53 protein-coding genes, 1 other RNA gene and 1 pseudogene (2 of these 55 cut by a window edge) are annotated in these 57671 nt (G+C 39.5%); 16 read left to right on the top strand and 39 right to left on the bottom strand.

The window, feature by feature from the left end; all coding sequences use genetic code 11:
* The 11 genes from ACPUYX_RS11620 to ACPUYX_RS11670 form a co-directional block, all read right to left on the bottom strand.
* Nucleotides 1-200 carry the start of a hypothetical protein gene (locus ACPUYX_RS11620; RefSeq protein ID WP_426379824.1) on the bottom strand. Its footprint begins 514 nt before the window's first position, so the window shows 200 of its 714 coding nt (coding positions 1-200); the start codon lies at nt 198-200; its stop codon lies beyond the left edge, outside the window.
* Nucleotides 197-1486 (bottom strand): sulfite exporter TauE/SafE family protein, encoded by a 1290-nt coding sequence (locus ACPUYX_RS11625; RefSeq protein WP_426379891.1) that lies wholly within the window; start codon nt 1484-1486, stop codon nt 197-199. Before ACPUYX_RS11625 ends, ACPUYX_RS11620 begins: the two co-directional genes overlap by 4 nt.
* Before the next feature lie 904 nt (nt 1487-2390).
* On the bottom strand, nt 2391-3071 hold the full coding sequence (locus ACPUYX_RS11630; protein ID WP_426379825.1) for a hypothetical protein: 681 nt from the start codon (nt 3069-3071) through the stop codon (nt 2391-2393).
* Nucleotides 3072-3271: 200 nt separating this feature from the next.
* Nucleotides 3272-3844 carry a hypothetical protein gene (locus tag ACPUYX_RS11635; protein ID WP_426379892.1) on the bottom strand — a complete coding sequence of 191 codons (573 nt, stop codon included), beginning with the start codon at nt 3842-3844 and terminating at the stop codon, nt 3272-3274.
* 770 nt (nt 3845-4614) lie between these two features.
* Nucleotides 4615-4845 (bottom strand): DUF1858 domain-containing protein, encoded by a 231-nt coding sequence (locus ACPUYX_RS11640; RefSeq protein WP_426379826.1) that lies wholly within the window; start codon nt 4843-4845, stop codon nt 4615-4617.
* A 155-nt stretch (nt 4846-5000) separates the two neighbouring features.
* Nucleotides 5001-5291, bottom strand: a complete 291-nt coding sequence (gene hgcB / locus ACPUYX_RS11645) for a mercury methylation ferredoxin HgcB (protein ID WP_426379827.1) — start codon at nt 5289-5291, stop codon at nt 5001-5003.
* An 18-nt stretch (nt 5292-5309) separates the two neighbouring features.
* A complete protein-coding gene (gene hgcA / locus ACPUYX_RS11650) occupies nt 5310-6311 on the bottom strand; it encodes a mercury methylation corrinoid protein HgcA (RefSeq protein WP_426379828.1) in 1002 nt (333 codons plus the stop codon).
* A gap of 147 nt (nt 6312-6458) precedes the next feature.
* A complete protein-coding gene (locus ACPUYX_RS11655) occupies nt 6459-6803 on the bottom strand; it encodes an ArsR/SmtB family transcription factor (RefSeq protein WP_426379829.1) in 345 nt (114 codons plus the stop codon).
* A 246-nt stretch (nt 6804-7049) separates the two neighbouring features.
* On the bottom strand, nt 7050-8021 hold the full coding sequence (locus tag ACPUYX_RS11660; protein WP_426379830.1) for an NlpC/P60 family protein: 972 nt from the start codon (nt 8019-8021) through the stop codon (nt 7050-7052).
* Nucleotides 8022-8333: 312 nt separating this feature from the next.
* A complete protein-coding gene (locus ACPUYX_RS11665) occupies nt 8334-8807 on the bottom strand; it encodes a hypothetical protein (RefSeq protein ID WP_426379831.1) in 474 nt (157 codons plus the stop codon).
* 318 nt (nt 8808-9125) lie between these two features.
* Entirely contained in the window at nt 9126-10241 is a 1116-nt protein-coding gene (locus ACPUYX_RS11670; RefSeq protein WP_426379832.1) for an aldo/keto reductase, read from the bottom strand.
* Nucleotides 10242-10793: 552 nt separating this feature from the next.
* On the opposite strand from ACPUYX_RS11670, the gene ACPUYX_RS11675 reads away from it, so the two are divergent.
* Entirely contained in the window at nt 10794-12233 is a 1440-nt protein-coding gene (locus ACPUYX_RS11675) for an APC family permease (protein WP_426379833.1), read from the top strand.
* A gap of 199 nt (nt 12234-12432) precedes the next feature.
* Here the strand turns inward: ACPUYX_RS11675 and ACPUYX_RS11680 are convergent, their stop codons facing one another.
* The 8 genes from ACPUYX_RS11680 to ACPUYX_RS11715 all read right to left on the bottom strand — a co-directional run bounded on the left by ACPUYX_RS11680 (nt 12433) and on the right by ACPUYX_RS11715 (nt 22264).
* Nucleotides 12433-13737, bottom strand: coding sequence for a (Fe-S)-binding protein (locus ACPUYX_RS11680; protein ID WP_426379834.1), 1305 nt, complete (start codon nt 13735-13737; stop codon nt 12433-12435).
* Between the two features lie 2 nt (nt 13738-13739).
* Complete coding sequence (locus ACPUYX_RS11685; RefSeq protein ID WP_426379835.1) at nt 13740-15128, bottom strand: FAD-binding oxidoreductase; 1389 nt, start codon at nt 15126-15128, stop codon at nt 13740-13742.
* 247 nt (nt 15129-15375) lie between these two features.
* Nucleotides 15376-16494 (bottom strand): 2-hydroxyacyl-CoA dehydratase subunit D, encoded by a 1119-nt coding sequence (locus ACPUYX_RS11690; RefSeq protein WP_426379836.1) that lies wholly within the window; start codon nt 16492-16494, stop codon nt 15376-15378.
* Complete coding sequence (locus ACPUYX_RS11695) at nt 16487-17755, bottom strand: 2-hydroxyacyl-CoA dehydratase subunit D (RefSeq protein ID WP_426379837.1); 1269 nt, start codon at nt 17753-17755, stop codon at nt 16487-16489. The genes ACPUYX_RS11690 and ACPUYX_RS11695 overlap by 8 nt, the downstream gene beginning before the upstream one ends.
* Nucleotides 17756-17774: 19 nt before the next feature.
* On the bottom strand, nt 17775-18560 hold the full coding sequence (locus ACPUYX_RS11700; RefSeq protein ID WP_426379838.1) for an acyl-CoA dehydratase activase: 786 nt from the start codon (nt 18558-18560) through the stop codon (nt 17775-17777).
* Nucleotides 18561-18604: 44 nt separating this feature from the next.
* Nucleotides 18605-20161: an acyl CoA:acetate/3-ketoacid CoA transferase gene (locus tag ACPUYX_RS11705; RefSeq protein WP_426379839.1), complete on the bottom strand. Its 1557-nt coding sequence runs from the start codon at nt 20159-20161 to the stop codon at nt 18605-18607.
* 703 nt (nt 20162-20864) lie between these two features.
* Complete coding sequence (locus ACPUYX_RS11710) at nt 20865-21050, bottom strand: hypothetical protein (RefSeq protein ID WP_088227295.1); 186 nt, start codon at nt 21048-21050, stop codon at nt 20865-20867.
* Nucleotides 21051-21115: 65 nt separating this feature from the next.
* Nucleotides 21116-22264 carry an acyl-CoA dehydrogenase family protein gene (locus tag ACPUYX_RS11715; RefSeq protein ID WP_088227296.1) on the bottom strand — a complete coding sequence of 383 codons (1149 nt, stop codon included), beginning with the start codon at nt 22262-22264 and terminating at the stop codon, nt 21116-21118.
* Nucleotides 22265-23606: 1342 nt separating this feature from the next.
* Between ACPUYX_RS11715 and ACPUYX_RS11720 the strand changes: the two genes are divergently transcribed.
* Nucleotides 23607-23918 (top strand): hypothetical protein, encoded by a 312-nt coding sequence (locus tag ACPUYX_RS11720; protein WP_426379840.1) that lies wholly within the window; start codon nt 23607-23609, stop codon nt 23916-23918.
* 215 nt (nt 23919-24133) lie between these two features.
* Here ACPUYX_RS11720 and ACPUYX_RS11725 read toward each other — a convergent pair whose 3' ends face one another.
* Nucleotides 24134-24688: a L,D-transpeptidase family protein gene (locus tag ACPUYX_RS11725; RefSeq protein ID WP_426379841.1), complete on the bottom strand. Its 555-nt coding sequence runs from the start codon at nt 24686-24688 to the stop codon at nt 24134-24136.
* 185 nt (nt 24689-24873) lie between these two features.
* Between ACPUYX_RS11725 and msrA the strand changes: the two genes are divergently transcribed.
* Nucleotides 24874-25857 carry a peptide-methionine (S)-S-oxide reductase MsrA gene (gene msrA, locus ACPUYX_RS11730; protein WP_426379842.1) on the top strand — a complete coding sequence of 328 codons (984 nt, stop codon included), beginning with the start codon at nt 24874-24876 and terminating at the stop codon, nt 25855-25857.
* 81 nt (nt 25858-25938) lie between these two features.
* Here the strand turns inward: msrA and ACPUYX_RS11735 are convergent, their stop codons facing one another.
* The 4 genes and pseudogenes from ACPUYX_RS11735 to ACPUYX_RS11750 all read right to left on the bottom strand — a co-directional run bounded on the left by ACPUYX_RS11735 (nt 25939) and on the right by ACPUYX_RS11750 (nt 29531).
* Nucleotides 25939-26325 (bottom strand): hypothetical protein, encoded by a 387-nt coding sequence (locus ACPUYX_RS11735; RefSeq protein WP_426379843.1) that lies wholly within the window; start codon nt 26323-26325, stop codon nt 25939-25941.
* A gap of 475 nt (nt 26326-26800) precedes the next feature.
* Nucleotides 26801-27568, bottom strand: a pseudogene (locus tag ACPUYX_RS11740) (protein adenylyltransferase SelO family protein); the annotation flags it as partial.
* Between the two features lie 236 nt (nt 27569-27804).
* On the bottom strand, nt 27805-29016 hold the full coding sequence (locus ACPUYX_RS11745; protein ID WP_426379844.1) for an RNA-guided endonuclease InsQ/TnpB family protein: 1212 nt from the start codon (nt 29014-29016) through the stop codon (nt 27805-27807).
* Between the two features lie 191 nt (nt 29017-29207).
* A complete protein-coding gene (locus tag ACPUYX_RS11750) occupies nt 29208-29531 on the bottom strand; it encodes a hemerythrin domain-containing protein (RefSeq protein WP_426379845.1) in 324 nt (107 codons plus the stop codon).
* A gap of 349 nt (nt 29532-29880) precedes the next feature.
* Here ACPUYX_RS11750 and ACPUYX_RS11755 point away from each other — a divergent pair, with 349 nt between their 5' ends.
* Nucleotides 29881-30603, top strand: coding sequence for a glycerophosphodiester phosphodiesterase (locus tag ACPUYX_RS11755; RefSeq protein ID WP_426379846.1), 723 nt, complete (start codon nt 29881-29883; stop codon nt 30601-30603).
* Between the two features lie 202 nt (nt 30604-30805).
* On the top strand, nt 30806-32455 hold the full coding sequence (locus tag ACPUYX_RS11760) for a nitrite/sulfite reductase (protein ID WP_426379847.1): 1650 nt from the start codon (nt 30806-30808) through the stop codon (nt 32453-32455).
* A gap of 275 nt (nt 32456-32730) precedes the next feature.
* Here ACPUYX_RS11760 and ACPUYX_RS11765 read toward each other — a convergent pair whose 3' ends face one another.
* Nucleotides 32731-33912 (bottom strand): MFS transporter, encoded by a 1182-nt coding sequence (locus ACPUYX_RS11765; RefSeq protein WP_426379848.1) that lies wholly within the window; start codon nt 33910-33912, stop codon nt 32731-32733.
* A 155-nt stretch (nt 33913-34067) separates the two neighbouring features.
* Complete coding sequence (locus tag ACPUYX_RS11770) at nt 34068-34517, bottom strand: MarR family winged helix-turn-helix transcriptional regulator (protein ID WP_426379849.1); 450 nt, start codon at nt 34515-34517, stop codon at nt 34068-34070.
* A gap of 193 nt (nt 34518-34710) precedes the next feature.
* On the opposite strand from ACPUYX_RS11770, the gene ACPUYX_RS11775 reads away from it, so the two are divergent.
* On the top strand, nt 34711-35022 hold the full coding sequence (locus ACPUYX_RS11775) for a YmaF family protein (protein WP_426379850.1): 312 nt from the start codon (nt 34711-34713) through the stop codon (nt 35020-35022).
* A 629-nt stretch (nt 35023-35651) separates the two neighbouring features.
* Here the strand turns inward: ACPUYX_RS11775 and ACPUYX_RS11780 are convergent.
* Entirely contained in the window at nt 35652-36233 is a 582-nt protein-coding gene (locus tag ACPUYX_RS11780; RefSeq protein WP_426379893.1) for a flavodoxin family protein, read from the bottom strand.
* Between the two features lie 291 nt (nt 36234-36524).
* On the opposite strand from ACPUYX_RS11780, the gene ACPUYX_RS11785 reads away from it, so the two are divergent.
* From ACPUYX_RS11785 to ACPUYX_RS11800, 4 genes are read left to right on the top strand one after another with little or no spacing between them, the layout of a single operon-like run.
* Nucleotides 36525-37106: a class I SAM-dependent methyltransferase gene (locus ACPUYX_RS11785; RefSeq protein ID WP_426379851.1), complete on the top strand. Its 582-nt coding sequence runs from the start codon at nt 36525-36527 to the stop codon at nt 37104-37106.
* A 14-nt stretch (nt 37107-37120) separates the two neighbouring features.
* On the top strand, nt 37121-37726 hold the full coding sequence (locus ACPUYX_RS11790; protein WP_426379852.1) for a DedA family protein: 606 nt from the start codon (nt 37121-37123) through the stop codon (nt 37724-37726).
* Nucleotides 37698-38402 carry a response regulator transcription factor gene (locus ACPUYX_RS11795; RefSeq protein ID WP_426379853.1) on the top strand — a complete coding sequence of 235 codons (705 nt, stop codon included), beginning with the start codon at nt 37698-37700 and terminating at the stop codon, nt 38400-38402. The genes ACPUYX_RS11790 and ACPUYX_RS11795 overlap by 29 nt, the downstream gene beginning before the upstream one ends.
* On the top strand, nt 38389-39465 hold the full coding sequence (locus ACPUYX_RS11800; RefSeq protein WP_426379854.1) for a sensor histidine kinase: 1077 nt from the start codon (nt 38389-38391) through the stop codon (nt 39463-39465). Before ACPUYX_RS11795 ends, ACPUYX_RS11800 begins: the two co-directional genes overlap by 14 nt.
* A gap of 32 nt (nt 39466-39497) precedes the next feature.
* On the opposite strand, the gene ACPUYX_RS11805 is transcribed toward ACPUYX_RS11800, so the two are convergent.
* The gene (locus ACPUYX_RS11805; protein ID WP_426379855.1) at nt 39498-40640 is read right to left on the bottom strand and encodes a hypothetical protein; all 1143 of its coding nucleotides are present in this window, start codon (nt 40638-40640) and stop codon (nt 39498-39500) included.
* A 425-nt stretch (nt 40641-41065) separates the two neighbouring features.
* Here ACPUYX_RS11805 and ACPUYX_RS11810 point away from each other — a divergent pair, with 425 nt between their 5' ends.
* Both ACPUYX_RS11810 and ACPUYX_RS11815 read left to right on the top strand, forming a co-directional pair.
* On the top strand, nt 41066-41704 hold the full coding sequence (locus tag ACPUYX_RS11810) for a lactate utilization protein (protein ID WP_426379856.1): 639 nt from the start codon (nt 41066-41068) through the stop codon (nt 41702-41704).
* A gap of 123 nt (nt 41705-41827) precedes the next feature.
* The gene (locus tag ACPUYX_RS11815) at nt 41828-42505 is read left to right on the top strand and encodes a methyltransferase family protein (protein ID WP_426379857.1); all 678 of its coding nucleotides are present in this window, start codon (nt 41828-41830) and stop codon (nt 42503-42505) included.
* A gap of 36 nt (nt 42506-42541) precedes the next feature.
* Here the strand turns inward: ACPUYX_RS11815 and ACPUYX_RS11820 are convergent, their stop codons facing one another.
* The 3 genes from ACPUYX_RS11820 to ACPUYX_RS11830 form a co-directional block, all read right to left on the bottom strand.
* Entirely contained in the window at nt 42542-43051 is a 510-nt protein-coding gene (locus ACPUYX_RS11820) for a CinA family protein (RefSeq protein WP_426379859.1), read from the bottom strand.
* A 93-nt stretch (nt 43052-43144) separates the two neighbouring features.
* Entirely contained in the window at nt 43145-44122 is a 978-nt protein-coding gene (locus ACPUYX_RS11825; RefSeq protein ID WP_426379860.1) for a uroporphyrinogen decarboxylase family protein, read from the bottom strand.
* Between the two features lie 404 nt (nt 44123-44526).
* A complete protein-coding gene (locus tag ACPUYX_RS11830) occupies nt 44527-45687 on the bottom strand; it encodes an RNA-guided endonuclease InsQ/TnpB family protein (RefSeq protein ID WP_426379861.1) in 1161 nt (386 codons plus the stop codon).
* Between the two features lie 152 nt (nt 45688-45839).
* Here ACPUYX_RS11830 and ACPUYX_RS11835 point away from each other — a divergent pair, with 152 nt between their 5' ends.
* Nucleotides 45840-46355 (top strand): hypothetical protein, encoded by a 516-nt coding sequence (locus ACPUYX_RS11835; protein ID WP_426379862.1) that lies wholly within the window; start codon nt 45840-45842, stop codon nt 46353-46355.
* A gap of 78 nt (nt 46356-46433) precedes the next feature.
* On the opposite strand, the gene ssrS is transcribed toward ACPUYX_RS11835, so the two are convergent.
* The 7 genes from ssrS to ACPUYX_RS11870 form a co-directional block, all read right to left on the bottom strand.
* Nucleotides 46434-46618, bottom strand: a non-coding RNA gene (ssrS, locus tag ACPUYX_RS11840) — 6S RNA.
* Between the two features lie 202 nt (nt 46619-46820).
* The gene (locus ACPUYX_RS11845) at nt 46821-47084 is read right to left on the bottom strand and encodes a hypothetical protein (RefSeq protein WP_426379863.1); all 264 of its coding nucleotides are present in this window, start codon (nt 47082-47084) and stop codon (nt 46821-46823) included.
* A 112-nt stretch (nt 47085-47196) separates the two neighbouring features.
* Entirely contained in the window at nt 47197-49104 is a 1908-nt protein-coding gene (locus ACPUYX_RS11850; RefSeq protein WP_426379864.1) for a molybdopterin biosynthesis protein, read from the bottom strand.
* A gap of 35 nt (nt 49105-49139) precedes the next feature.
* Nucleotides 49140-50381 (bottom strand): gephyrin-like molybdotransferase Glp, encoded by a 1242-nt coding sequence (gene glp, locus ACPUYX_RS11855; RefSeq protein ID WP_426379865.1) that lies wholly within the window; start codon nt 50379-50381, stop codon nt 49140-49142.
* A 27-nt stretch (nt 50382-50408) separates the two neighbouring features.
* Nucleotides 50409-51095 carry a HesA/MoeB/ThiF family protein gene (locus ACPUYX_RS11860; protein WP_426379866.1) on the bottom strand — a complete coding sequence of 229 codons (687 nt, stop codon included), beginning with the start codon at nt 51093-51095 and terminating at the stop codon, nt 50409-50411.
* On the bottom strand, nt 51096-51320 hold the full coding sequence (locus ACPUYX_RS11865; RefSeq protein WP_088227319.1) for a MoaD/ThiS family protein: 225 nt from the start codon (nt 51318-51320) through the stop codon (nt 51096-51098). It lies immediately after the preceding gene.
* Between the two features lie 148 nt (nt 51321-51468).
* A complete protein-coding gene (locus ACPUYX_RS11870; RefSeq protein WP_426379867.1) occupies nt 51469-53265 on the bottom strand; it encodes an aldehyde ferredoxin oxidoreductase family protein in 1797 nt (598 codons plus the stop codon).
* A 530-nt stretch (nt 53266-53795) separates the two neighbouring features.
* On the opposite strand from ACPUYX_RS11870, the gene ACPUYX_RS11875 reads away from it, so the two are divergent.
* The 3 genes from ACPUYX_RS11875 to ACPUYX_RS11885 all read left to right on the top strand — a co-directional run bounded on the left by ACPUYX_RS11875 (nt 53796) and on the right by ACPUYX_RS11885 (nt 57067).
* Nucleotides 53796-54800, top strand: a complete 1005-nt coding sequence (locus ACPUYX_RS11875) for an extracellular solute-binding protein (RefSeq protein ID WP_426379868.1) — start codon at nt 53796-53798, stop codon at nt 54798-54800.
* 150 nt (nt 54801-54950) lie between these two features.
* Nucleotides 54951-55745 carry an ABC transporter permease gene (locus ACPUYX_RS11880; RefSeq protein WP_426379869.1) on the top strand — a complete coding sequence of 265 codons (795 nt, stop codon included), beginning with the start codon at nt 54951-54953 and terminating at the stop codon, nt 55743-55745.
* Nucleotides 55746-55888: 143 nt separating this feature from the next.
* Nucleotides 55889-57067, top strand: coding sequence for an ABC transporter ATP-binding protein (locus tag ACPUYX_RS11885; protein ID WP_426379870.1), 1179 nt, complete (start codon nt 55889-55891; stop codon nt 57065-57067).
* Between the two features lie 78 nt (nt 57068-57145).
* Here ACPUYX_RS11885 and ACPUYX_RS11890 read toward each other — a convergent pair whose 3' ends face one another.
* Nucleotides 57146-57671, bottom strand: the 3' portion of a protein-coding gene (locus ACPUYX_RS11890) for a substrate-binding domain-containing protein (RefSeq protein WP_426379871.1). It continues 389 nt past the right edge of the window; only the last 526 of its 915 coding nucleotides appear in the window; its start codon lies beyond the right edge, outside the window; its stop codon occupies nt 57146-57148.

A 57671-nucleotide genomic window follows, 5' to 3' on the forward strand; every position in this document is an offset into this window, starting at 1 on the left:
CCATTTTGTGATTGAGCAACTTTTGTGCTCTCCTTAATAAAGTTAGAGGAACCTTTGGAGAAAGAGTTAAACATATCATCCGCGTAATTCAACCCATTCCTGCCGTTACCGAAGTTCGGTGACATCATGCCAACATAGCACAGGATAAAACTAAACAATAATACTAGGCCGATGACTAAAGCCTTTTTGTTTTTAATCATCTGGTAACACCTCCTTCAGTTACCTTGCCATCATGTTGATCAACATACTCGGCTCGTAGCTTTGGTACGTTTAGTATAAATGTACCGATGATCCAGAAAGCAAAGATAGCTACCAAACCAAAGAATATCCATACTCCTATATTTGTGATCAGTGCACCTGTTGAAGCAGTTAAGGTAATAAAGCCCATTTGACTTAACTTTTCTGGTATGGCAAAGATTCTGTTGATAAAACCAGCTAATATCGCGATCGCATAGAATGCCTTAATTTTTGATCCAGAAACAACCTTCGTGGTAATCGCACCTATTTGAACGCCGAATAGTGATCCTAATAAACAGCCCATAGCTAGTGTATAGAATACATATCCGTAGAATGCGTATTGTGCAATGGAACCATAACCAGCTGTAAAAATAATCTGGAATATATCCGTGCCCACGGTTGTATAGGCTGAAATCCCCAGTCCATATACAAACATCGGGAAAGTAATGAAACCGCCACCAACGCCCAAAATGGCTGCTAATAGTCCAGCAATGGCCCCACAAATCGCTACAAACACTCCGGATATTTTCCTCCCGCCTGGGATTATATTTTCATCAAATTTAATCATGGGAGCAAGGTTAATAGTTTGCATTTTTTCGGCCATTATTGTCAATGTCTCATGACCGCCATCCTTTGATTCGGATTCACTTTTTCTAGATTTAAAATAATCGTAAAGAGCGAAGACACCTAAGAATCCTAATAGAACTGCATAAACCGTACTTATTGCAAAATCACTCATTATGGGGTTAAAATTATACAAAGCTCTATTTATAATTCCACCTCCTGTAACCCCAATTCCAGAACCTATCAGGAAGGCTAAGGCCAAACCCGCATGAACATTACCCATTTTCTTGTGAAGGGTGGTGCCCATAATTGCTTTGGCGAAGATGTGGAACATATCTGTACCAACGGATAGTATACCCTTAACTCCTAAGCTCATCAGTGCTGGGGTAATGACAAAACCTCCGCCTGCCCCAATGCAGCCTGTGACTAAACCAGCTATGACACCGATTGCTATTGAACCATAAAACATATGGGCTGAGAAAAAGGAAGGTCCATATGCTGATTTTCCACCGATAACACTTGGAAGGGATGCAGCCTGGGCCACTGCCGGTATGATCAGAGGCAGGGTCATAATGAATAGTGCCAATAACATTTTTCGATTTTTTACAATGTTTGAAGTAGTTTCAATCTCCCACTGAGCATGCGCCCTTGAAGCTTGCATAATGGAGTGGTAAATTCTTTTCATCATAATCTTTTTTCCCTCCTTCATTGAGCTTAAACAATTAAAGGGATACTTGAAATGGCCTCACTTCTGACTCCTATACATTATGAAATATTGCACAAACGTTTTTTTTCACTTCCCTCCATTATTATTAAGGTGTCCTGCTGTTACTAAAGTATGATTATTATTGCTTGAATTTAAGGTTATCATCTGGACAAGCTCACTGTCTATAGTCATTAGTTATGGCCACAATTATCAAACGTAATCATCGCATTTTAAGTACTTAACGTGTTATCCGATAAATCGTACTATTTATATAACGCCGTATCGTGTAATTGCCTTTACTTAATTCCAAATCATTCTAATCGACAAATTCAGATAACATATTGTTATCTATCTAGTTACTTATGCAGCAAATTGCCTTATCATATAATGTTTAATACTGGTAGATACAATTTTGATAGCCTATGAGGTATTATAAAGATTATATATTCCTAATATTCAATAAATTTATCTTTGGGCATTACTGCCAGTAACTAACGATTGACTTCATGTTAAATTTTTATTAGTCTGAATATAATAAATAATCAGTGAGTATATCTTATTTAGAGGATATACTTATTTAATCCACCAAAGTTTGAATAATTCATTAGCCAATATACAAAATTTGATCCTCTAGTTAAAGTTCAAATCATTTAAAAGTGAACTCGTTCAGCTAAAGCTGAACATCGGGGCTCGGTGACGAAAGCGCCAAGCCCATAACAAATGCTATCGCGCAGAAGGATAGACTCTCCCCCCACCGAAGCAAGGTATGGGAGTCACTCCCATTTGTAGAAGAGGAACTCTTACGATTGGATTATTTAGATTTGGGTTTAATGGACACAGTTAAAGCCATCGATAAAATACCAATGGCTTTAACTTCAAATAGCTATACGACTATATCCATAACCATGTCCAAATCCAGATCCATAATCCAGATCCAGAACCATATCCAGATCCATATATTTAAATAGTTCTTGTTTTCAATAATCTTTGCAGCTATTTTCGTACTGACATAATGGATGTATTTTTCAAAGTAATTTTGATTTTGTTCTTCTTTATATTTCCTCGTTGAGGACATGCGGCGAAGCAATGGAATCGTATTCGTTTTGTTAATGTCGAAGCTCTTAATTGATTTCTCGAATTCGACTTCCAAATTAGAATTCGTCCATGATTTGGGGCCCTTTTCTGGTTCAATTCCGTAGACACGTCTTAAAAATTCGTATGGAAAGGCACCAAAAGAAATAATAATTTTAGGATTATACTCAAGCGCGATATCTCTGAAGTTATTAATTTCGACATTCACCTTATCATCCCACCATTTTGCAGTCATAGGAATAATATCTATATCAGTAACAATGTTCCTTTTGTAAATATCGACGGTATTAATTCTTGTATGTAATTCCCTAAAAATTTTGTCTTGTATCTCAGTTAATACAGGTACCCAAATGTAATTACTAACAACAGGATGTTTCGGATTAAATATTAGCCAGATAGGATACGTTTTTTCTCCTGACTCACGCTTAATCTTATCAACTAAAGATTTCTTATTAAGTTCTGGGTACCACATATAAATTACCACCTTTCGTTAATCACGATCTCTAAATTCAAACGACGGTAAATTGAATAACAATCAACTTCGATACAAACATTAACTAATTTCGACAAGAACTCATCATATCTATATTCATTAATAAAGCAGAATTTTTCAAATAAGTACAATTGATTTAGCTATTAAATCTAATTAGTTTACTTGTTATGTTATTGATTTTAATCAATCCAGATATCTTTCAAACTTCCCTTATTTTCAATAACTATTTGGGCGATCCTAGTTCCTACATAATGAAAATAATCTTCGGAGCAGCGATCACTAATGAATTTCTCACTCTCGACCATGCGTCGAAGTAACGGAATCCTATTGGTTTTGGCTATATCAAAATCTTTGATCGATTTTCTAAATTCGTCTCCTAATTTAGAAGCACACCAATACTTAGGCCCCTTTTCAGGTTTAATTTCGAAGGCACGCCTCACAAATTCAAATGGAAATGACCCAAAGGAAATCAAAATTTTAGGTGGATGTTTCATAACAAGTTCTCTAAACAGAACTATTTCAGCAGATATTTCTTCATTCCACAAATTAACAGTCTCCGGTACATTTTTGCTATTATTAACAGCATTCCTAATATAAATCTTCGAAGTGTCAATTCTAGTTTGTATCTCTCTATATAACTTTTCTTGAATTTCAGCTAAAACAAGTTTCCAAATATAATGGCGAACAACGGGGTGTTTTGGATTAAATAATAGCCAGATGGAAGATGTTATTTCTCCCGACTCACCGTTCATTTTCACATGTGTAAAACTAGACAAAATGAACCTCCACCTTTCCTCAAGCACAAGATCGTTAAACAACAAATATAGAGGCGATATGAACTGCTGCTAATTTTGACTTATCTTCTTAAAGTTGAGACGATTAAGTAGTTTTTGGCAACTGCCCGCAAATAATTAAAGCGTTGGATAAACATTACCAAAGCTTCGTGTCTATGGTTTATAGATATGGTGACAATAACAAAATTATAATAATAGAATGAATAGATTATAATTAAATCGTTACTATTTTACAGATATTTTGCAATAATTTTTATAATATTCCCAATTTTTTTACATTAAAGCCTTTTACTTCAAATTAATAATAATTAGTAGAAACTGAAATATTTTAGTTGAGTAGTCAGATTTGTAATTCTAATAAATGCAAACTTTACACAAAGAGCAAGACCCGCAGAGTTTACTCAGCAGGTCTTGTATTTATAGGGATAATCAAAAACAAGTTCGGCATAGTTTCTGTCTTCCCGAGTCATTTTCTTATAGCGCTTTTTATCTCATAGGGAAAGTCCAGCCAATAACTTATACATTCGATTTCTCCATCTAGAAGCGATTTTGTCATTAGATACTCATAATACCCCTACACATTGAGAGTACAATATGATTGGTTCTTATTCCATATATTGTAATATTGTATTTTGAAAATACGAGGTCGCTCTAATCAGCATACCGAAGGTATTCCCGCGCCGTTGAACAGATCCACCAAGCGTTGATTCACTGTGAAGGGTATAACATTAATAAGAAACGTTAAAACCTTTTTCAGTCAATGTTTTTACTGCGTCCTCCAAGGCTACACCGTGTTGCTTTAAGCCTTCTATGACTGGCATTATTTTACCACCCGTTCTGCGCATTTCTGGATGAATAACACCCTCCAGACCAATTTCTAAAAAAATTTGAATAAGCTCAGGATATTGCTCAGTAAGGTCGAAAAGTGTCCTGTTTAGATCGATAGTTACTGCTCCCATATAAATCCTCCTAAACATATCAAATACAGTTATTGTATCCTTTATTCATCAATATAATTCTGCACGTCTATGCTTATAACAACTGACTTTTAACTGAAGCATCAACAACAAAGCGTTTAAGCCATCTAGTAATTACGTTATAGTATAATCAAAAATCAGCAACAGCTGCCATCTGAGCAATCGCAGCTTGGTTCAGTTCCGGTTAACCATCCCTTAATGATGGCAGCGGCACAACCTACTCCAGGCTTAACTTCCAATACTTTAAGCGGGCAGTTCTTAACACACGCACCGCATTCAATACAACGATCCTTATCCTCGATTATCGATTTGCCTTTACTCATAACAAAAACATGATGCGGGCAAACTTCCAGACACATTCCACAGCCCGTACATTTATTAGAGTCCATTCTCAATGTAGAAACATTTTTTAAATATCTGTGTTTCATCGCCGACACCTCTTTAAGCTAAATAAAACTGTTAACCAAAATCAGAATTGCTCCTAGAGCGATCGAAATGATCATCGCAGGAATGGCTATCTTCATCTCCTTCAAGACTCCGGAAAATGAAGTATACGTTGATGAGCCAGTAAAATTCATTGCTAAGTAGGCGGATACTGGAGGTAATATCAGTAGATAACCCAGAGCCTTTAAGACGCTATATTCAGACGAAGATGACCATCCCATCAGAAAATTGACAATAACCCAGATAAATCCCAGAAACCAGCCTTTCCATGCGAAAGCTCGTCCGGGTATCCAGGGTAACAATACCGGAGTAAGCACACTTCCGATAATTACGGCACCAACGTAAGCGTAAAAATCTACGGCGCCAAAAGGACCAACGCCTATAAGATTCAATAGAAAGAGAACTCCAAAAATCATGAGTGAAATTCTAAAAGTACTTACTAGTTCAATAGGAGTTAATACAAGCCGATCATAAGCACTAAACGTAACAGTCCGCATTTCATCTGTGGCTTTCATCCCTGATTGAATAAACTCTTTGATATCCTTTGCTCTCACTGGTCCATAGACAACTTTAAAACCAGAAAACTTTTGGATGTCATGTGCACAGACACCCGATGCTCCTAATTGAGGCAGGATTAAGGTTTTATGAGATACAACATTATCTAATTGAACCACCGCAAGGCGATTTAGAAGTTCAGTTGTTCCAAATGTACCCTTGCCTGCGGCACACCAAACATTAACCCCCTTCGTATCCAGCACTAGAATCCAGGCATTAAAATTAGTCAATTCTTTTCTCAGAGCATCAAAGGTCATCTTATAATTAGCTGTTACCAGTACTGGAGCATTTGAGTCAGGATTACCCAACCGATAAAGTCCCGGCTCAACTTTATAATTCATTCGATTGATTCCCCACCTGGCCTTCCAAGCTCCTAAAATGTCCTGGGTTGTTAATTGACTTGAGGTTGGGTTAATCTTAATTTCCCTACTCAAAACGATATCCAACATACACGTACTCCTTTTCTAATTTAGACCTATTATTTATTCTTAGATATCCATTGCATGAAGTCTTAGTTCTTGCCTTCCATTTTTCTAGCATTCTCACAAGAGCTCATCGTCACCCTTACTCCCGGGTCTCCAAGGTCCCACTCTTCCCTATGTTCTCAAGGAATGTAAGGACAATTCACATTTGTTTTCTACCCTATTGCCATTGTCTTTTATCCTCGTTAGATCATCAAGGAGATTTTTAGCCGCTTCGCATCCTTCTTGACTCAATGAATAATACATCCACTTTCCCTCCGGGCGGCCTGCCACAATCCCAGATTCAATAAGTATTTTCATATGGTGCGATAATGTGGATTGTCCTATATGGAGCCCTTCTAAAATTTCGCAAGCGCATCGTTCACCACTTTGAAGCATTTCAATAATCATTAGACGGTTCGAATCGCCAAGTGCTTTAAATACTTTTGCGTTCCTTTCGTATTGATTTCGTGTGCTCATTTCAATACCTCAAATCTAATATTTTCGATATGTTAAGTATATGCTTCACATCGAAAAACATCAATATATCATTTTGCTAGATTTCAATAATTTTCGTTACGTAAATTCAATACACAAAAGAACCCCCGCCATCATCAGGCAGGGGCCAAAAACCACTCAATCCCTATTTTAAATTATGTCTAAAACATGAAATTCGTTTTTGCTGTTTATTTCCCCAGCTATAATAAAGTACTTTAGAAATGAACTTTAGTTTAACCTTATTCGACGAGCACCAAGGTAACAACTAGTATAGTAAGCATCATCAAGTTTTGAAATACAAATGCCTTTATTTGAATCAGCTGCAATAAAACTTCCGCCACCGATATAAATACCTACATGGGATGCTCCCGGAGCATATGTTGAAAAGAATACCAAATCACCTGCTTGTAGTTGCTCCCGGTTCACTGAGACTCCCAATTTAAATTGTTCTGCAGCGGTTCTTGGTAAAGAAATACCTACACCCTTAAATACGTATTGGGTATAACCTGAGCAATCAAACCCACTACGACTGTTTCCTCCAAAAACGTAGGGAACTCCTATTAAGCTTAGGGCATCGTCCACAAGTTTTGAACTATCTGAGCGTGAAACTTCTGTCACGGAGGTTGTATCCGTGACAGTCTTCACTGTTAGGTATAATCCGGATACCCATCCATTTTGACCATTGTATTTCACGTTATACCAATTATTAGCGTTTTTAGAAATAACATCAATTTGAGTGTTTTTAGGAATAGTAGTAAGTACTGCTGAGGTGGTTACATCTGTTTTACGTAAATTAAGTGCTGATGCTGTTACTATCCCAACTGTCTTAGTAACACCTGATATAGTTTCACTGTTCCCGGAACTCGTATCTGGTGTGATTTCTGATGAAGTATCAGTAACCGTTTTAACTATTAGATAGGCTCCCGAAACCCAACCAGTTTGACCATTGTACTTTACGTTGTACCAATTATTGGCGTTTTTAGAAATTACATCAACTTGAGTGTTTTTAGGAATGGTTGTAAGTACTGTCGAGGTAGACACATCTGTCTTACGTAAATTAAGCGCAGACGCTGTTACTACTCCAACTGTCTTAGTAACACCTGATATAGTTTCACTATTCTCGGACGTTGTAGCTAGCAAAATTCGAGGTGATGCCAGTATACACATGACGATAACTACTAATGTAAATATTTTTTTCAACCATTTCACCCATCTCTATTTCTTGATTCTTTTATATATTCTTCATTTCTACAATATTTCCTTTAGCAATTTAATATTTGATTTCCGAGAAATTTGGTTAATAGGTAAATATTCTCCTCCATGATACCGATAACCCTTATAAGCAAAAATTCATACGCTACCTAGAGAAAATATTACCAAATTAGGGCTTGAGTTCCGATCATAGTGTTATTTGCTCTTTAGTCCACTTTTGAATTTAATGAGCAAGGGCTCGTGGGAACATATTCCTGGTAAAAAAATACCCTACAACCAGTGGTCATAGGACATAATGTCTTAGCTATTGTTATTTTCTTTCATTTCAATGAAATTACTTAACCTATAATAACCCCATGTAGCTACTGAAAACCAAAATATAAACGCAATCAAGGGAACGAAGAATCTGTCATAACAATAAAAGACTCCCAAACTTATAACAAGGTTTGTGTATAGAATGCTAAAAATTACGGCAGCTACCATATAAATGTAGTTCAAAGGTTTGTATTTTGGTATGAAGTAAAAATATAAAATATAAAAAATCCCCCAGGACACAGGCGAAAAAATTTGAATACCCATATATCCGAGTGGGCCATGGGCATACCATCCATATAACCCAGTTAATTTTCCAAACATATGAAGTATAACTTCAAAAACGCCACCAAAGATAATTCCGTGAATCGACAAGCGCTGAATATCCTTTCTTGGAACACAAACGCATAAAATCACTGCAAATACTGCTAGATATAAAGGATAAATTAAATACTTTGGCATTTAATAACCACCATTACCGTTTTTTTGAAAATAGTATTAGAATGATGGCAATTTTTTATACATTAACTCGACTTAAATTATCATTTTTGGTCCATCATCATCCCACTAACAGTAATTTTTGGTGAATACATTTTGTTATTTGTTCTTATTACTACCATCCAATCCTAGATGAATTTGTATCTTACACAAAACTAGATAGAAAAAGGCTTCCTCCAAACTACGGAGAGAGCCTTTTGTCAGTAAACAATATAAGCCAACTCTTAGAAAATATCAACATCGCAGACTTTGATATGTAACCAATACTCTGGGAATTGTGAATCAAGGTTGAGCCGTAAATTCCTCGTGAACTTTTTTAAGTAAGAAGGGTATATTTAGACCCTGTGGGCATTGCTTCATACAAAGTTCGCAAGATATACACTGATCTGCACCAGAACCTGAAGGCAATAAACTAATACGATAGACCCCTTTGTCAACCCAATGGGATTTCATAAGCTGGTTACTATTATAGAGACGGAATATTTCAGGAATGCTGACACCTTGGGGACAGGGCATACAATATCTGCAACCTGTACAACCAATGCTATTCTTCGACTCAAAAATCCCTCTTATCTTTTTAATGAGATTTTGATCCTGTTCTGACATAACATTCGATGCGGAATCATTAAAGATTCTCAAATTATCTTTTAACTGTTCCAAATTACTTGTTCCACTTAAAATAACGGATACTTCAGGCATATTATAGAGCCATCGGAAACACCACTCTACAAGAGAGCGTTTTTCTGGATATTGGTTAATTAAATCGTATACCTCTTCGGGTACATTATTGAGCATGAAGCCGCCTCTTAAAGGTTCCATGATGACCATGGCCAATCCTTTATCTGCCGCATAGTTTAAACCTTCAACCCCCGCCTGCAGGGTTTCATCTAAAATATTTAACTGGATTTGCGCCATTTCCCAGTCGAACGTGTCTACAATTTCTTTATATGCAGTTAATGTTCCATGAAAAGAAAAAGCTTTATGTCGAATTTTACCTTTCTGAACCATTTTGTCCAGGAAAGTGAAGCCGTCAAATTTTTTGACTTTTTCCCAATTGTCATGACTTAAATTATGGAGAAGATAAACGTCAATATAATCTGTTCCAAGACGCATTAGCTCTTCATCCAAGTATTTTTCAAAGTCCTCATATTTATTAATGTGCCAGATAGGGTTTTTCGTAGCTATGTATGTCTTATTTCTATAACCATCTTGAAGAGCTTTGCCGGTAATTAATTCGCTTTCCTTATACATGTAAGCGGTATCAATGTAGTTTACGCCATGATCGAGTGCATACCTAACCATTTCGATGGCATCTTTCTCACTCGAGGGGAATCGCATACAACCAAGCCCAAACCTGGAAACCTTAAGTCCCGTTTTTCCAAATTGCGTATACTGCATTTGACGCACTCCTTTTCTAATCTTTACTTCTTGTAGGTAAGGGGCACACAATAACACTCTAAAACTAATAACTATTATTTAAGTACTATTAACAATATTACTATTATACATAGGACTTTTATAAAGGTTATTTTATTTCATAGTATTTATTTTGTCAAAGATATTCGCTTGAGCTTTGGCAAGGATCAAGGCGCAGATCACGATAGAAGCTGGACTGCTCGATATAATAGTGTGTTTGATCTGGAAGATTAAGCCAAGTGTTTTTACATTCTGGAAGAGAGGTGAAAATCTTAAATAGCTATATCCCATATAGCTATTTTGTATAACACAGTTTTAGACAGAGGCATTATAATTGAAAAATGACTATTGAGAATATTGTCGAACAGTACAACATTATTGCGGTTATTCGGGAATAATGTCATTGTCGTAATTTGATTACAATTTGAGAGGAGCGGTAAATGGATAAAATTTCAAAAGTACAATCACGACTTCCAGTGATCTCTTTACATTATCTAATTCTCCATTGTTTATTGAGTAGGAAGGATGTTCAACATGAGTAAAAAAGAGCAAACACCGATTTCTTCCGAGCGCACTATCGATTGGAAGCAGGGCTTGGCCATCGCAATGGGTGTGCCCCTGCTGATTCTGCCATCCATCGGTTACTTTACAAAATATGTTCTGGGTTTTTCAATCATTGTCTGGGTCCTTTCCATAGTTCAGGGTTTCATGCAAAATACGGCATATGGCGAAATGGCTTCGGTTTTCCCCCAGGCATCCGGTTTGCCCGGCTTCTCTCAGGAAGCCTTCAAGGGAACAACAATTGGCAAATATGACGTAGGCAAACTTGTGGGTGGATTTAGCGCTTGGGGCTACTGGTTCTCCTGGAACTCCGTTTTGGCCGTATACGCCATGTTGATCGGCCAGTATCTGCACAACCTGCTGCCGGTATTTGCAAATGTCGATACCACAATTTTATCGATCCTTTCCGGTATCGTTGTGTTTTCTCTTTTAATTATGGTCTGTTATCGCGGTCTGGCCAGTGGAGCCGTCCTCGGCTATATTCTAAGTGTCATTTCCATCGTTCCCTTGGTGGTGCTCTCCGTCGCCCCAATGCTGAACGGAAAATTCCATCTCAGCAATATCACGCAAAATATGCTTCCCACTGCCTGGAGCTGGAGCAGCGGCCGGGATCTTTTGATATTCGTAGGAATTATGGCCATGGCTGAATGGAGCGCCTGCGGCTGGGAAACCGCGGCTATCTACGGACCGGAGTATAAAAATCCCAAGAAAGATATCCCCAAATCCCTGTTCACCTGCGGCATTATCTGCGCTTTTATTTATGTTTTCGTACAAGCAGCCTGCATCGGAGCGCTTGGGACAGATGCCGTAATCAATGAACCTAACTCGCCCATGCTGTTGCTCGCCCAGCAGTCTTTCGGAAGCGTCGGTGCGATGATTGCCGTGTTTATGCTGATCGCCTCTATGATTCTGATCATCCAGACCGCGTTTTTCGGCTCCGCCAGAGCGATGGAGTCCATGGCGAAGGAGGAGAATCTTCCGGCAGTTTTCGGAAAAACGAATATGTATGGAACTCCAGTGATTGCAATGGTGGTCACTGCGCTTTTCAATATAGCGCTAATCACGCTAAAATCCCCTGCGGCGGTTCTTGCCGCTTCGGCAATTGGCTACATTTGTGCCAACGGCATCAGCCTCTTCGCCTATGTAAAAGTATACTCCGACAAAAAGTTTCGTTCGCTGCCCAGAGAATTCAAGGCTCCTTCCGGATGGAAGATCATCGCGCTGATTTGCGCTCTGGTCAATATTCCTCTGTACCTGGTTGGAATTACGTATCTGAACGCCCTGGACTCCGGCTGGTCGTCCACACTTGTGGGAGTGGGTGTGCTGCTTTTATATATCCCGTTGTGGTTTTATACCCAGCACCTTGTCTCGGAAAATCAACAAACCCCTGTTAGCAAATCAAAAGCAGCCTAAGCGTTTTGTACCCAGCTCTTTATTCGAAAAATGCGCCCCTTCCTCTTAAGCCGCTTACATACGAGGAGAGTGAGCGGACCTTATTCACTAAAAGCACGTGTCAGGAGAACTCCGGACACGTGCTTTTTATGCTTTTGAAAGGACGATTATTCTCCATTTATAAATTATAATAGCGGACTCTTTTGCTCCATCATACCAACTATTTTGAACGTTTTAGTTCTTCCTTACCGGCTCGATAAGACTCAGCTAAAATTTGAACAGTATGCAATACTTCTCGGTCAAATCCAGCATTTTCGACCCCACTTTGTAGCTGCAGCCGACATGCCGGGCAACCCGTTGCTACTGTATCCGTATTGGTCGTCTGGATATCTGCCGTTTTGCGATCAGAAATTTGTACGGAGAGATTCGGGTGTACAAGGCTGAATGATCCAGCCATACCACAGCAACGGCCCGGTTCTTTCATTTCAATCAATTCCACCCCAGGAATACTTTTTAGAATTTCGCGCGGTTCTTTACTAATCCCCTGTCCACGGTTTAAGTGACAAGGTTCATGATACGTCACTTTACGCGCTACTCGACCCAAACCTTCTTTCTTAAAGGGAACTTGATGAATCAGGAACTCAGAAATATCATAGGATTTTTTAGCCCATTTATCCGCCAAGGCTTTAAGTTCGTGATCGTTTTCAAGCAACTCTGCATAAACATGCTTCCAAGCGGTACCACCTGAAGAACAGGCGACAACTAAGGCATCCGTCCCCATTCTCTCAAACGCCCGCAAATTGCGTTTGGCCAAAGAACGTGCTGAAGCCACATCCCCATTGACCGAGGCTGGGATACCACAACAGGCCTGGAACTTAGGAATGACAACTTCGATGTCATTTTCTGTAAGCACCTCGATCACCGCTCTGCCGATGTCCGTGTAAAAATAGTTGATCATACAGCCCGTGAAGAACCCAACTCTCATCTTTGGGTTTTTAATTGTAACCACTTCGGGGAACTCGGAACGCAAGGTCTTCTTGGACAACATTGGGAACAATTTCTCCTTACCTATCCCAACATCCACGCGCATACGTGCTAATTTGCTGTGTCTACTCGGAACGTTTTTTAAGGCAACGCCTTGGAAAATACTTCCTGCCTTCATCCCAAAATTAAACACTCGCTGCATCTTCAATGCGGTAAAGGCAATTCTTTTCACGGGATGGAGCCCTTTTTTACGGACGGCTTCTGCTCTTGCTGCCAGAATAATTTTATCAAACCGAACCCCACAGGGACAGTTGGTATTACAAGCCATACAGGTCGTACAAAGGGAAAAACGATCTGCCATTCCCTTAGTCATCTCTACTTCTCCTGAGAGAATGTATTCCGCTAAACTAATCTTTCCCCTTGCAACTCCAACCTCTTTGCGTGTTTCCTTGTAAATGGGACATACCGCCATGCAATTTCCGCATTTCATACATTTATGGAGTTCTTCGGTAATCGAATCCAGTGAATTATATACGGACACGATCAGTCCCTCCTTACCATCTTCAAGGGGTTCAACAAATAGTTGGGATCCATGGCTTCTTTAATGCGCCGCAAAGCCGCCACACCAGCTTCTCCGAATTCCAAGTCAAGATATTTCATTTTGGCAATACCAATTCCATGTTCACCGGAAAGGGTTCCTCCAAGCGCTATCGCCGTTTCGAAAATCTCGTCCACTGCCAGATGCACTCTTTTCATTTCTTCTAATTCACGTTCATCTGTTAAAATTGTGGGATGTAGATTTCCGTCTCCTGCATGACCGAATGTAGCAATTTGCAGATTGTGTTTGGTTGCAATTCTACGGATTGCTTTAAGCATATCCGGAATTTTGCTCCGGGGAACAGTCGCATCTTCAAGTACAGTCGTCGGTCGTTTTTGGGCGAGAGCAGGAAGAGCGCTGCGACGAGCCAACCACAAAAGATCGCGCTCTTTATCATCTTTAGCTATTTTTACCTGAACGGCTCCTTCCTCTTGCAAAATTCGTTCCACCAAAACAGCTTCTCGTTGGACAACTTCCTTGTAACCGTCCACTTCACATAAGAGGACCGCTTCCGCGTCCATCGGAAGTCCCGCATGCACAAAGTTTTCCACGGTCTGAATCGTCGCATTATCCAAGATTTCAAGCGTCGCAGGAATAACTTTGTTGCGAATTATGGCTGCAATTGCCCTCCCAGCTTTGTCAATGTCATCAAAAACCGCTAGAATGCTCTTACGTGCTTCTGGAGCCGGAATTAATTTGACGATTATTTCAGTGATAATCCCCAACGTTCCTTCAGCCCCAGTAAAGAGTGCCACTAAATCATAACCTGTAACGTTCTTGACCGTTTTTCCTCCCCAACGAATGACTTCACCATTCGCCAAGACCAATTGCAAGCCCATAATATAATGTTTGGTTACACCGTATTTCAGACCACGCAATCCACCCGAACACTCCGAAACCGAGCCACCCATTGTTGCGGTGGTGACTGTACCGGGATCCGGCGGATACAATAAGCCGTATTTTGCTGCTTCATCATTGAGCGCCTGAATGATCACCCCAGGTTGAACTGTTGCCGTTAAGTTATCCTGGTCCACTTCCAAAATTTTGTTTAGGTTAAGCATTGAGAGAACAATCCCCCCTTCAATGGGAATAGTTCCCCCACTTAAATTCGTTCCAGAACCACGAGGATAAATAGGAACATGGTAACGGAGGGCGATTTTCACGACATCTGCCACCTGTTCTGTAGATAGAGGTGCGACCACAACATCCGGCTTATGATGTTTCATCGCCGCAGTTGCGTCATAAGCATAGGTCAATAAGTCTTCCTGCTCTGTGAGGACATTTTCACGACCAAGCACTTGAACAAGTTCTTCCAAGACTTCACGAGCTAACATCCTTATACCCCCTTTATAACGCTTGGATATGTACGCCGGTCAGACCACTTGATGTAAAATCAATTTAAGCAAAACTTTAATAAGTAACTATAATTCTCAAATTCTCAACTGAACAAACTAAGTGGGAAGGGTCAAATACTACCTCTTCCCACAAAGTCATGATACAAACAAGCAACAAGAGACATAACTTAAAGAGATACACCTTAAATTTCTATTCACTTAGACATATGTTCTATGCACTTAGAAATTACAGCATTTCACTAAAGCTTTGAACTCTGGTTTTAGTCTGTTCAAAGGATGTTGTTTCCAGGTCAATTTCGATGAATAAGCTCTTAATTCCAGCTTCTTCAAACTGTCTATAGTAGATTGGATAGTCAAATTCTTCAGGGTCACAGAACTTCATCATGCAAACTACAACTGCATCTGCCTTAGATGCTTTAACCATATCTATAAGCATTGGACCTCTTGTTTTTTTCGCATCTGTAGCAAGAGAACAACCATCGAATTCTTGCCACCATTTAGCCAATCGATAGAGTGGGTCTGTGCCTAATGGAACATCATTTCTGAACTGTCTTGATTCCTGTGCAAGGTCATCTGCAACAACAGCAAAACCGTTTTCTTTTAAAATTTCTAATACTTCATTTGGTTCAGCCATAATTCCCGTTAAAACAACCCTTTTACCAGTAAAGTCTTCAACAGGCAAAGATTTAAGCTCTGAATTCAATTCTTTTACCATAGCGGTATGTTTAGATTTTTCCATAAAAGATCTTGCTTTTATAATAACATGACGTTTTATGGGATCAATAATCTGAGGATAAGCAGCAGCTATGTCTGTAAATTCACGCATTACTTTTCGATTTTCGTTATAAATGTCAATGCTTTTGTGTAGTGCTTCATCTGTAATCTTAACATCCAATATTCTTTCTAATTTTTCACGAACAAGTCTATATTCCTCAGCAAGAAACTTATTTGCTGCTTCTAGTTTTCTGTTTTGAGGATGAGTAAATACGATGACAGGTGATGTTCCTTTCCATTTTTGGCTAAGACATTTTAATGTGTCACAAGGAACGGGGAAAAGTATAGCTTCTAAATTATCATATACACCTTCCAGCTGCATTTCCATAACGGATTGCATAATCGAACAAGCAAATGGAGGTAAATAGGCACGGGCTTTAGAAATACTCTTCTGTCCTCCCCAAATACCTACTGGAAGAAGACCTGCAGCATGAATTATTTCTTCAGGAGCATAATAAGGCATAACACCTACTGCCCCTTTACCGGTTTCTTTTTTATAATCTTCCATAGCCTTTCGGGGATTATTTGAAATTGAAGATAATTCACTGATAATAGTCTCAATTCTACTCATTAGAAACTCCCTCCTTATTCTGCTTCATCATTTCATCTAACGCTTGTATACGTGTATCAAACTGTGCAGGAGCAAAGTTACGAGGATCAGTTTGGTCTCCATCAAAGCTTACATATGGTAAATGATTTTGTTTTTGTAGTATATCAGCAGTTTCTACGTTTAGAAAACTCATTAGTTTACAGCTTCTGTTCTGATGATAAATAACTCCGTCACACTTACCTCCACTAATTATGTCACTAAGAACCTTAACTTTGTTATCGAGACAAGTATTAATATAAATTCTAGTATAAGATTCTGCCATTGAACTCATATCACCTGGTGTATAAGAAAGGTTCCACAGACCCGGATAGGCTGAACCTGTCATTATATTTCCGATATTCTTTAATCCCTTAAATGTATGTCCAAGGTGTGGCCAAACAGCTATACCCTCCCAAGTTACACGCTTTTGTTCATTTCCTTTAAACGCGTAGATACCATTTTTAAGATTTTCTTCAAGTTCATCTGCAAACTTTTTAAATGTAATTTCTGCGTAGTCTCTGCTTCTTGCACAAACTATAAGAGCCATATAGTTGAAAAGATCAAAACCATTTAAAGGTGATGGTTTATGTGATGACATGGAAGCAATTCTGTTCCATTGGGCAACAGAACGTTGTGTTTGTTCCTGTACTTTAAAAAATTTGTCGTAGTCGAATTTCTTACCACAGATTTCCTCAAGCTGAGTAATAGCATTCTTAAACTGTTCCGCAATATAGTCTTTAGCATACTGTGGAATGGGCATTGTATGATTAAAGGGAACATCTATGATGATACATGGAATATTTAATTCAACGGCAAGATTCTCATACCACTTAAGCAATGTGTTGCAAATGTTGTTACACGTTATTACGAAATCGGGAAGCGGTATTCTTGCTGCTGGGGATTTTTCAAGCTTTTCCGGTGTTATTCCTGTTAAAGCCTCTTGTTTTAGAAGTTCCATATAACCCATATTTACTCTTGCATAGGAACAAGTATCCACGTTGTAGCCTTTCTCATCAGCAACTTCAAGTACATCTAAGGCACCTTTTCTCGCCCCAATACCCGCAGCATGTGTTTCCGGATAGATCATCGCAACATCCATAGCAACACAAAACTCCGAAGGAGCAACAGATGCAGACCAGCAAACAAGTTTTCCTTCTTTTTTTGCTCGTCTCGCTTCTTCATACAATTCTTCTTGATAGAAACCTAACAACTCTTTGGCACTCATATTTGTTGTATCCGTCATTTTCCATACCTCTTTCCTTTTATTTACTAGTTCCCATGACTTCTTCGAAGGCAAATATAGCAGCTCCAAGGGCAGCAGTAATTTGTGGATTAGGCGCCACAATTACTGGTTTTTTTAGTTCTTTGCTTATTGCCCTTACAACCCCCTCGTCTTTAGCAACACCTCCGCACATAACAATGTCCTCTTCCACCCCACATCTATAGGCAAGTCCACAGGCTTTGCTAGCAACTGACTGGTGAACCCCTGCAATAATGTTCTCTTTAGCAACTCCGTTTGAAAGTTGAGATATTACCTCAGATTCTGCAAAAACTGTGCAAGTGCTGCTGACAGTAGCAGGTTCTGTTGCACGAGAATCATATTCTGCCATTTCATTAAGATTAACTTCAAGTACTCGTGACATAACATCGAGAAAACGTCCTGTTCCGGCGGCACATTTATCATTCATAAAGAACTGCTTAACGCAGCCTTTACTGTCAAGTTTAATTGCCTTAACATCTTGACCGCCGATATCAATAATTACTTTTGCTGAAGGAACTAAAAAGAAAACTCCCTTAGCCTGACAACTGATTTCACTAATTTGTTTGTGTGCTTCGTCCACAGAAGATCTTCCGTAGCCTGTAGCAATAATTCTAGCCATGTCTTGCAATTTAAGACCTGATTTTGAAAGAGCTTCATCTAGTACACGTTTAGGTCCCGTAGAACCTGTTCCAATCTGAATAACTTCTCCAGCGATAATATTAAATCCATCTTCAAGTATTACAACCTTTGAGGATGATGAGCCGATATCAATCCCCATAGTAAACATAGATTAATCTCCTTCGTTAATTATTTCTTCAATTATTTCAATCATTATTTCTTCAAGCCCATTTTTTCTTCCCCAAAAAGTCTTGAGTCCATAATCTTAATATTTTGGTCAACCGTAGGGACAAAATCCATTAAATCTATAATTTGTGTTTGAATATCAATTCCAGGAGCAACTTCTATTAAGTTAAGCCCACCTTCTTTTAATTCAAATACAGCTCGTTCTGTAATATATAAAACGGGTTGTTCAATTTTAAGTGCATATTTTCCGCTAAATGTAACCTGTTCAACATGTTTAATAAATTTCCTTTGCTTACCTTCTTGGTCTATTATTAGCTTGCCATCTACGATTCTTTCTTTTAAGCCTCCCGCTGTAAAAGTACCTAAGAAGAATACTTTTTTGGCATTTTGGGTGATATTGATGAAACCGCCACATCCAGGTATCTTGGGGCCAAATTTGCTAACATTAATGTTACCCTCTTCATCACATTCAGCTAAGCCTAAAAATGCCAAGTCAAGACCGCCGCCATCATAAAAATCAAACTGACTATTTTGATCAATAATAGCGTCAGGATTTAAAGTCGCACCAAATCTAGCTCCACCTTGAGGACTGCCGCCTATTGCCCCTGATTCAACCGTTAATGTCATATAACTTGCTATTCCTTCTTCACTTGCAACTTGAGCAACATACTCAGGTGTTCCTACACCTAAATTAACAACTGTATCCTCTTCTAATTCCATAGCGGCTCTTCTGCCGATAACTTTTTTAATTGTCAAGGGGGTCATTTCCACGCTACCTTCAGGTGCTCTTACTGCCCCACAAAGTGCTGGATTATATTCATGTCCAACACTTTGTTCATGATCTTTCATATCAACTACTTCTACAACAGCATGAACATAAATGCCAGGTATTTGAACCAATCGCGGGTCTAAAGTACCACCTTTTACAACCTTTTCCACTTGCACAATTACTTTTCCACCATTATTTATAACTGCCTGTGCTATAGATGTAACCTCAATAGTAGCTACTTCTTTTTCCAGGGTTACATTACCATACTCATCAGCATAAGTACCTCTAAGGAAGGCGATATCTATAGGAAATGATTTGTAGAAAAGCTTTTCTTCATCGCCGATTTTTATAACTTCTACTAAATCTTCTGTCGTCCTGGCGTTAATTTTACCTCCTTCATTTCTTGGATCAACAAAAGTACCTAAGCCAACATGTGTAATTGTACCAGGCCTATGACCCGCAGCATCTCTAATAATATATTCCAAAGTACCTTGGGGTAAGTTATAACCTTCACATTTATTAGCTAGACACAGTTCGCCTAACTTTGGAGCAGTATTTAAATGACCTGCTATTACTCTTTTAACCAAACCTTCGTGAGCAAAATGATCACCGCCTGTGCCGTTCCTGCTGCCTTGTGATGCTGGATAAAATAACGTTATATTTTGAGGATAGCCGGTCTCTAGAAATTTCTTTTCTATAGCCTTAAAAAGTGCTTCCGGAAGTAAATTGCCAACAAATCCACATGTACAAAGAGTGGTCCCATCTTTTACTAAATCAACAGCCTCTTCTGCTGTCAGAATAGCAACCTTCTTCATATATGCCCCTCCTCCAATGTTTTCCTCAGTGACTTAACCTGCCCCGCAGATTGCATGCGGGGCATTTGATACGGATATTCCGATTATTAAATTACAGTGGACACGTCAGTCATGATTCCGTTAAATTTTAAAAAGGATCTGAGATCAGAGTTGTCAAGCAATTCTCATATGGTTGAGATTGATCTTAGTAAATATGGGCGTTTCCGCCCATACTCCTATCCGGAACCGTACGTGCCCTATTAAGGCGTATGGCTACTGGTTAGATATTACCTGATAGGATTTTCCTACTATATGTTAATAACTTACTAATAAATACAGAATAATAGAACAACTTCTAATTCCAAGAAACTTCTAATTCCAAGAGGATACATCACGCCTTGGCGTGCTGCTTCACAACTCGCACCTGAATACTAAATATCACTTAAAGAGACCTCATTAATTCAGTATTCAAAATACAAGTTGACTTGAGTATACGACTCATCTATTATTGATAAGTACTTTAAAGGGACTATAGAGTCAATTTTCTGTATTAAGGCAAACATGAACATGATATGATAATACCCGTCCCTGTCTTAATAAGTAACTGAGAAAAATACTTTAATTCCGCTTATAGGTGATAGATAGGAGCGTAATAACGGCGGCGTTATGGGGACGAGTATTCATTCCACTTGCGGCCTTATTCATATATTTGATAGCAGTTTTCTTAAAAATAGTCCTCAGCGTAAAGGTTTATGAATCCACAATTTAAACAAACAAACTTTATTATCTTTTGACTTTGTGGAGGACTAACAACTACTTCGCTATTCTCAATTAATGTAAATTCGTCATCTCTTGTTATGATATCCACCTGTTTTAATTGTCCTGAATGACAAGCAATACACTCTTTCATTCATATCTCTCCTATCAACTTAACCACATCACTCCACAAACCGTCGGTTGATCTTAAAAAATAAATTATTTAAAAATAGCTCCGGCAATAATCATTCTCATGATTTGATTTGTTCCTTCATAGATCTGAGTGATCTTAGAATCTCTCATCATTCTTTCAACATGATAATCCTTCATGTAGCCGTTTCCACCTAGCATCTGAACGCATTCTACAGTTACATGCATCGCTGCATCTGTACAAGCCATTTTTGCCTTAGCTGCTGAAACTGAATAAGGTCTTCCTGCTTGTTTATCAAGAACTCCTTTATACAACAGATATTTAGCTTGTTCAATTTCAATCTCTAATTCAGCCATTTTAAATGCTAAATACTGATTCTTGTATAAAGGCTTACCGAACTGAATTCTATCTTTCAAATATTGTTTCGCTATATCAAATGCTCCTTCTGCAAGACCGAGTCCTTGTGCTGCGACTCCAAATCTCCCACCATCAAGAGTTTTCATTGCTATGCCAAAACCTTTTCCCTCTTGTCCTACTAAGTTTTCAGCTGGGACAATGCAATCATCAAAAAGCAGTTCTGAAACTTGAGTAGCTCTGATCCCACATTTGTTTTCAATAGTGCCAATTGAAAATCCCGGGAAACTTTTTTCAACAATAAACGCTGATAAGCCTTTTGTTCCTTGACTTATATCCGTCGAAGCAAATACTAAGAAAGTCTCTGAGAGAGGACCATTTGTAATGAAGCATTTAGAACCATTTAATACATAGTGATCTCCATCTCTTTTAGCTGTAGTTCTTACACCTGCTGCGTCAGAGCCCGCATTTGGCTCAGTTAATCCGAAAGAGCCAAATTTCTTTCCGGAACATAGATCTGGAAGATATTTTTTCTTTTGTTCCTCTGAAGCGTTTTGATATATTCCTCCCATACAGAGAGAGGTACTTACAGAATATGAGATACCAACGGCACTATGCACCTTGGAAATTTCTTCGACAGCTAAGATGTAGGATAAATAATCTCCGTCGGAACCACCATATTCTGATGAAAACGGTAAGCCCAACAAACCCATCTCACCCATCTTCTTATACTGTTCTACAGGAAATATACTATTTGCGTCGCTCTCATAGACGATCGGTTGAAGTTCCTTCTGTGCAAATGATCTTGCCGTGTTCATAATCATTTCCTGTTCTTCAGATAAACTAAAAGAATTAACATCCATTTTTAATTGCCTCCTCCTAAATTTTAAATAGCCTCTCGGCATTCGCCGAGGTAGTCAGGACAAGGGTTTCCTTGAACCAACTTTATTTTCCCCGGTGTTGGTACCTTCTACGACTTCTTCAAACGCCTTTGGGCTGCCAGTGGAAACAATCTCAAGCCCCCAAACATGTCGAGACGCAAGAAGAAAACTAAGAAAGGTAAAAAGGGAGAAAAGGCTCCAACGACCACGCCGGGTAAAGTAAACGTTTGGTCGAGTGGATGATTCGTCACAACAACAAGAAATCGGTCTTACCAAGTGATCGGTTATTCCACTTTTTTTAGACTCAAATCCTTGAAATCTCTGCGAATCATGGTTTACTTGGAGACGTTAACGCGCTTACTGGTATCCAGGGATGAGACCCCCATCGCCAGTTGCTACAAGTTTGAAACGATCGATGATTACTACATTTCTCTTTGAGCTTCACTAATTCCAAGTTAGTTTCTGGGAATTTTTCTATTTCAGCTCTCAAATTGCCTAATTGTTTGCTACTTGTCTAGAAATATTGAATTTTCATTCAGTCTACTTAAAAACGGATACAAAAATCCAATAACACCTCCTATATTTTGCAATTTAATAAAATATTCAGATATGCTTGACTATTATATATTACATCGAATTTTCAATTAAATCAATATTTAAAATTTATTGAATATTATACTTAATTGTCGTGTCCTGTCGCCCCTCTCTCACAAGGCGTCCTGTCTCTTGCAGTCAATAGGGGAAGAATTATCCTGACACGTGCCAATACCAGTAGATTTCTTCAATAGTTGCCTTTGCCTATGTCAATCAATGTAACGTGTACTTCTTCCAAACTTTTCAAAAATACTGGAACAATGTTAGAATCGAATTGTTTTCCGGAATTAATTTAGATTTCATATAAAACCTGTTCTTGACGATTTCTTCTTCAAGCATTGCATTGACCTCTTCTAACTTTGCATTAGACTGTTCGAGCATATCGTTTGCCGTAATTAAAACATTTAATCATGGCAAAATAGAACCACTGGCGACTATAATCAACACCAGTGGTTCTATTTTGAGTAATAACTCAAAATTCAAATTAAAACCAACATATAAAATAGTTTATGTTTTTATATAAAAGTTTATGATCAATGAATAATCTGATTTAAACAAAACACTATAATTCAATTTTATAATGTATATAAATAAAAATATTAGTTAAAGCATTGTAAGCTAATTTTAAATATGTAATAATTAGTACAAACAGATGGAACTATAGATTTAACAAAAAACACTACAATGTACTATATAGGGTGCCCTGTATATAAAAAGGAGTCGAATTAGAATGCTTAATAAAAGTTTTTTAAGCGATGTTCGGAAAGCTTTGACAATAAATCAAAAATTTAACGAAAATAATTTTTTAGTTAAGGAAATTGAAACTCAATCGGATATTACGCTTTCTATCATTTATCGTTTTGACCCGGAGTTCTATTTCCAAGCTAAGGTATCTAAATCAGGTGATAATAGTATTCCAACCCAATTTAGCCCTCAAACCACAGAAAATGGTGAATTGAAGAGAGTTACTGATTTGAATAATTCTATATCTTTATGGACTGAGCAAATATACAAAGAACTAATGATACGATTTTATAACTAGTACTATAATGGAGGATGAGTGAGCAGGCCTTATTCACTAAAAGCACGTGTCAGGAGGACCCCGGACACGTGCTTTTTTGTGCTTTTGAAAGGATGATTATTCCCCTGATAAATTAAGGACGAACTCTTTTGTTCCCTCCAAAAAACTCAAGACCCTCAGCTATTGGTCGAGGGATAAGGAGCAAAGGATGACAATGTCCCCATCGCTTCTGGTATTCATAATAATATACCTAAATCATTTAAATTGACCTGATTTATTTGCCCTGTTACGAGGATATTTTTCTCTTTTTGCCACTGGCAAACGGATTTCTCTGTTCGTCCTTCGAATATCCCGTCACAAATACCACCATAATACCCTTGCTCTTTTAAAGCTTGTTGAATTAATTGTACCAAATTACCACGCGATCCGTTAACAGAAAGGTTATAAGCGATTGGACCTTTAATATAAACTTTAGTACCTATTTCTACCTGTTCATAAACTTCTTCCACATCCCTATTATGCATTCTGATACATCCATGACTAACTTGCTTTCCAATTGAATCAGGTCGATTTGTTCCGTGAATACCATATGTCCCCCATGGAACACTAAGCTGCATCCATCTGGTGCCAAAACCACCTCCCCAATGGGCCTTATTAATGACGTTATAGTTGCCGACCGGACTAGGGGTTTTCTTGGCTCCAACTGCCACTGGGTATGCTTTGATGATTTTATCCTCTTGACACAACTCCAATTTACATTTAATTAAGTCAATAAAGATTTCAAGCAGCATATCATTACCTTCTTTTTGTATTAGTTTATGTTAGAAGGTTAAATGTGTAATTTGTGCAGAAATCTTACCAACGTTGTCTCTTCCTCTAATGAAATTTAGGTTAGACAATATTACAGGGATCAGGCGCTTTTATATAGAGGTTTATTTTTTGCAGTAACGGGAAAAATCTTTTAATGTAAATTCATTTGAATAAAGAGGTGAGCCTATTGAACGTTCCGGGTAAAATTAGTTTTGCCACCTTTGCAGGTGGCTGCTTTTGGTGCATGGTATCCCCGTTCAAACAACTTCAAGGTGTTATTAATGTGGTTTCGGGCTACACCGGTGGTCATACTGAAAACCCAACCTATAAAGAAGTATGTTCTGGAACGACTGGACATTTCGAATCTGTCCAAATTTCGTTTGACCCTAATCAAATATCCTATGATAAACTTCTAGAAGTTTTTTGGCGACAAATTGATCCAACTGATCCAGATGGTCAGTTCAATGATCGAGGGCAGTCATACCAAACGGCTATTTTTTATCATGACGAGGAACAGCATCGTAAAGCCGCAGCTTCTAAACAAGCTCTAATTGAAAGCGTTCAGTTCCAAAAACCTATTGTTACCAAAATTCTCCCTGCAACAAATTTTTTCCCTGCAGAAGAATATCATCAAGATTACCATGAGAAAAACCCTTTCCGCTATTCTCTATATCGTCAAGGGTCTGGACGAGATGAGTTTATAAATCATAATTGGCCAATTGATAGGTTGCAGATAAAATCCAGACTAACTGATTTACAATATCATGTTACGCAAGAGAATGGGACCGAACCGCCTTTTCAGAACGAATATTGGAATAATGAACGTGAAGGTATATATGTTGATGTAGTCTCCGGTGAACCTCTATTTAGTTCAAATGATAAGCTTAATAGTGACTGCGGATGGCCTAGTTTTACGAAGCCCATTGTTTCAAAATCCTTAAAAGAGAAAGTAGATTTAAGCCATGGAATGACTAGAACGGAAGTGCGTAGTAAAGAAGCTGATTCCCACTTAGGACATGTATTTCCCGATGGGCCAGGTCCTAATGGGCTTCGATACTGCATAAATTCTGCATCGCTACGTTTTATACCCAAAGAAGAGTTAGATCGCGAAGGATATAGCGAATTTAACTTATTGTTTAAGAATACCTAATTGAACACTACTTCTGGACAAATTGCTAATTCAATGTTCAGTAACATATTAGCCTTTCGCTTAACGGAAGTTACAGTAACCTTACCATGGACCATAGTGTTTAAATCGAGTGAAATTTATAGTTGCATTAACTGCTGACCATATAGCTATTTTTTTGGCCTTCTTTACTCTGTAGTAACAATCTTTTTTATAAAACCTTTGTAACACTCCGTCAAATACAACTTCATTATCCAGTTCAACCCATGCATGATCAATATCAGCATAAACATTTATTTTCCCATGAACTAACCATGCATTAATTGGCGTACCTAACAACGAAATATCTATCACATAATTCCATGCCCTCTTGAAACAGTCATGAAGATGTAACTTACCGTCCCCCGGTATATATCCATCGGGACATTCAACCTCGCATTGTATGAGTTCTTCTGTCAACATAATTTCTGGACCTATAATTTTCTTTTTCATCTTTCCGCCTCCTAATAAAAAACATCGATTCATTTTTTATTTTTGGCGTCCAGTTTCTTATCCATTTCCCTTTTTGGTCTGCATAAAGTGCGTATATACTTTATTAAAGTTCACTATTGCAGTTCTCGCTCCAGGACTAAAGAGCAACATTTTATAGTCGTTTGTCGATTTTGTGGTGACATAAAGGATTCCGCTCTTTTCCATTGTAAGTGAAGCATAGTGTATCACCAATATGTATTCTCCTGTCTCGTAAAATTCTACCATCACCATAAATTTTTTTTTTGCATCGTGATGGCTTATTAAGTTCTTAATCATGAACAATTTACTTACCAATGTGCCCCCGCTTTTATCCTTTGATATAAGAACGCTGGCTTCCATGTGCCGCTATGAAAAAATATCAATTGCTTTATAACCTTAATGAAATACACCAAGTGCTTGGAGTTGCAAAGTCGGCTCGGTAGAAAACTCATTTAATTTAAGTACCACAAAATGTACGGTAGGGAATACCAGATGGCTCTGGCATCGATGTGAATTCTTCCTGTTCCTGAGAGTATGCGAAAGGTTCTTTTAGAATATCTAAAAACCGCTCCATTACATGGTAGTCCTCATTTTTAACCGCTGCTTCGAGTGCAGCTTCTACACTATGGTTGCGAGGGATAACCGCAGGGTTGCTTTTTTGCATCAACTCTTGAGAGGAACACTTTGTTTCCTGCTGCCCGCTTAGTCTTGATTGCCACTTTTGATACCATTCTTTGAATTCTTGGGTGCCAAACAAGACTGTATCTGTGGGATTATCGAATGTTAATGCCCGGAAAGTATTAGTATAGTCCGCATGATATTTTTGCATTATGCTCAGTAAATCTCCGATCAGCAATACGTCCCCTTCCTCTTCGTTGAATAATCCAAGTTTTGCTCTCATTCCTATAAGCAAGTTTCGGTTAAATAACTTGTTAAAACCTAAAAGCGCTTCTTGAGCTAATTGGACAGCTAGTTCCTGGTTGTCGTCGAGGATTGGTAATAAGGTTTCAGCAAATCTGGCAAGATTCCAAGCAGCGATATGCGGCTGATTTCCATAGGCATAACGTCCTTGAGTATCAATAGAACTAAACACAGTATTTTCATCGTATTCGTCCATAAAAGCGCACGGACCATAATCAATCGTTTCTCCACTAATTGTCATATTATCGGTGTTCATTACACCATGAATAAAGCCAAAAAGCTGCCATTTAGCAATTAATTTTGCGTCATTACTGCCACCTCCCTAAATTGTGAACCTCCCCTACCTACACTTCGCTAAGAACGAAAACACTGTTTTCGCCGTAGGATAGGGGCTTCCGGCAAGCCCATAGTGCATGTCTCAAGGGTATCTCGTTTGAGATGCCTCACCCGATAGGCGTGAGTCCATCATTTCGGTAAGGCCGGCAACTCTATGCATTTGCTGCATACAGGCCAGGTTCATGGCATCTACTACTTCTTGCCTTAGGCAATCCGTAGATACTTTAGCTCTTCTACATATACTTCTCGAAACACCCCATATTTGTAGTTGCTCAAGATATTCTTGGCTCCGTGAATATCCCGGTGTTCTTGATATCCACAAGTACACCTGTAATTTCTAGAGGAGATTTTCTTTCTTCTCCCACAAACAGGACATGTTTGTGTTGTAAAGGATTCATCGACCTTTTGAAGGCTTATCCCTTCAACTGCCAATTTATAGTTTAAGTACGTGGTGGTTCGTCCAAAATGCCACTGAGACATTTTTTGATTATGTTTACATGAACGTTTGTGCTTGTTCTTTTTCTTCCGGGGTGAGGTATGTCGCTCGATGCCTTCAACGTTGCCGACAACAACTTCCTTGACGTTATTCTCTAAACACCAGTTTACAAACTCACGGGTGGTTTTATGAAGGACATCCGTCAACTGGGCATCACTCTTGCTTAAGATATAGGTCAAAGCTCGTCGGTACTTTTTCCATTGACGGGACCCTTTTTGACATTTGGCGATCTTTTTTTGAAGTTCCTTCAGCTTCTTATTTCGAAAGCGTTTGAGACTTCGGAGCTTACGACCCGTGATGATAACTCCTTGGCCGTTATCACAGACTGATGCAATGGTGTGAATTTCTCCCAGATCGATGGCTGCGATATTCACATGATCGTTTTCGTTTGGAGATTTACCGTCATCGTACGTTATAGCCAATCGAAGACCGCGGTCATAGATGAGTTCAATCTCTTTAAGTTCACCGGAAGGCAACTCTTTGATCTGGACAATTATAGGTTTTTGACGTTTATTATTGAGAAGCCCCAAACTTAACGCAATTTTTCCGTTGTTGCCTATGCGAAAGCCATCTTTTTTCCACTTGGTATTGAAATGCTTCTTAGGTTTGTACGGGTAACGAATTTTAGTGAATCCCAATCGTTTGGCCTTATGGGCATTTTCTCGAGCATCGAGGTATTTTTCGAAGACTCCTTGAATGGACTGACTGTGAATCGGGTATTGACCTTTCGTCGCTAAATGCAACGTCCCACGGGTAATCCATTGACCGGTTTGTTGAAAATGTTCTTTGGCCAAGCTTAGACAATCATTCCAAACTTGAGCCGAGGTGCGATTACAGGCAAAGAGACGGTCAATATTCGTTTGGGAAGTCTGGAATTTAGTTTTTAAGACACGGATTATCTTAACCACCACCTCAACCATTCGTTCGTGTTATCCTTATTTTACCACAACAAGAACGAATTTAGAACAGGTGTTCTGTAATAATTTGGGGGCGGCGATTCATCTCGCCACCTATAGAGGATGGGGGTCTTCTCGCCGCAAAAGGATAAAAAATAACAGAACGTTGGGAAAAGAACCCGTAAAAAGGAACTTTGCGGGTTCTTATATTTTCCTTAAAGATAATTGGCCTTTAACTGTTCGACAAGATTAATATATTTTTCATACAAACCATCGCCGGTCTCCTGAGCTTGAATCATAGAAAAATCTTGTACTAGTTTATTTTTCGCCGTTTCAGAAAGATGCATTTCTGCCATTGGATAAAGAATATTATTTTCTTTGTCAATATGCGCATACATAAGGGTTGTATAGCCAGAAGCATTCGCTGCAAACTCTTCAAGTGCTTCTTTATCTCCATGTTTGAACTTTTCAAAAGCCTCCCGCATTCCACCGATGTATCTTCGTCCATTGTCATGTTCATAGAGCATTAATGTAAACAACGAGAGAAACTCACTCACAAATTCATTGCTTTGATATAAGCATGAGCTTAAGAATTCAAAACCCATGAATTACAAAATCAATTTACACTGGAGCAATTTCAAATGAACAAAATAGAAATTGCAACTAACACTTTTTGGGTAGGAAAAATTGATAATCGCAAAGTTCCGTTTCACCGGCTTTTTCCATCTCGCCAAAATTATGAATAATAAGCGAAGCAGAATGATTGAGATAATTATGCATATATCTAATATAAAATTACCACACCCTTTCCTTAAACATCAGAGAGATTAAAAGCATTCTGATTTTGACAAAAAACATTTATTCTGTATTTAGGAGAATATTTGAATAATGAGATCATTAGTTAACAAAGGCCAAAAAGGCTTCGAATTGATCGCTCATCGTGGTTATCGACTTCTTTTCCCGGAAAACACATTAGTCGCATTCCGTAAATCTTTGAATTTAGGTGCTGATGGTATTGAGCTTGACGTTCAAATGAGTTGTGACAATGTTCCAGTGGTAATTCATGACGAAATAGTAGACCGAACTACTAACGGCCAAGGACCGGTCACTAATATGACCTTCCGAGATCTAAAACAGCTTGATGCTGGAGCAAAATTCTCGAATTCCTATCGTGGAGAAAGAATCCCTTCACTTCGTGAAGCACTTTTAACCGTTAGACATAAGGGGATTATGTATATTGAGTTAAAGAAAACAGTTACCCCTCCTGACCTTGAACGTATTCTTTATGAAATCTATCAATCTGATATGGAAAAACATGTAAGGGTGATCTCCTTCAGTTTTGAACAATTGGAGATATTTAGATGTTTAAATTCGTCCATTCCTTTGGGAAAACTTCTTTTACCGGATGATTTTAATATTGAAAGAATGAAAGAGGCCAATATTACGTTTGCTTGTGCCCCTTTTCAAGCATTTATTGAAATCCCTCAATTACTCCCCTTGCTAAAGGCTAATAAGTTTATCCCAAATGCCAACGGAATTACTAGCCGCCGTACAGCCAGATACTTACTTCAACTAGGTATTCATATTCTTGGTAGTGATATCGCCTTATAAAGAACTCGTAGCTTGGTCACAATCTGACACTACACACCCACCTCCGGCGATCCTGCACGCGAGACTCGCTACTACACCAACTATCCCTTATTTCAAGTCTTGAGATTGTGTTTTTTTCTTAGGTAGACAAATTTATTTTTATGTTTTATGATTAAATCAACAGATTTATCATACTAATTTTATCGGAATAGGTGGTATTAAAATGCCAGACATTTACCAAAAAAAATGGGCTCTTAATCCCGGTAATCTAAACAGTTTTGAATTAATTAAATTGAACACGGATGGACTCGACATTTTAGAGAAGCTTAACGTTTTTAAGAAGAGAGGTTTTACTTCCATCAGCGAGGAAGAAAGAGATCTGCTCAAATGGGTAGGTATTTATATCCAACGCCCCCGATCAGAGGGGCATTTCATGATGCGGGTCAAAATCCCCTTTGGAGTTATAACAAGTTCTCAAGCACGGGTCCTTGCCTCTATTTCTAGAAATTACGCTCGAAGTATCTTAGATATTACTACCCGACAATCAGTTCAGTTTCATTGGCTAAAAATTGAAGATATCCCAAGCATTTTAAACAGACTTACATCAGTGGGCTTGAGCAGTATAGAAGCCTGTGGTGACTGCCCACGAAATATTATCGGGAACCCTTTGGCAGGAATAGATCCTAATGAAATTTTGGATACACGTGAGATCCAACAAGAAGTTCAAAACTTTTTTCAAGGAAATAGGGATTTCTCAAACCTTCCCCGTAAATTTAAAATTTCGATCTCTGCTAACATATTTGATACTGGTTATGCTGCAATTAATGACCTGTCCTTTACGCCTGCTTCCAAATTCATCGATAATGAAGTAGTCAAAGGTTTCCACGTTTATGTGGGCGGAGGATTATCTGCCAGACCCCATTTAGCAAAGAGACTGGATGTTTTTTTAAGACCTGACGAGATTCTCAAAGTAACCATTGGAGTTGCAACACTATTTCGTGATTTTGGGTTTCGTCAAAACCGCCAACATGCACGTCTGAAATTTTTAGTAGCCGATTGGGGGACTGTAAAATTCAAACAAGAGCTCGAAAAGTTGGTTGGACCTCTTTTAACCAGCGGAAATGATTTAACTAGTGATTGGAATGAAGGATATTTTAATGGCATTCACCAACAAAAACAACCTGGGTTTCATTATTTTGGTTTGTCCGTCCCACTTGGTCGTTTAAGTGCGAATAATATCACAGAACTCGCTGACTTAACTGACAAATACGGAGACGGCATGATACGAACCACGAATTCCCAGAATATAATTATTGCCGGAATTCAAGATAGTCGCGCAATGTCCTTCTTACGTGAACCCCTTCTAAGCGAATTAACCCCTTTCCCTAAAACATTTAAGGCTCATACGATTTCCTGTGCCGGTAAAGAGTTCTGTAATTTTGCCATCGTAGAAACAAAGAAATATGCCCAACGACTCTCCCAATACCTCGATGAAAAATTAAATACAGATAATCCCATACGTATTCATGTTACCGGTTGTCCCAATTCTTGTGGGCAAGTGCAACTTGCGGATATAGGACTGCGAGGAATTAAAACAAAAAAGGCAGGCCAAATCATTGAAGGTTTTGAACTACAAATTGGAGGTATACTAGGCCCGGAACCACAATTTAGTACAAATTTGAAAGGATTCATCCCGGCAGATAAAGTACATCTAGTACTGGAACATTTGATTTTTTATTATAGGGTTCACAAAAAAGATGGCGAATCTTTCCATATGTTTATTAATCGAGTTGGAGTAGAGACATTTCAGAATATACTTGACGACTTTCTAGACAGTGTTTTCAATTTGAAGGAACCTCGATACGGCTCATAGACTCCTTGATAAATCAACACCAAAAGTCTAGCCATTGAGCGACATGGAAAAAGGAGAGCTTTCTGCTCTCCTTTTTTAAGTGAACTACACCATTGCAAGTCACTAGATTGTTTTTCCTGCTTCATAAGCTTTTAATAAAAGCTCTTTATGATTAGCCGCAGTATTGGGATCTATGCCGCCCGTTAGTAAAATGGTATTAACAACGTTTAAACCAAACATCTTAAGCATAGCTTCATTGCTTTGAAAGGATGTCTGAAAAGCCTGGGCGTTTACCGCTACACTCTACGAACTTTACCGGATCTTGTACTATAAAGATAATACACATAAAATAAGAAACCCACAAAGGTGATTAGCGTAGTGGCTAAAAAGGTAACCTCATATGAGAAATGCTGAATGACCATTCCCATTAATAATGCACCTAAGCCAAGCCCGCCGTCAAAGGCAATAAAGAAAGTCGAAACTGCAGCCCCCCTCTCGGTATGACCAGCTCTGTCCACTGTCCAAGCTAAAATTGACGGTTGTGCTGCTCCAAAACCAGCGGCGTATATAACACCAACCAAAAGAAGAATAGGGAAAGACCAAGTATAGGCTAACAAGAATGTCCCACCGGCCAATAAAAGCAGTCCGGGCATGATTGCCGCTTTGCGACCGTATTTATCAGAAAGTCGTCCCCAGATCCCCCTGGTCAAAAGTAAAGTTAAGGCATAAACGATATAATAAAAAGCATAATCTGACAAGCCCAGAAAATTTCCTGAAATACCTCGATCCATTACTAATGTAGGTAAAAAACTAACCACACATCCATAACCAATACTTGCGGTCATCATTACAAAACCCGGCAAAAGAGCTGCTCGACTTAAACGAGAACCAGTAGATCGATCTAACTTTGGCTGGTAACGCTCATGTACCGACCCTGCAAATGCAAATGCGGGGAGAAGAGTAAGTGCAGCACCCCAAAAAACTGCTTTATAATTGCCAAACTGGAGTAACAACACACCGGCAAATGGTCCTATAGCCATAGCAACGTCCATGAAATTTGAATAATATCCCATAGCCTCGCCCCGACGCTTACCGGGTACGACATCGGCGACTATCGTACTAATCGCGACAGGCACCACAGACCAACCAATGCCGTGTAAAATTCTGATAAAGATAAGCCACCAAAGTTGATGAACTAACGGATAAATTATAAAAGAAACTAAAATTACGATTAAGCCAAACATCAATAAGAGATGCCGGCCACGAGTATCCAGAAGTTGCCCAACTATCGGACGAACAGCCACCGCCACTAAAGTAAATATTCCCATGACAAGGCCCACCGAAGCAACTGACCCGCCCAGTTGCAAAACATAATACTGTAGTGTTGACAAGAGGTAATAGAAGCTGCCAAAAACTAAAAAACTTGTTATATCAACAAAAAGAAAATCTCTTGTCCAAAGACGCTCTTGTTCAAGCATACTCTTCCCTCCTAAAAATAGTATTTCCCAAATCTAGACATCATCGTAGGGGATAACCTCTGCGAAGTATGTCATAACATTTCCATTTTGATCAGGTTGAATCACTTCGGTTAGCTTATCAAGCTTTCACCCCTGGAATAATAGAAACTCATGGATTAAGATTCTCCTTTGGTTACAAGCAAGGCATGTTTAGACATTAATTTTAGCTTATCAAGAATATAATCTATCTCCCCCTCATTCATATCCTTTGCTAAAATATCCGTCCAACGACTAAGCATATCTAATATTATTGGCTGCACATTCTTACCTTTTTCAGTTAGTTTGACATTGTATGATCTCTTATCGTCTAAACTTTTTTTTCTCGTTACATACCCCTTTTTTTCTAAGTTTCTTATTACCCTTGTTGTCAGTGCTTCATCAATATAAAGCTTGTCAGATAAATATTTTTGACTAACTCCATCTTCCTTTTCGGCTAAATTTATCAGATAGATGTATTCTGATGAGTTTAAAGCATAAGATTTCATCTCATTATTAACATAAATTTGAGCTTGCCTATGAAGTATTGAAATCCACTTTCCAATACTTTTCCTTTCAATATTTTCCATTATCGCTGCCCCTTTTTTAAACTACTTGATAGCTCAAGTAAATTATAACAATTATAGTTGATTAGTCAAGTAAAGTATCCTATTGCCATTCCATTGCTTCTCCATAATAAGGCTTGATTAGTCGACACATTGAATTAACGTTAGGGACTTAATCCTAACTTCCCTCATACAATAATCTGAAGGAGGTTAGATTATGAACAATCAGAGCTTCTTAAGTCACAATCACGGTAGTGTTACTCATACTTCGTGCGATGATAACCATTCCCATCAATGTCTTGATATTACGGGCCCAGCAGTCGTTACCGTTGACGGTGGTCACATTCACTATTCAGAAAGCTTTGTCATGTATGAATACGGACATGCACATCACTATAAATCCGTTTCTGGTCCGGCGATTTCACTTCCGAATGGCTATCATACGCACAATTGGGACTTTTACACTTCTTATAATGCAGGGCATCGCCACCATGTAAGTGGTCTTGACATGCCAGCTCCGAGTGCTTAACCCAAATAAAAAAGGTGCCCGGAAATCTTTAAGGCACCATGGTATAAATATTAACATTCTTTTCTTATGTTAGGTGATAACTATAAAAGAACTGTGGCCATTTAGGCTTTGCGGTTCATTTGCCCACTGTAGCAACTTAAGCAACATTTTATTTGACTTCTCAGTGAGAGAATTCTTAGTTCTAAAGCAATCAAAATTTAAACGTCGCACCTGCGCTAGCCCATTTAAACTGGGATGGAAATTCTAAAGATAAACGACTGGCCATTTGCAGTCCAGTACAATGGTTGGGTGCGAGGACCTCCAGATTTAACGTTTTGAGATATGAGATCGTCTTTTCTTTTTGTTCCGGACTAGCTGGCCCAAGGTGAGTACCTCCAATAATGGCTCGAACCTTATCAATTCCAGTCACTTTTATAGCATGTTGGATGGTCGTTAAAATTAACCGGCCGAAAATACAAAAGATATTTGTCTACAAAAAAGATGACACCTCTATGTCACCTTTAATTTATTTATAGTAGGAATTTATTTTTTTTCAAACCACTTTTCTGTCATCCCTATACAATTGCGGGTCGCTTGATTGATCCAAAGGTACTATTGTTCAAGCACATCCGCAAATTGCAATATCCTTATTACTTCGGTAATCGTTCCGAAACCAACGATGAACCGATATTCTTTAAGACAGTGTGCAGATCTTTTCTTTCATACGCCGATCCATTTCGCATACCGGTAACGACAGGTACCTCTTTAACATCAAATTCCAGCAACTCAAACATATGTTTCGTATAATCAATATACGACTGAAACAGGCTGGAATCAGGATTACCCTGATTAAACGTAAGAATTAGCTTTTTTTCGGCGGCATTTTCTTCTTTGAAATATGGAGAGTATCGCGGAGAGAATCGCGCAAACATCCTATCGATGAATATCTTCGCCTGGGCAGTCATCTGCATCATGTAAATAGGAGAGCCAAAAACAATGGCATTGGCATGATCAATCGCCTCATTAAGTTTCTGCATGTCGTCTTTGATAACACAACCCTGATCGCCCTTATGGCAGCCCCAACAACCCCGGCACGGTTTGATATCAAGATCGCTGAAATACCAGGATTGAGTTTCAGCGCCTTCTTCTTTCGCACCTTCGAGTATTTTGTTTACTATCCAGGCAGTATTGCCTTCTTTCCGCGGACTTGTTATAAATCCGATGATTTTCATCTTTTCGACTTGCACGTCTGACCTGTTTATGGTTTGTTCTGTATAGTGCGTATTCATTATAAAATTCTCACCTCAAAAAGAATAATTATGTTTCCTTGGCAACACAATTATTCTATCGTTCCATTGTTTCCTTGTCAACAATTACGTTTTTGAAATTGCAAAAAGATCATGGTAAATAATGCTTTGCTATTAAGATATCTCGATAAAAACTTCAGAAAGTCTTTAGTTTTTTCCTCCCTTTCTCTTTAGTTTCCTGGGATATGATTAATCGCATTGAAAGGGAGTGAAAACATGGAACTAATTAAATTCAATTTAAACTTAACCTTAACCGAAAAAATGACCTTTTTAATTAAATTCCTAAAGTCACCTTGCCAAATAGGCAGTGTCACACCAAGTTCCAAATTTCTCGCTGCAAAAATGTTGGAGCCCATAAATTGGCAAAGGGTAAATGCTGTTGCAGAACTTGGTGCTGGTACGGGCGCTTTTACAAGGCATATTCAAGCCGTAAAAAAACAAAATTGCAAGTTGGCAGTCTTTGAAAAGGATGACGAAATGCGGAATATGCTTAGCACTTTGTGTCCTGATCTGAATTATTTTAAAGACGCCGCCCACCTTTCCGAAGGGACCCTATCAATAGGTTTGGATTCCCTGGATGCGATTATTTCCGGGCTACCCTTTGCCCTTTTTGACGAAGACGCGAGGGAACAAATTATCGACGAGGTTATCCAATCCTTAAAGCCCCAAGGAATCTTTGTTGCTTTTCAATACTCTCTTCAAATGAAACCCCTGCTGTCCCGTAAATTCTCCCAGGTTAAGATTTCCTTTGTTGCTCGGAACCTTCCACCTGCATTCGTTTATGTCTGTCACAAGTGAGAGGAGGAACTGAGATGCATAATGCAGTATTATTAAACATGATTCAACATTTCGGTTATCTTGCCCTATTTTTTGCCCTGTGGTTAGGCATCGTCGGAATGCCGATTCCCGACGAGGTAATTGTTATGACGGCCGGATTGGTAACTGCCCTCGGGCTGCTTAATCCAATTTTGGCTTTTCTTCTTACGTATTTAGGTGTAGTATCCGGACTATCTGTAGGATATTTACTAGGCAATCAACTTGGTGCGCCTGTAATTGACCGGCTCGTTCGGAAAAAGAAAACGGGGAAATATCTCAGACAGGCCCAGGCAATGCTCAACAAGTTTGGTCATTACGCTCTGCCAATAAGCTACTTTTTGCCGATGGTACGCCATCTTGTCCCTTATCTTGTAGGTATCAGCAAAATGCCATACCGTAACTATGTAGCGTATGCTTATTCAACAGGCTTTGTATGGACCCTAATCTATTTTATAGTGGGAAGGATTTTTGGGAACCATATTGACCAAATTGCTCAAATGGTCACGAGGTACGGATTCTTCGCCCTTGCCATCTTGTGTGTTTCAGGTTTTATAGTTTGGAGAGGAGTTTGTAATGGAACAACCGACAATACTAGTTATTGATGATGATGACGCAATTAAAAATCTCATCGGAATTTACCTGCAAAACGAAGGCTTCCAAGTCATCAAAGCTGAGGATGGCTTGGAAGCTCTGGAGATTCTCGCCAATGCCCAAGTCCATCTGATCATTCTTGATATCATGATGCCAAAGATGGATGGCATCGAGGCTTGTTTGAAAATCCGAACGAAAAAAAACGTGCCTATTATTATGCTCTCGGCCAAAACTGAAGACATGGATAAAATCCATGGACTCAGCGTAGGAGCTGATGATTATATAACTAAACCTTTTAATCCCCTGGAGTTAGTCGCCAGGGTTAAGTCGCAGCTGCGGCGCTATCTGCGTTTTACCCATGCCGATGAATCCGATAACAATCCTTACGAACTTGAGATAGGTAATCTCCGAATTAACACCGCAACACATCAAGTCCTAATAAAACAACAGGAAATTAAACTTACTCCCAAAGAGTTTGCTATTCTAGAGTTGCTTGCTCGTAACCGGGGAATGGTCTTTAGCAGTGACCGAATATATGAACTAGTTTGGCAAGAACCAATGCTTGAATCAGAAAATACCGTGATGGTTCATATACGAAATATCCGCGAGAAGATAGAAGATAATCCTCGAAAGCCCCAGTATATTAAAAATGTTTGGGGAGTTGGATATAAACTTGATTGGAAATAAAGTAAGAACTAAAATCAGCCTGCAACTGCTTCTTGCTATAAGCATTAGCTTTATTGCCTCGTTCGTTGCCTGGATACTTATTGCCTATAATATTTCATGGCATATGATGAGTGTGCGTTCATTCAACCGAACCTTTTATAATACTGTACTATTATCAATTTTCATAATCAGTATTGGAATTTTCATCGTTACCTTTTTAATGCTAATTAACAAGAAAATTAGATACCTTAGGTATCTTTCTGAACAAGTCAAAGAAATTGCCCACGAAGGGTTTGGTTCCGTGATTAAAATTCAAGGAAATGATGAAATTACCGAACTTTGTATAAGTATAAATTCCATGTCCAGAGAACTAAAGCACAAACTTGAGCATGAACGGGATGCCGAAAGAAGCAAAAACGAATTGATTAGCGGTATCTCACATGATTTAAGAACTCCCTTGACCTCAATCAAGGGGTATCTCCAATTGCTAAAGGATCAGCAATATGAAACCCCAGAACAACTTATGAATTTCGTTGGCGTTGCCTTTAGCAAGACTGAAATGCTAGAGAGTTTAGTAGACGATCTCTTTGAATTTACGAGACTTACGGGGAAAGACGTTAAACTGGAGTACCAAAAATTATGTCTTAATGATATTGTTCATCAACTTGTGCTGGACTATGGTCCTTTATTTCAAAAAGAGAATCTTTCTTTACAAGCATCAATCCCTGATGAAAAATTTCTTGTTCGGATTGATCCAGATAAATATGTACGAGTCATTGAGAATCTACTTGGCAATGCTCTAAAATACAGCCATAAACCCGGCAATGTCTTAGTCAGCCTTTATACTATTAATCAAGGCGTAACGATGACCATTAAAAATCCCGGAGAAGTCATCAAGCCCGAAAACCTTTCCCATTTATTCGACCGTTTTTATCGGCTGGAGAAATCTCGGTCCAAGGAGACCGGAGGTGCAGGATTAGGTCTTGCTATTGCCAAAAGTATTGTTGAACTCCACGACGGAAGGATTTGGGCCGAAAGCCAAAACGAGACCATTTATTTTAACGTCTGGCTGCCTTTAGACTAAAGTTTAATTAAATTGAAGATTTCTTGTTGACTTTAATGTCCCAAACCCTGGCCAAGTCCGAGCGATTTATTTACATAAATGCAAATACCTATTGACTTTAAAGCGTCCCCAATCACCCTTTGCCTATTGTTAACTATCATATTAATCAATTCATTAACACAAGGATTAATCTTGGACAGCACCAAAGGATCATAGAATGCCAGCAAACTCCAAGTTCCTATAGACGTACGGTAGCTGCTTAATGTGAACTCTTTTCGGGTTGAAGACGGGGAAATGTTGTCATTTACTATTATTTTACTGCAATCTATGTGCACGATTCTTTTAGCTGTATTTGCTACTCTTTGGAAGTCAAGCGCTGAATAGACCAAAGGACACGCTTCATGATGAGCAAGCCAAAAGCCCATCATTGTTAAACTGGCATGTGAAATATCTTCCCAGCCACTTTCACCATAATAATATGGCCAGTAACTCCAGTAATAGCTATTTGACTGTTCATCCAACCGAAAACACGTATGGAAATAGTTGAATCCTTTGACGACTTTATTTAGATGGTTTGAGGTGGCGCATAATTTATCAAGAAGTGCACAAGCGGCAAGATAAGCATTACCTCTGTTAGGCATAGTAACCTTACCGGCTTCATCGAAATCACCAAAATTTGGTTCAACGGGATAACCTGACACAAGTGAGAAATCCATCCAATTATCGAGGGTATTGTGTGCCTCCAGTGCATCCCTACAAACCAATAAGTAGATCTTCACTCGGTCAAAGTATCGTCGAATGCCTAATGTCATTACCTCTTTAATAAAAAGAAGTATTGGCATACATATTACGGCAGTGTGAACGGGATAGGCATGTATGTTGCCGTACTGCCCTCCATCATTCCATACTGGTAATTTTATTCCTGTACCTAGATAACTTTCTACATCTAGATCAGTGTCCCGCTGGCTAATAATCCACTCAATTTGGGGAACCATCCAATCAAGGTATTTTACGTTGCCTGTTGCTTTAAACATATAGTATAAACCAACCCCGATTGCACCCCAACCCCAAGCAAAATCACCACCCCTATATGATGTATTCACTTCTGCAAGCCATTTACCCGCGGACTCGCCAGTGTGGTATGGGTCCTTGTTTTTATATATCCAGTCAAAGACTTCTTGCGCTGAATCTTTCATTTAAAACCTCCATTCCGACGCTGTTGCACAATCCTGCGAGTGAACTCGTTCAGCTAAAGCTGAACATCGGTGCTTCAGATACAATAATGTCCAGTGGACATTATTGCCGAGCCGCCTTTCCCAAAAGGAATACTAAGCGGCGAAGGAGGACTCAACCCAACCTGAAGTTAACGAAGGACCCACCCCCACTTATAGAAGTGGGGGGCTTAAAAACTGTATAAATTATCTTCATTACTGAAAACTGACTTTAATTTAAATATATGTAGCATTCCTTTTAGATAGTATCTACCCTAAAAGTGCATACTTTCATATTTTTAACTATTATATATAATTATACATATAGCTCGCTCATAAACTAAACGTTGGAGCAATAATAATAACAGGTTTAAAAGTCGTTATTTAAGCAAGAAAAAGGGGGAATTATCATGGAAATTAATGAATGGCATAATGAAACAATTGGGCACAAGGCTGTTGAAGCTTTAAAAAAGAATGAATTTGACGCGGTGTACTTTGCAACCGCTGAGGAAGCGGCGGCTTTTATTATGAATCACGTTAAGCCAGAAATGACCGTAGGTTTTGGCGGGTCAATGACAATCAAGAACATGGGAATTCAAGATAAAGTTAACGCTGTCGGCGGCAAAGTTTTAGACCACGGTGCGCCTGGTATTGCCCCGGAAGAAAAGATAGCTATTTCCCGGCAAGAAATGCTAAGTGACTTATACTTGTGCAGCAGTAATGCCATTACTCTGGACGGTATGCTTGTTAATGTTGATGGCTTAGGGAATCGAGTCGCTGCCATGAGTTTCGGTCCCAAAAAGGTTATTATCGCAGCTGGTGTCAACAAACTATGTAAAAATGAAGCTGCCGCCTTTGCAAGATTAGAAGGGATTGCAGCTCCTATGAATAATAAAAGACTGGAGACTCCCAATCCTTGTACTAAAAACGGTGTATGTGTTAATTGTCAAGCCCCAACCAGAATATGCAGGGTATATTCTGTAATGAGGAAGAAGCCGATGGCGGCAGATATAACGGTATTAATTATTGGTGACAGCTGCGGATATTAATTCTGCAAAGGGCATTATTTAATGAAAGATATTGCAATTGCCTCTTCTTCTCTATTTTGGGTATATTATTGTTGAGGGATTTTACGGAACAATAAGCTCCAGGTAGAAATTGGAGGGTTTGTGATGAATAACTTATTAGGTAGAACATTAGCCGGATTTACAATGCTTATAATATCTCTGGCTGCATTTATTTTTTTACCTGCATGGACAATTAATTACCTGCAGGCTTGGATCTACCTGCTGACATTTTCAATTTCGGTAATACTTATAACTCTTTACTTATTTAAAAAGGATCCGCAATTGTTGGGACGTCGTCTCAAAGCAGGAGCAACCGCCGAAAAAGAAAAGAGCCAGAAAGCGATACAAGCCCTGGCAAATTTGTTTTTCTGTTTTGTATTCATTTTTGCAGGGCTTGATTTTCGCTTTCATTGGTCCCGTGTTCCCCTAAATATTAGTTTATTGGCCAATGCTTTTGTTTTATTAGGATTTTACATAGTATTTCTGGTTTTCAAAGAGAACAGCTATACTTCCGCTATAATTGAAGTAGATAAAAATCAGAAAGTCATTTCAACAGGACCCTATAGGTTAGTGCGTCATCCTATGTATTCTGGGGCAATACTCATGATGATATTTTCACCTATTGCTTTAGGTTCATATTGGGCTGTACTCTTTGTAATGCCGTTAATCCTTACCATTGTTCTTCGGCTTCTGGACGAGGAAAAATTCCTATCTAAAAACCTCTCAGGTTATACAGAATATTGTAAAAAGGTTCGTTATCATTTGATACCTTTACTTTGGTAAATATCTAAAGACGTTGAGAACGTTCCAGTAGGGTGTTTACACATTGACCTTAAAATTTAATATCGCCTTATGTATCGATTCAAGAACATCCACCACTCTTTTCAGTACGATTTCTGTAACAAATTGCTTTTGATCATGCCTCTCCATTATCGGGACATTTATTTTTTCAGCGATTGCTTGCTCCTCTTTAAACACTATTGAGAAATAGACAACCCCCGGTTCGCTGCCTTCATTATGTAAATCAATATTTGAGAAGGTTCCGGTTACCCCAACACTAAAATCAGCTTGGGTATTCTTCTGACCAACAACTGCCATGGCCTTAGCACACTCTAAGCTATATACGCCATAGTGCTCAATAATATCTTCAGAAATTCCAATAGCTAGTTTTTGGCGGTTTGAATAAGTAACATAACCCCCTGGAGTGACATCTGATGCTCCTTCTACATCTGTAATCGTGGAAATGATATGTCCTCCTGTACAACTCTCAACAGTTGTGATGGTTGCAGACAGCTCTTTAAGCAGATCTACAACTCTTTTTGCACTCATAAAAACTTCACCTCCTTAGGAATGAGTAAAGCTTTGCGGCCCAAAATTAATGAAGAGAAAACCTCCGGAGATGTCTTCGGAGGTTTTCTTCACTTAAAACATTTCCTTGCTTTCTTTATCAATCTCGGCGCTAACACAATCATAGACACCGGGGAAGGAACTAACGCCCAGGCCCTGGGTTAAACAGGGAATGAAGTAAAGCTTTCCGCAATTTGTACAGGCTCTTCTAACTTCTTCCCCACAGATCTCCTGCGTCCAGTCTGGGAAGTCGATGGTACCGCTGTCCAAATCGCCCATGAAAGAGATTTTCCCGCCGTATTTCTTGATCAGCTCCGGCGTGTTATTGGTCGTCATGACTCCCTGCCAGATGTCAATTCCCATTTCAATCATATAGTCAACGAGGTTAGCGGCATAGGAATCGCTGTGATGTACGATAAGTTCGACGCCATTGGCTTTATAGAAACCGTAGACTTTTTTATAAGCGGGCAAATAAAACTCTTCGAACATTTCCGGAGAAATAAACGAGTTTTTCTGACTGCCCCAATCGTCATGATGAAAAAGTGCATCGGGATGGATGTGGTTGATTATTTCTTTTGCATAAGCCAGCTCGAAATCAACTAGGTAATCGATGAGTTCATGCATGGCTTCTGGCTCTTCATATAAGGCCATCAGAGCATCTTCCATGCCCATGAGATTATGGCACTGTTCAAAAATTCCCGGTGCAACAAACGCCGTCACGAATTTTTCATTGCGGTCCACAGAGTTAGCATGCTCTATGGCTGGAGCCCAGAATTCTTCAGATGTCGAGATCACCGGTGCTTTAACGTACTTTTTCCACTCGGTGATATCTTTCAATACCTTGTGATCCTCATCATGCACAGGAAACTGACCAATCTGTCCTTCGGGCCATCTATAAGTGATTCCCCAGCTGTTTACGCCCTCCCCTCCGATCGGAAGTTTTTTATCAAAACGGGTTTCCATGATTATTTCCATGAATTCATACTGGTTGACAAAACGATCAGGTTTGCCACCTCTGATTGTTTCTAACAAATTCTGTCTTGGGGTTAACATGATTCGGCCTCCTTATTACTTTTAGATTCAATTTTAAGATTTTCAACAACCACCACAAGCAGGTTTAAAATAGCAAAATGTTGAATATGTATAGCGATTTTATTATCTTCCGAAACACGTCAAAATACAAGATGTCTTTGATTACAATATCCAAATTGCGGAAGGATTTAACTAAAGCAAGATAACATTCCTATTATTTGTCATTAAACATTATAGCCAATCTTACCAAATAGAATGGCAGAGATTATTAACAAGCGAAGTGCTTCCCAATATTTGACATTCCCACGGCTGAAGCCGGTGGGATTCTTGGGTGATTAAACCAAAATCTATTTCTAGTATCGGAGTATGACCCCAAGTTCAGGGCTATGCCATTAGCCCGTCCTAGAGCAGTACACAATGGTACTCTAGGCTGATAGCCTGTTACCAGCTACCACAGTTGCTGAGATTATATTAATCGCACCAACTCGATCTCGATGAGCCTTAAATCCACATTCACATTGATACTTTCTGTCTTTAGCATGGTTACGTTTACCACAAGACGGGCATGTTTGGCTTGTGTATTTAGGATTGACGTATTCAACTCGAATACCTTCCAGAAAGGCCTTGTACTCGATAAACGATGCTAGGCGATAGAAACTCCAAGTATGTAGATTCTTCTCGTTTTTACGGCTTGTTCTTGCCGTCTGGCGTATACCAGAAAGTTTTTCTAATCGAATGACTTCCACTTTGTTTTCTTTCGCGAAATTCACGATCTGTCGGCTCACTTTATGGTCAGTATCGTTCATCCAACGTTGTTCTTTATCATGGCGTTTTCGTATAGCTTTGAGTTTCTTCAGTTTGCCGAGTTTTCTACGAACTGACCGATGTTTACGCTTGATAAACTTGTTTTGTCTGCCATTACCGAAGAATTTGGTTTTACCAGATTCAGTTGTAGTCACAGCAGGAACTTTAAGCCCTAAATCAACACCCATAACCTTATCGGCTATATTGAGTTGTTTAGCAGCTTCAACAGCGATTTGAACCATATATTTACCTGACTTTTGCGTTATTCTAAGGCTGCCCAATTTACCGATCAGCCGTTCTTGCTGATAATTCGTTAGGATAGCTTCAATCTCAAGACGCTGTGATTTGCCGTCAATAATTACAGGAAACGAGAGTATATTGCCTTTAATCGCATAGTTTTGATTGTTCCAGATAGCTACCGCTTTTTTGAGTATAGGGACTTTAATTTCTTTCTGTTCTTCAGGTTTTAGTTTGGCGTTTGCTTTAACCGTTTTTTTGTACTTCGTGAAAACACTCTTGGCCTCTCGAATGGCTTGATTTTTAACGGCACTGGGTAGGATCGCCACTACGTCTTTACTTGAATAGTTGAGATGCGCGTCTGCTGAAACGAAGTCTGAAACAACCTGATTGACCAGGCGTATGTACTCTTTAGTAGTTTCACTGAGGAGCTGACGTTGTTCACTTGTCAGCTGTAGCTTGATTTTTATGGTGATTTGCAAATGCTTACCCCCTTGTTTTTTGTTCAGCAATGTATCGCTGAATAAATCCCCAGATAATTCCACTTATAAATTCCTTTATGCTTTCCACATATATTTTAGATATCCTTCTGATGAAAATTCTTTTATTCTTTTATTCTTTTATTTTTTCACTTTCGTATAATATTTAATATAGGATTTTGTACATATATGCCAGTTTTTGATAGGAGGAGAAAACCATGAGACGCTTATATCTTAGCTGTATCATAGTAATATTAGTTATTTTATTTATCGGAATATTTACATATCTATGTAGGTTTATTGAACCTAAAATATCAATAACAGCAGCTATAAGACCGATCACTATTTCCGACTATAATAGAATTAAGGAACGTAAGGATGAATCATTTGCTGCTTCAAAAATAGATGATTTTAGAAACGTAAGTTTAGAAATTAAATATACTGAACCATTAGCTCTAATTAAAAATAGAAAGATAACCTTTGAACACCTATCGAAAACAATTGCAAAGGGAGGAAAGGTTATTGAGTTAAGTGGAGGGTATAGCGAGCAAGATAACAAAAATGAGCTGAAGGCAGAATATACCGAAAGCGCAGAGGTCTATCTTAACGGGCAAAGCGTTTATTTCCTTAAAGATTTACTTGATGACAATAAAATTCGAATAAGTTGGGATAAACTCGGAACAGGAAAAGAAGAGAGAATTTATTATTTAAGTGATTTAATTGAACTTGAATAATGTTATGATGCATTGCCAATTTCCTTTATAAGAAAAAATCCAGAGCATTTCGTTGCTCTGGATTACATTTCACCAATTAAATTCCCCGCAAAGCCGTTTAGATAATTTGGTTTTTAACCCCGCTCTCGCAGGTGGGCATTTTCACCCTACTTTTCAGTCTTCCTCTAATAGCAGAGGCCTGACCTAATCAGTAAGTTTTTCAAATTCCCGAAATTTCAAATAGGATCAAAACCAAATCAAATCTTCGCACATCGCAGGTTTGTTGGAATTCATTATAACAAGTTTAAGTTTAAAAGGCAATTAGGTAATTTATGGTTGACAAAGGATCTTGCCTTCCATCACAAACTGGCATGATAATTAACTCATCCCAAGGTTTTCGGTCCGCCTTTTTCGCCGGGGGAATGATTAATTTATTCATGTGGAATTCCATTGATGAATCAATCATGACGTTATTATCAATTTCATTTATCCTCCGGCACGTAAAAAGTTTAAACTGAAAGCCAAAATTAAGGGTTCTATAAGTTCCGTGGTGCCACGGAACTTAACTTTTATCGCAGGAAGCTTAAATGAGCCTATATGAATAAAACTTTCTTCGCTTACTTCAACATTCGACTCGCGAACAATAAATTTTCCATCGCTGACTTCTTCTCCATGCATACTTTTAAAATAGTCAATTATTTCTGCCCTCCGAATTCCTCTCATTTCTAGTGCTTTTTCGGCAAATATCATTTCGATACAGCTCCTGTATATACTCCCTCAATAAATTAAGAAATGCTTTCAAAGCATAAGAGGACCAAAGCTGCTGCTAGCGTTGGAGTTTGCGCCAGATTTTCATTTTTAATCACGTATAAAATATTCCGGTTTCCCTAACGTCATATCCGCCAAGAGCAAGGACAGCTTCTTGGAAATCCTTACTTTGAACAACCGAGATCATTGCTTGCATACGCGGTTCTTCAAGATATTCACTTGGGATCGCCAGATCATAGCGTTCTTCCCCAATAAAAATGTAATCCAAGCCCAGAGCTTCTGCTGCACTTTGAATGCCCAGCCCCACATCCGCTGATCCCGAAGCGACCGCTACGGCAACACCTAAGTGCGTAAATTCCTCCCGTTCATACCCTATAATTTTTTCTTTATTAAGGCCTTGCCTCTGAAGCAGGTAATCCAATAATACTCGAGTTCCAGATCCACCCTGACGATTTATAAATCGAATCCCGGGCCGGACTAAATCTTCCAAAGTTCTTATATTAAGAGGATTTCCCTTGGGTACAATAAGAACCTGCGTTCTGTATACCAAATTCATCAAGGCAACATCTCTTTCCGGCAAGAAGCGCTGTAGATATGTGCGGTTATAGTCCCCAGTTTCCGGATCGAGTAAATGAATCCCTGCAAAATGTGCTTCCCTTTTGCGTAAAGCCAAAATTCCGGTAAGACTGCCAACATGCGCTGAGGCTAATCCTCCATTTCCTCCCCGGGCCTTCATATGACTGCTCAAAACATCGAGAGTAAGATCATGGGATCCAATGCAAACTAAAGTTTCCTCTAACTCAGTGATAGGCCGCAGTAACTCAACGGGCACAGTCTCTCCTTCATGAAACCCTTCCTGCAAGCGGGGAACCCGAAGTATCCCATCTGCTCTAACCAGACTCATTGTCACGCCTGCCCCCCGGCTCAAAGGAGCAGCAACCCAACGATCGCCGACCTTTCCTACTTTAACCCTGACAAATTCTTCACTTCCTAAGGAGGAGAAGACTTTCTTGCTGATAACTGCATCGAGGGTCGAGGGTGGCATTTTGCTTAATCCCTGCAAATTTTTGACCCAAGGCTCTAAGAACAAATGGGCAGTCAGAAAAGCAGATACCGGATAACCAGGGATGCCAATCGTTGGCTTTCCCCGGACTTCCCCAAGAGCAACCGGTTTACCAGGCTTGATTGCAACACCATGAAGATATAGCTCACCATGTTTTTCAATTAACTGGGCCGTATAGTCATCGCGTCCCTGTGAGGATCCTGCGATGATGACCAGAATATCCTGCGATTCGGCCATCTGCAGCATAGCTTCTTCCAATAAGTATGGCTGATCCGGCGTTATCGGCCATACTGTAGCTTCCCCACCCCATTCTTGAACTAAAGAAGCAAGCACACGGGAATTTGAATCCACAATATCACCTATCTGAAGTTCTGCCTCAGGTGGACGTATTTCGTCTCCGGTCGGTAAAATCCCCACTCGCGGCTTACGGCGAACTTCAACTTGCAAAACCCCACCGGCTAATAAGGCCCCTTGATCTTGAGGACGAATTAGATGATGTATTGGGAGTAGCACTTCTCCTTCTACAAGATCTTCGCCGACCGGCCGAACATGGTTCCAGGGAACAACTGGAGCCTGCAGCAAGATGCCGCGTTCACCTACTTGCAAGACATCTTCCAGCATAACCACCGCGTCCATTCCTTGAGGTATAGGGTCTCCTGTGTCGACTTGAATCGCCTGGACCCCAAGTTCTAACCAACGCGGCTCGCGCTCCGAAATTCCAAAGGTATCTTTAGCCCTAAGAGCATAGCCATCCATCGCCGAAGCAGCAAAATGAGGCGAACTTCTCTTAGCGCGAACAATATTACCTGTAACTCGATGTAAAGATGAACAACTATCCACAATTTCATTTTTAGGCACACAGCATTCAGCAAGCTTTTCCATCATTATAGACAGCCCTTCTTGCCAAGCCATACTTTTTAGATATATTCTGCGTTCCACGATTACCTTACCCCCATTCCATCAGTTATCCAAAGTTAACGGATAAGCCGAAAATATACATCCTGTCCTGCTTCAATACCCTCTGTATCCAAGCCGATGTGTACTAGAGCATCTGCCAGAACCATCGTCCGTATCAGGCCGGATTTTCCACGAATCGGTTCAACTACCCACTTATCCCCGTTTGAACTAAGTTGGACTCGAATAAATTCCTCCCTGCCACTCCCAGAGTATAAATTCTGGGTTATTGTTCCCTTAGGCAAGGGCTCGGATTTAGGATGTAAAACAGAGGCATCTAACCACGGACGGACAATTGTATCAAATACGACCATTGCTGAGGCAGGATGACCGGGGAGCCCAAAAATCAGTTTCTGATCCACGATTCCGCCTATAGTAGGCTTACCTGGTCGTAATGCTAAGCCGTGAAAAAGCAACCCTGGCTCTCCAAGTTCGTCAATAAGCTGAGCAGACAGATCTCTCGAACCAACGGAACTCCCGCCGGAGAGCAGAACTATATCGTTTTCCTGTAACATCGTAGTTAATATTGTGCGCATTTTTTCTAAGTCGTCCTTGACAATACCATAGTGATGAGCTTCGGCACCACAAGCAATGGCTTGCCCAAGTAATGTATAGCCATTGATATCTCTTGACTGGCCAGGATGCGGTATTTGATCCGGTGGAATAATTTCATCACCGGTAGAAAGAATCCCAACTCGGAATCGTGGCAAAACTGGGACGGTCACTAACCCTTGAGATGCAAGAAGCCCCATTTCTTGTGCTCTTATCCGAGTAAATTCCGGAAGTATAACCTCTCCTTTGCTCAGGTCCTCTCCAATATCAATCAGATTTTCCCCAGGTGCAGCAGACTTAGTAACACCATAAAGTCCCTCACCAAAGTTTTCGAGATGCTCAATCATTACAACAGCATTTGCACCTTCCGGAAGCATTCCTCCTGTGGGGATTAAAATGCCAATCCCCTTCTCTAATTGTTCCGCGGGAGCCTTGCCCATGAGCACTTCTCCGCGGCATTGGATTAAGGCCGGCATACTCTCACTGGCTCCAAAGGTATCCTCAGCCCGAACAGCCATTCCATCCACCGTTGATTTGCGAAAATGGGGCAGCTCACAGGTCGCCGGTATATCCCAGGCTACAATACGTCCTAACGAATCTTCCAAAGAAACTTTTTCAACGTGTTGATATAAAGAGAGAACATAGGGTTTTAAGGTTTCGATCGCCTCTGTTAATGTTTTGACTTTAAAAAGTTCACTGCTGCTTCCCATGTCTCATTAACTCCTTCTCCTCCAAAATCACTCAATTTCAAATCGTTCAAATTCCATGGTTAGCAAATCAACTTGCAGCCAAGCATTCCTCAAAGAGGGCTGGCGCCCGATAAGTATTTTTACAGTTTCAGCAACACTTAAGCAAGCCAAAACTCCAGGTGTAAACGCTGGATTACCCCAAGTCTTCTCAACACCATTATCACCTCGTCCGAATAACCACTGAGCACTAAAATCCCCCGGCATACTCACTCCCAGCTGACCATACCAACCCGCGATACTGGCATATACCAAAGGCAAATTCATTTGGTGACAGACCCTCTCCAACATAACACGAGTTTCTCTGGAATCAAGGGCATCACACACGAGATTGACTCCCTGTAAATGTTCGGGACCGGTATCTTCTCTAAACCAGCCTTTAATAGCATCAACATGGATCTCAGAGTTTACAATTTTTAATCGTTCCTGTGCTGCTTCTACTTTCCACTGTCCGATATTAAGCTCTGTAGCCATGATTTGGCGGTTAAGGTTACTTATTTCGAAACGATCACCGTCAAACAGGATTAATTTGCCAACCCCAATACGAGCAAGTTGTTCGGCAATATGCCCGCCTAAACCTCCGCAGCCAACAATTGCAACTGCGGAATTCGCTAATTTTTGCTGATTCTCATCGGTTAATGTTTTCTTATTACGACGATACCGGCCTTCGAAAACCATTTATCCCCCTCCTACCGGTGGAAATAGCGCCAAGGTATCATCATTATGCAACACAGTATCTGGCTTGGCATCCTTCCCATTACGATAACAGATGGCTATTTCTTCAGGTGTAATGTTTAAGGATTGGATAACATCAAGAACGCATGTTTCTTCGGGAAAGTCAAACTCTCTGACCTTAAAACGCCCATCGCGAAATGTAGCGAACAATTTAACGATTACACGCACCTTCTGTCCTCCGTTCTAATCCATGATTTGGACGCAAAGTTGTCCACATTGAATTACTCAAAATCATACTACCTCAAATGGGGGACCATAAAGATCCCCCATTTGAGGTAGCATACAGTATTATCGAGTCAATCGTAAGATATACCTACTAAATCCCTAATTTTGCAAGAGTTTCGGCAGTTGGTACGCCATTTTCGTCCCAGCCACGTTCGGCATAGTAAGCAGGCAGAAGTTCAGGTAATCTATGAACACTTCCTTTGGAACTTCCCGATTGAATCGGAACCTCTAATAAACGTTTTGGAAGTGTGTCATCTGCTTTAGTCATGCCTATGCGCAAATTCTGCAAACGTTCTAGGTTCCAAATTCGTTCTCCACATTGCAGGATTTCTTCATCCGTGTAGTTGCATCCTGTCACAGCATTGATTATTTCGGTGTAATCAGAGAGCCCCAAGGCAAACGAAGTGAATAAGCACATTCCAATAGAATCAATTACAGCCGTGAGATCTTGAAAGATCTTAACCCACCCAGCTTTTCCTTCAAGGGAGTCTTTATCCAGTTTTTGCGGTAAACCAAGAATCTCAGGAGAAACCATGTATCCTCGAACGTGACAACCACCGCGATTATTTGTAGCATATTGAAGTCCATGGCCTTGGATACCGCGTGGATCATATGCCGGAATATCGAGCTTCTTAACTGACATGGATAGTTCCGGGTGACCATACGCTTCAGCCAAGCGATAAGAACCAGCGGCTAATTTAGTTCCTAGTGCACCTTCGGCATACCCCATTTTACGTGTCCATTCAACCATACCTTGGCTATTTCCAAATTCCAGAGGTACCCCTTCCAGTTCCTCTTGCTTAATATATCCGCGTTGAACAAGTTCCATAGCTACTGCTATGGTACAACCAGCTGAAATCGAATCCATACCTAGTTTGTTGCATAAGTCATTGGCAACATGAATCGCATCATAGTCATGAACACCGCAGTCTCCGCCAAAGGACCATACTGCTTCGTATTCAGGGCCGCCACCTTCTCCGTCTTTCCATTTGTTATAACGACCGCAAGCAATGGGGCAACGGAAACAGGGGTCTTTTTTGATCAAATGCTTTTCGGTCATTGTTTCGCCACTGGTCAGATCGGCATCGGGATCATAGGAATCCTGAAAATTTTTGAAAGGAAATATTCCACTCTCATTGATAATATTAACAAGAATAGCCGTACCATATGTTGGAAGTCCTTGACCTGTTACACCATTTTCTTTAATTTTGGCTAAAGCCAAACGGAGAACTTTTTTCATATCATCCGGTTTAGCATTTTCGACCTTGCCTGTTCCACGGCATACGATCGCTTTAAGGTTCTTCGACCCCATTACAGCACCTACACCACTACGCCCAGCGGCACGAAATTTATCGTTCATGATTGCTGCGTTCATGGAAAGGTTTTCACCTGCAGGGCCAATAGTTAAAACTTTTGCTTTTGGATCTCCAAATTCCTCTAAGAGAGCAGCGGTGGTGGCATAGACATCTTGTCCCCAAAGATGAGCAGCATCTTTAATTTCTACTTTATCATCGAGAATGGATATATATTGTGGATTTACCGCTTTGCCTTCTAAGATTACCATATCCCAACCGGCAAACTTTAATTGTGCTCCCCAGTATCCGCCTGAGTTGGAAGACGCAATAGCTCCATTAAGAGGAGATTTTGTGACAACCATGTAACGTCCGCCTGTGGGAGCGTTGGTACCTGTCAGAACTCCTGCAGAAATAAATATCTTATTTTCTTGTGAAAGAGGATCTACATCAGGGCCTACTTCATCAAAACACATTTTTCCGCCAAGACCACGACCGCTCAGATATTTTTTAGCCAGTTCCATATTTAAAGCTTCCGTAGTTATTTTGCCTTCTGTCAAATTAATACGTAATATTTTCCCAGTATAACCAACCATAATCTTCCTCCTCATGATTATCTTATCTCAGCACATAGTTGAACAAATTAACTAAGACGAAGTATGACAACTATATAAAGCAATTCTAATGCCAATATAAAGTGTTATAATAATTTTTCGACTTGCTTGAATATTTATCAATCCAAACCAAGATACATCCAATTAAAACAAATTAAATCAAATTAGATTAAATTCAAAACAACATTGTAAAATTAATTCTTAGAATTGTAGCGAGGTAATGCAAATTAAATAGTGCGCCAAATTTGAACAGTCCGGAATTCAAACTGCTCCAAACTTAAACATTTTTGACCATTAAATCAAAAAACCACACACAATTTAATCAAAATAATTATAATTAAACCAAATTATATTAAATTAAACCAAACTTAATTATTGACGGCCAAATATATTGGAGGTTATACTATCTGATAGATAAGCAGACAGCCACCAATGTTGTCTTAAACATTAAGTACAAAAAATAGTTGGTGACTGATTGCAAAAACATTTCAATTTAGGGAGGAGTTAGAGAAATGAAAAAAAGAATAATACCATTATTACTAATCGCTATACTTACCGTGCTCACTGGGTGCGGTACAAGTAGCGGAAATAGCACTACAGGAGGAACCAGCAGCTCCACTCCTGATAAAAAAGTGACATTAAACATTTTAGCGGCAGGAACTTTAACAGTGCCGTTTAAACAAGTTGATGAAGCTTTTCAAAAGAAGTATCCTAACGTAACCGTGCATCCTCAATTTGGCGGCAGTGTTAAGATGGTTAAACAAGTTACGGATTTGAAACAGCCGGCTGACTTAGTGGCAGTAGCCGATTATACTGTTATCCCTAAATACATGTTTGGCAGCAATGGTCAGCAAAAATATACCGATTGGTATGTTGGTTTTGCCAGCAATGAAATTACCTTTGTTTATACGAATCAAAGCAAAGGCCACGATAAAATAACGCCGGATAACTGGTATCAAGTGCTTGCTGAAAAAGGTGTGCAAATTGGTCGATCGAATCCTGACACTGATCCTTCCGGCTATCAAACCTTACAAATGTTAAATCTAGCTGAGAAATACTATAAAGCTCCTGACTTAACCAAGAATATTCTGGCCAATGCTCCGGCAACAAATATCCGCGATACAGAAACTGAGCTTTTAAGTGCTCTTCAAGCCGGACAGATTGATTATTTAGCAATCTATAAATCGGATGCCTTACAGCATGGATTAAAATACTTACAATTACCAGCTCAAATTAACCTCAGTGATCCTAAATATGCCGATTCCTACAAAGAAGCCAATGTACAAACAAAGAATGGAAATCTGACCGGTATGCCAATCGTTTACGCTTTGACCATACCCAATAATGCTGCAAACGCAGATTGGGCGCAGAAATATGCCGCTTTCCTCTTCGGACCTGAAGGGCAGGCAATCTTCCAAAAAGACGGTTTCGGAATGCTGCCTAAGCCTTATGCCAATGATGTCAGCAAAGTCCCTTCCTCTTTAAGCTCGTTAGTCAGCTCCTGGCCGCAAAAATAGTTATAAAAACACATCAGATGGAGTTTAACTCTATCTGACGTGTTGACGTATTATGGTAATTTCAAATTCGTTGAATAGCATAATATTTTGCATTTACTTAATGATTAATAATACAATGGTTTAATAAATGGTCCTAGGAGGAAGTTTCGGGTGGGTAACCGTATATTTTTTCTGTTATTTTGGTTAGTTGGCAGTATTATTCTCGCTTTTACCCTCATCCCTTTATTAAATCTATTTCTTACTCAACCTCTATCATCAATTGTGAATGTTGCCGGGATGCAGGATGTTCGGGCTTCAATTTATTTGAGTATGATTACTGCAGTCATAACGGCTTTATTAGCCGCTATATTGGGGACTCCCTTAGCTTACCTGCTAGCAAGACGTTCATTTCCTCACCAGGCAGTCATTGAAGCGATTGTGGATTTACCTCTAGCGGTACCCCATACGGTTGCCGGTATATCCCTTTTATTCATTTTTGGAAGAAATGGTCCTATTGGCAGAATAGCCCAACATTTTGGGTTAAGTTTCTGGGGGAGTTCCCTAGGTATTATAATAGGAATGCTGTTTGTCAGCTCGCCGTACATGATTAATGCTGCTCGGGAAGGTTTTGAAAGTATTGATATTCGTTTAGAAAAAGCGGCCCGTACTTTAGGAGCTACTCCTAGACAAGTCTTTTTACATGTATCTCTTCCTCTTTCATTACGGAGTATCCTGACAGGGATTGTACTTACCTATGCTCGTTCCATTGCCGAGTTCGGGGCAGTAATTGTCATGGCTTATTATCCGCAAACCGCACCGGTCAAAATTTACGAACTCTTCCTCAGCGGGGGTATCGAACAAGCCGCAGCGGCAGCAGCACTTTTGTTGTTGATCACTATTTCCACGTTTGTACTTTTTCGATATTTTGCCTACAAGCCTAGACTAAAACAGTATCATAAGAATTAGTGAACTCGTTCAGCTCATGTCCTGTGGACAGTTTCACCGAAAGCGCCTAGCCTATAACAGATGCTATAGCGCTGAAGGATGGACTCTACCTCCACCGAGGCAAGGTATGGGAACTACTCCCACTTGAAGTGGGAGTTTTGCGATTGGATAAAAATCAGAGAATCGATTTTATGCCAGTAAAAATGAAAGGTACTGTTGAAGTTATGACTATCCAGGTTGAAAATCTTACGCTGCAAATTGGAAGTTTTAGACTTAAAAATATTAGCTTGAATGTACCGACAGGCAAAGTAGCAGTTATCCTCGGCCCAAGCGGTTCTGGAAAATCACTATTATTGGATGCTCTTGCCGGATTTAGCCGGCCACAGAGCGGACGAATTCTCCTCGAAAGTCAAGACATCACTGCGCTTCCCCCGGAAGCAAGAAAAATCGGTTTTATGTTCCAAGATTATGCCCTTTTTCCTAACCTTACTGTGCGCGAAAACATTCTATTTTCACTTCGGTTTCGCAACAGAAGAACGCCGGCTGCCGATAGAGAATCCAATATAGACGTTGGACAAATTATGAGGATGCTTCACATCGATCATCTAACCGATCGTGCTATTGGTGGATTAAGCGGAGGAGAAAAGCAACGTGTGGCTTTGGCCAGGGCCCTGGTTAGAAACCCTCGGATTTTTTTATTCGATGAACCTATGTCAGCTCTTGATGCTCGGGCTAAAGAAGAACTGCAAATAGAATTGAGTGAACTATTACATAAATTATCTCTCACAGCAATTTATGTTACCCATGACCAAGCGGAAGCCTCAGCCTTGGGAGACCTTATCTGTATCATGGAAAATGGGCAATTAGCTCAGACGGGAACTCATGACGAGATATTTCGCCATCCTAACTCACCTTTTGTTGCCAAATTTGTCGGTATGGAAAATTTATTTGAAGGTAAGGTTATTGAACTACACCCAGAGAGCGACAGGCGCTCACTGGTTAGAGTTCAAGTTATAGGGACCGACGGTTCATCCACCGTCTTTACAACCATTACGAATCAAGAGGTTAAACTGGGAGAACAAGTATTGATTGGAATACGTCCGGAAGATTTAATTATTCAACCCAGATCACCTAAACAACAATTCATGGATAATGGCAATAAAATTTTCGCAACTATAAAGGATATCATACCTTGGGGTATTGTCTATAGGCTTCAAATGGAAGGTCCGTTTTTAATAACTGCTTATCAGAACCATCAAAGCATTGAGAATCTCAGTTTAACTGAACAACAGTATGTGCAGGTGACGTTCCCGTCAACGTCGCTCCATCTTATCAAAAAATAGGTCTAAGGATTAAATACGTACGAATCAAAGGCAGGGTATAATTTCTTCTGAAAATTATACCCTGCCTTCAACATTCAATTATGTATTTATTAGAATTTTCCCTGTCATTGAAGTATCGTATCCGGTCTGCTGGTTAACGGCCTGGATAAATCCTGGAGATCCTAAAGTATTAAGCAACTGATTCCAAATAGATGTTTTTGCTGTCTTACCCAAACAAACTAGATCATATCTTTCTTGGAATAGGGGGATAAAATCAAGGCCAAGTCGTTTTGCGGCGGCTTTTACTCCAACGCCGACATCGGCTTGTCCGTTAGCGATAAGACATGCAAGGGCCGAGTGGGTAGTTTCTTCGTGAGCGTAACCCTGAATTCGATCAGGTGAGATTTTTTTCGCTTGTAAGAATGAGTCAATTCGCAAACGAGTACCGGATCCTTTTTGGCGGTTAACAAAACGAACCCCTACTTGAGTGAGATCGTCCCATGTCTCTAGATTGAGAGGATTTCCAGAAGCCACGATGAAACCTTGCTCACGTTGAACTAAGTTTACAATGCAAACAGATTCATTGGGGATAATATGACGGACGTAAGAAATATTATAATCTCGT

This window comes from Desulfosporosinus sp. SYSU MS00001, assembly GCF_049943955.1.
GTDB lineage: Bacteria > Bacillota > Desulfitobacteriia > Desulfitobacteriales > Desulfitobacteriaceae > Desulfosporosinus.

Bases quoted from the DNA above. Each gene is read 5' to 3' on its own strand.
- ACPUYX_RS11625 (WP_426379891.1), bottom strand. From the start codon at position 1,486: ATGAAAAGAATTTACCACTCCATTATGCAAGCTTCAAGGGCGCATGCT.
- ACPUYX_RS11630 (WP_426379825.1), bottom strand. From the start codon at position 3,071: ATGTGGTACCCAGAACTTAATAAGAAATCTTTAGTTGATAAGATTAAG.
- ACPUYX_RS11635 (WP_426379892.1), bottom strand. From the start codon at position 3,844: ATGAACGGTGAGTCGGGAGAAATAACATCTTCCATCTGGCTATTATTT.
- ACPUYX_RS11640 (WP_426379826.1), bottom strand. From the start codon at position 4,845: ATGGGAGCAGTAACTATCGATCTAAACAGGACACTTTTCGACCTTACT.
- hgcB (WP_426379827.1), bottom strand. From the start codon at position 5,291: ATGAAACACAGATATTTAAAAAATGTTTCTACATTGAGAATGGACTCT.
- hgcA (WP_426379828.1), bottom strand. From the start codon at position 6,311: ATGTTGGATATCGTTTTGAGTAGGGAAATTAAGATTAACCCAACCTCA.
- ACPUYX_RS11655 (WP_426379829.1), bottom strand. From the start codon at position 6,803: ATGAGCACACGAAATCAATACGAAAGGAACGCAAAAGTATTTAAAGCA.
- ACPUYX_RS11665 (WP_426379831.1), bottom strand. From the start codon at position 8,807: ATGCCAAAGTATTTAATTTATCCTTTATATCTAGCAGTATTTGCAGTG.
- ACPUYX_RS11670 (WP_426379832.1), bottom strand. From the start codon at position 10,241: ATGCAGTATACGCAATTTGGAAAAACGGGACTTAAGGTTTCCAGGTTT.
- ACPUYX_RS11675 (WP_426379833.1), top strand. From the start codon at position 10,794: ATGAGTAAAAAAGAGCAAACACCGATTTCTTCCGAGCGCACTATCGAT.
- ACPUYX_RS11685 (WP_426379835.1), bottom strand. From the start codon at position 15,128: ATGTTAGCTCGTGAAGTCTTGGAAGAACTTGTTCAAGTGCTTGGTCGT.
- ACPUYX_RS11690 (WP_426379836.1), bottom strand. From the start codon at position 16,494: ATGAGTAGAATTGAGACTATTATCAGTGAATTATCTTCAATTTCAAAT.
- ACPUYX_RS11695 (WP_426379837.1), bottom strand. From the start codon at position 17,755: ATGACGGATACAACAAATATGAGTGCCAAAGAGTTGTTAGGTTTCTAT.
- ACPUYX_RS11700 (WP_426379838.1), bottom strand. From the start codon at position 18,560: ATGTTTACTATGGGGATTGATATCGGCTCATCATCCTCAAAGGTTGTA.
- ACPUYX_RS11705 (WP_426379839.1), bottom strand. From the start codon at position 20,161: ATGAAGAAGGTTGCTATTCTGACAGCAGAAGAGGCTGTTGATTTAGTA.
- ACPUYX_RS11710 (WP_088227295.1), bottom strand. From the start codon at position 21,050: ATGAAAGAGTGTATTGCTTGTCATTCAGGACAATTAAAACAGGTGGAT.
- ACPUYX_RS11715 (WP_088227296.1), bottom strand. From the start codon at position 22,264: ATGGATGTTAATTCTTTTAGTTTATCTGAAGAACAGGAAATGATTATG.
- ACPUYX_RS11720 (WP_426379840.1), top strand. From the start codon at position 23,607: ATGCTTAATAAAAGTTTTTTAAGCGATGTTCGGAAAGCTTTGACAATA.
- ACPUYX_RS11725 (WP_426379841.1), bottom strand. From the start codon at position 24,688: ATGCTGCTTGAAATCTTTATTGACTTAATTAAATGTAAATTGGAGTTG.
- ACPUYX_RS11735 (WP_426379843.1), bottom strand. From the start codon at position 26,325: ATGAAAAAGAAAATTATAGGTCCAGAAATTATGTTGACAGAAGAACTC.
- ACPUYX_RS11745 (WP_426379844.1), bottom strand. From the start codon at position 29,016: ATGGTTGAGGTGGTGGTTAAGATAATCCGTGTCTTAAAAACTAAATTC.
- ACPUYX_RS11755 (WP_426379846.1), top strand. From the start codon at position 29,881: ATGAGATCATTAGTTAACAAAGGCCAAAAAGGCTTCGAATTGATCGCT.
- ACPUYX_RS11760 (WP_426379847.1), top strand. From the start codon at position 30,806: ATGCCAGACATTTACCAAAAAAAATGGGCTCTTAATCCCGGTAATCTA.
- ACPUYX_RS11765 (WP_426379848.1), bottom strand. From the start codon at position 33,912: ATGCTTGAACAAGAGCGTCTTTGGACAAGAGATTTTCTTTTTGTTGAT.
- ACPUYX_RS11770 (WP_426379849.1), bottom strand. From the start codon at position 34,517: ATGGAAAATATTGAAAGGAAAAGTATTGGAAAGTGGATTTCAATACTT.
- ACPUYX_RS11775 (WP_426379850.1), top strand. From the start codon at position 34,711: ATGAACAATCAGAGCTTCTTAAGTCACAATCACGGTAGTGTTACTCAT.
- ACPUYX_RS11780 (WP_426379893.1), bottom strand. From the start codon at position 36,233: ATGAAAATCATCGGATTTATAACAAGTCCGCGGAAAGAAGGCAATACT.
- ACPUYX_RS11785 (WP_426379851.1), top strand. From the start codon at position 36,525: ATGGAACTAATTAAATTCAATTTAAACTTAACCTTAACCGAAAAAATG.
- ACPUYX_RS11790 (WP_426379852.1), top strand. From the start codon at position 37,121: ATGCATAATGCAGTATTATTAAACATGATTCAACATTTCGGTTATCTT.
- ACPUYX_RS11795 (WP_426379853.1), top strand. From the start codon at position 37,698: ATGGAACAACCGACAATACTAGTTATTGATGATGATGACGCAATTAAA.
- ACPUYX_RS11805 (WP_426379855.1), bottom strand. From the start codon at position 40,640: ATGAAAGATTCAGCGCAAGAAGTCTTTGACTGGATATATAAAAACAAG.
- ACPUYX_RS11810 (WP_426379856.1), top strand. From the start codon at position 41,066: ATGGAAATTAATGAATGGCATAATGAAACAATTGGGCACAAGGCTGTT.
- ACPUYX_RS11815 (WP_426379857.1), top strand. From the start codon at position 41,828: ATGAATAACTTATTAGGTAGAACATTAGCCGGATTTACAATGCTTATA.
- ACPUYX_RS11820 (WP_426379859.1), bottom strand. From the start codon at position 43,051: ATGAGTGCAAAAAGAGTTGTAGATCTGCTTAAAGAGCTGTCTGCAACC.
- ACPUYX_RS11825 (WP_426379860.1), bottom strand. From the start codon at position 44,122: ATGTTAACCCCAAGACAGAATTTGTTAGAAACAATCAGAGGTGGCAAA.
- ACPUYX_RS11835 (WP_426379862.1), top strand. From the start codon at position 45,840: ATGAGACGCTTATATCTTAGCTGTATCATAGTAATATTAGTTATTTTA.
- ACPUYX_RS11845 (WP_426379863.1), bottom strand. From the start codon at position 47,084: ATGATATTTGCCGAAAAAGCACTAGAAATGAGAGGAATTCGGAGGGCA.
- glp (WP_426379865.1), bottom strand. From the start codon at position 50,381: ATGGGAAGCAGCAGTGAACTTTTTAAAGTCAAAACATTAACAGAGGCG.
- ACPUYX_RS11860 (WP_426379866.1), bottom strand. From the start codon at position 51,095: ATGGTTTTCGAAGGCCGGTATCGTCGTAATAAGAAAACATTAACCGAT.
- ACPUYX_RS11870 (WP_426379867.1), bottom strand. From the start codon at position 53,265: ATGGTTGGTTATACTGGGAAAATATTACGTATTAATTTGACAGAAGGC.
- ACPUYX_RS11875 (WP_426379868.1), top strand. From the start codon at position 53,796: ATGAAAAAAAGAATAATACCATTATTACTAATCGCTATACTTACCGTG.